Annotated in this window: 54 protein-coding genes (1 of these 54 only partly in view); 19 read left to right on the top strand and 35 right to left on the bottom strand. The window is 62.7% G+C overall.

Translation table 11 applies throughout. From position 1 onward, the window contains the following. Positions 1-1,429: the 3' portion of a peptide chain release factor 3 gene (locus KF827_RS10995; protein WP_291004917.1), read on the top strand. It extends 182 nt beyond the left edge of the window; 1,429 of the gene's 1,611 nt are visible here — the last part of the coding sequence; its start codon lies beyond the left edge, outside the window; the stop codon is at positions 1,427-1,429. Positions 1,430-1,484: 55 nt separating this feature from the next. Further along, on the top strand, positions 1,485-1,889 hold the full coding sequence (locus KF827_RS10990; RefSeq protein WP_291004913.1) for a hypothetical protein: 405 nt from the start codon (positions 1,485-1,487) through the stop codon (positions 1,887-1,889). Here KF827_RS10990 and KF827_RS10985 read toward each other — a convergent pair. The 7 genes from KF827_RS10985 to zwf are packed head-to-tail and all read right to left on the bottom strand — an operon-like array spanning position 1,886 to position 9,181. Then, positions 1,886-2,353, bottom strand: coding sequence for a hypothetical protein (locus tag KF827_RS10985; RefSeq protein WP_291004911.1), 468 nt, complete (start codon positions 2,351-2,353; stop codon positions 1,886-1,888). The two genes, KF827_RS10990 and KF827_RS10985, sit on opposite strands and share 4 nt — an antisense overlap. Next, a complete protein-coding gene (locus KF827_RS10980) occupies positions 2,350-3,138 on the bottom strand; it encodes an aldo/keto reductase (protein WP_291004908.1) in 789 nt (262 codons plus the stop codon). Before KF827_RS10980 ends, KF827_RS10985 begins: the two co-directional genes overlap by 4 nt. Further along, positions 3,129-4,304: an FAD-dependent oxidoreductase gene (locus KF827_RS10975; protein ID WP_291004905.1), complete on the bottom strand. Its 1,176-nt coding sequence runs from the start codon at positions 4,302-4,304 to the stop codon at positions 3,129-3,131. Before KF827_RS10975 ends, KF827_RS10980 begins: the two co-directional genes overlap by 10 nt. 5 nt (positions 4,305-4,309) lie before the next feature. Further along, positions 4,310-5,788 carry a D-glycero-beta-D-manno-heptose-7-phosphate kinase gene (rfaE1, locus tag KF827_RS10970; protein WP_291004902.1) on the bottom strand — a complete coding sequence of 493 codons (1,479 nt, stop codon included), beginning with the start codon at positions 5,786-5,788 and terminating at the stop codon, positions 4,310-4,312. A 4-nt stretch (positions 5,789-5,792) separates the two neighbouring features. Further along, positions 5,793-6,320 (bottom strand): ActR/PrrA/RegA family redox response regulator transcription factor, encoded by a 528-nt coding sequence (locus KF827_RS10965; RefSeq protein ID WP_291004899.1) that lies wholly within the window; start codon positions 6,318-6,320, stop codon positions 5,793-5,795. Beyond that, entirely contained in the window at positions 6,317-7,693 is a 1,377-nt protein-coding gene (locus KF827_RS10960; RefSeq protein ID WP_291004894.1) for an ActS/PrrB/RegB family redox-sensitive histidine kinase, read from the bottom strand. The genes KF827_RS10965 and KF827_RS10960 overlap by 4 nt, the downstream gene beginning before the upstream one ends. A gap of 12 nt (positions 7,694-7,705) precedes the next feature. Next, on the bottom strand, positions 7,706-9,181 hold the full coding sequence (gene zwf, locus KF827_RS10955; protein ID WP_291004891.1) for a glucose-6-phosphate dehydrogenase: 1,476 nt from the start codon (positions 9,179-9,181) through the stop codon (positions 7,706-7,708). A gap of 15 nt (positions 9,182-9,196) precedes the next feature. On the opposite strand from zwf, the gene KF827_RS10950 reads away from it, so the two are divergent. The 5 genes from KF827_RS10950 to KF827_RS10930 all read left to right on the top strand — a co-directional run bounded on the left by KF827_RS10950 (position 9,197) and on the right by KF827_RS10930 (position 14,458). Continuing rightward, complete coding sequence (locus KF827_RS10950) at positions 9,197-9,904, top strand: GcrA family cell cycle regulator (protein ID WP_367273138.1); 708 nt, start codon at positions 9,197-9,199, stop codon at positions 9,902-9,904. A gap of 181 nt (positions 9,905-10,085) precedes the next feature. Next, entirely contained in the window at positions 10,086-11,870 is a 1,785-nt protein-coding gene (locus tag KF827_RS10945) for an ABC transporter transmembrane domain-containing protein (protein WP_291004885.1), read from the top strand. Positions 11,871-11,876: 6 nt separating this feature from the next. Then, the gene (locus KF827_RS10940) at positions 11,877-12,623 is read left to right on the top strand and encodes a lysophospholipid acyltransferase family protein (RefSeq protein WP_291004877.1); all 747 of its coding nucleotides are present in this window, start codon (positions 11,877-11,879) and stop codon (positions 12,621-12,623) included. Continuing rightward, the gene (gene lpxK / locus KF827_RS10935) at positions 12,607-13,587 is read left to right on the top strand and encodes a tetraacyldisaccharide 4'-kinase (protein WP_291004874.1); all 981 of its coding nucleotides are present in this window, start codon (positions 12,607-12,609) and stop codon (positions 13,585-13,587) included. The genes KF827_RS10940 and lpxK overlap by 17 nt, the downstream gene beginning before the upstream one ends. Continuing rightward, on the top strand, positions 13,580-14,458 hold the full coding sequence (locus KF827_RS10930; protein WP_291004871.1) for a lauroyl acyltransferase: 879 nt from the start codon (positions 13,580-13,582) through the stop codon (positions 14,456-14,458). Before lpxK ends, KF827_RS10930 begins: the two co-directional genes overlap by 8 nt. A 4-nt stretch (positions 14,459-14,462) precedes the next feature. Here the strand turns inward: KF827_RS10930 and metH are convergent, their stop codons facing one another. The 4 genes from metH to KF827_RS10910 are packed head-to-tail and all read right to left on the bottom strand — an operon-like array spanning position 14,463 to position 20,233. Further along, positions 14,463-17,165 carry a methionine synthase gene (gene metH, locus KF827_RS10925; protein WP_291004865.1) on the bottom strand — a complete coding sequence of 901 codons (2,703 nt, stop codon included), beginning with the start codon at positions 17,163-17,165 and terminating at the stop codon, positions 14,463-14,465. A gap of 10 nt (positions 17,166-17,175) precedes the next feature. Continuing rightward, complete coding sequence (locus KF827_RS10920; RefSeq protein WP_291004862.1) at positions 17,176-18,282, bottom strand: homocysteine S-methyltransferase family protein; 1,107 nt, start codon at positions 18,280-18,282, stop codon at positions 17,176-17,178. 2 nt (positions 18,283-18,284) lie between these two features. Continuing rightward, positions 18,285-19,214, bottom strand: a complete 930-nt coding sequence (metF, locus tag KF827_RS10915; RefSeq protein ID WP_291004859.1) for a methylenetetrahydrofolate reductase [NAD(P)H] — start codon at positions 19,212-19,214, stop codon at positions 18,285-18,287. Next, complete coding sequence (locus KF827_RS10910) at positions 19,211-20,233, bottom strand: metalloregulator ArsR/SmtB family transcription factor (RefSeq protein WP_291004855.1); 1,023 nt, start codon at positions 20,231-20,233, stop codon at positions 19,211-19,213. Before KF827_RS10910 ends, metF begins: the two co-directional genes overlap by 4 nt. A gap of 278 nt (positions 20,234-20,511) precedes the next feature. On the opposite strand from KF827_RS10910, the gene KF827_RS10905 reads away from it, so the two are divergent. Further along, positions 20,512-21,072 (top strand): ABC transporter substrate-binding protein, encoded by a 561-nt coding sequence (locus tag KF827_RS10905; RefSeq protein WP_291004852.1) that lies wholly within the window; start codon positions 20,512-20,514, stop codon positions 21,070-21,072. A gap of 69 nt (positions 21,073-21,141) precedes the next feature. Beyond that, complete coding sequence (locus tag KF827_RS10900; protein ID WP_291004849.1) at positions 21,142-21,450, top strand: hypothetical protein; 309 nt, start codon at positions 21,142-21,144, stop codon at positions 21,448-21,450. A 3-nt stretch (positions 21,451-21,453) separates the two neighbouring features. Here the strand turns inward: KF827_RS10900 and KF827_RS10895 are convergent, their stop codons facing one another. The 4 genes from KF827_RS10895 to KF827_RS10880 form a co-directional block, all read right to left on the bottom strand. Further along, positions 21,454-21,921, bottom strand: coding sequence for an HPP family protein (locus KF827_RS10895; RefSeq protein ID WP_291004848.1), 468 nt, complete (start codon positions 21,919-21,921; stop codon positions 21,454-21,456). Continuing rightward, on the bottom strand, positions 21,918-22,952 hold the full coding sequence (locus tag KF827_RS10890) for an alpha/beta fold hydrolase (protein ID WP_291004847.1): 1,035 nt from the start codon (positions 22,950-22,952) through the stop codon (positions 21,918-21,920). The genes KF827_RS10895 and KF827_RS10890 overlap by 4 nt, the downstream gene beginning before the upstream one ends. A 22-nt stretch (positions 22,953-22,974) precedes the next feature. Continuing rightward, a complete protein-coding gene (locus KF827_RS10885; protein ID WP_291004846.1) occupies positions 22,975-24,360 on the bottom strand; it encodes a HAMP domain-containing sensor histidine kinase in 1,386 nt (461 codons plus the stop codon). 330 nt (positions 24,361-24,690) lie between these two features. Beyond that, on the bottom strand, positions 24,691-25,464 hold the full coding sequence (locus tag KF827_RS10880; protein ID WP_291004841.1) for an SDR family oxidoreductase: 774 nt from the start codon (positions 25,462-25,464) through the stop codon (positions 24,691-24,693). Positions 25,465-25,536: 72 nt separating this feature from the next. Between KF827_RS10880 and KF827_RS10875 the strand changes: the two genes are divergently transcribed. After that, the gene (locus tag KF827_RS10875; RefSeq protein ID WP_291004838.1) at positions 25,537-26,412 is read left to right on the top strand and encodes an SDR family oxidoreductase; all 876 of its coding nucleotides are present in this window, start codon (positions 25,537-25,539) and stop codon (positions 26,410-26,412) included. Between the two features lie 155 nt (positions 26,413-26,567). Continuing rightward, positions 26,568-27,992 (top strand): aspartate ammonia-lyase, encoded by a 1,425-nt coding sequence (gene aspA / locus KF827_RS10870; protein WP_291004835.1) that lies wholly within the window; start codon positions 26,568-26,570, stop codon positions 27,990-27,992. Between the two features lie 5 nt (positions 27,993-27,997). Here aspA and KF827_RS10865 read toward each other — a convergent pair whose 3' ends face one another. Genes KF827_RS10865 through KF827_RS10855 form a run of 3 tightly spaced genes read right to left on the bottom strand, consistent with a single transcriptional unit; the run spans position 27,998 to position 32,756 of the window. After that, positions 27,998-28,429, bottom strand: a complete 432-nt coding sequence (locus tag KF827_RS10865; protein WP_291004831.1) for a PaaI family thioesterase — start codon at positions 28,427-28,429, stop codon at positions 27,998-28,000. Further along, positions 28,426-29,277 (bottom strand): MaoC family dehydratase N-terminal domain-containing protein, encoded by an 852-nt coding sequence (locus KF827_RS10860; RefSeq protein WP_291004828.1) that lies wholly within the window; start codon positions 29,275-29,277, stop codon positions 28,426-28,428. Before KF827_RS10860 ends, KF827_RS10865 begins: the two co-directional genes overlap by 4 nt. An 8-nt stretch (positions 29,278-29,285) precedes the next feature. Beyond that, positions 29,286-32,756, bottom strand: a complete 3,471-nt coding sequence (locus KF827_RS10855; protein ID WP_291004826.1) for a hypothetical protein — start codon at positions 32,754-32,756, stop codon at positions 29,286-29,288. A 686-nt stretch (positions 32,757-33,442) separates the two neighbouring features. On the opposite strand from KF827_RS10855, the gene KF827_RS10850 reads away from it, so the two are divergent. After that, positions 33,443-35,368: a ribonucleoside-diphosphate reductase subunit alpha gene (locus tag KF827_RS10850; protein ID WP_291004822.1), complete on the top strand. Its 1,926-nt coding sequence runs from the start codon at positions 33,443-33,445 to the stop codon at positions 35,366-35,368. Positions 35,369-35,384: 16 nt separating this feature from the next. On the opposite strand, the gene KF827_RS10845 is transcribed toward KF827_RS10850, so the two are convergent. The 8 genes from KF827_RS10845 to KF827_RS10810 form a co-directional block, all read right to left on the bottom strand. Further along, positions 35,385-35,687 carry a DUF3325 domain-containing protein gene (locus KF827_RS10845; RefSeq protein ID WP_291004819.1) on the bottom strand — a complete coding sequence of 101 codons (303 nt, stop codon included), beginning with the start codon at positions 35,685-35,687 and terminating at the stop codon, positions 35,385-35,387. Further along, entirely contained in the window at positions 35,684-37,213 is a 1,530-nt protein-coding gene (locus tag KF827_RS10840; protein WP_291004817.1) for a PepSY-associated TM helix domain-containing protein, read from the bottom strand. Before KF827_RS10840 ends, KF827_RS10845 begins: the two co-directional genes overlap by 4 nt. Continuing rightward, positions 37,210-37,479, bottom strand: a complete 270-nt coding sequence (locus KF827_RS10835; protein ID WP_291004815.1) for a hypothetical protein — start codon at positions 37,477-37,479, stop codon at positions 37,210-37,212. The genes KF827_RS10840 and KF827_RS10835 overlap by 4 nt, the downstream gene beginning before the upstream one ends. After that, complete coding sequence (locus tag KF827_RS10830; RefSeq protein ID WP_291004813.1) at positions 37,473-40,004, bottom strand: TonB-dependent siderophore receptor; 2,532 nt, start codon at positions 40,002-40,004, stop codon at positions 37,473-37,475. Before KF827_RS10830 ends, KF827_RS10835 begins: the two co-directional genes overlap by 7 nt. A gap of 140 nt (positions 40,005-40,144) precedes the next feature. Next, a complete protein-coding gene (locus KF827_RS10825) occupies positions 40,145-41,059 on the bottom strand; it encodes a FecR family protein (protein ID WP_291004811.1) in 915 nt (304 codons plus the stop codon). 119 nt (positions 41,060-41,178) lie between these two features. Continuing rightward, positions 41,179-41,697, bottom strand: a complete 519-nt coding sequence (locus tag KF827_RS10820; protein ID WP_291004809.1) for an RNA polymerase sigma factor — start codon at positions 41,695-41,697, stop codon at positions 41,179-41,181. 118 nt (positions 41,698-41,815) lie between these two features. After that, on the bottom strand, positions 41,816-42,232 hold the full coding sequence (msrB, locus tag KF827_RS10815) for a peptide-methionine (R)-S-oxide reductase MsrB (RefSeq protein WP_291004806.1): 417 nt from the start codon (positions 42,230-42,232) through the stop codon (positions 41,816-41,818). Between the two features lie 84 nt (positions 42,233-42,316). Then, positions 42,317-42,832, bottom strand: a complete 516-nt coding sequence (locus KF827_RS10810) for an SPW repeat protein (RefSeq protein WP_291004803.1) — start codon at positions 42,830-42,832, stop codon at positions 42,317-42,319. 412 nt (positions 42,833-43,244) lie between these two features. On the opposite strand from KF827_RS10810, the gene KF827_RS10805 reads away from it, so the two are divergent. The 4 genes from KF827_RS10805 to KF827_RS10790 all read left to right on the top strand — a co-directional run bounded on the left by KF827_RS10805 (position 43,245) and on the right by KF827_RS10790 (position 45,857). Further along, positions 43,245-43,661, top strand: coding sequence for an Ohr family peroxiredoxin (locus KF827_RS10805; RefSeq protein WP_291004800.1), 417 nt, complete (start codon positions 43,245-43,247; stop codon positions 43,659-43,661). Between the two features lie 65 nt (positions 43,662-43,726). Beyond that, the gene (locus KF827_RS10800) at positions 43,727-44,173 is read left to right on the top strand and encodes a MarR family transcriptional regulator (protein ID WP_291004796.1); all 447 of its coding nucleotides are present in this window, start codon (positions 43,727-43,729) and stop codon (positions 44,171-44,173) included. A gap of 117 nt (positions 44,174-44,290) precedes the next feature. Continuing rightward, positions 44,291-45,250 carry a ribonucleotide-diphosphate reductase subunit beta gene (locus KF827_RS10795; RefSeq protein WP_291004793.1) on the top strand — a complete coding sequence of 320 codons (960 nt, stop codon included), beginning with the start codon at positions 44,291-44,293 and terminating at the stop codon, positions 45,248-45,250. Positions 45,251-45,341: 91 nt separating this feature from the next. Beyond that, positions 45,342-45,857 (top strand): GNAT family N-acetyltransferase, encoded by a 516-nt coding sequence (locus KF827_RS10790; protein WP_291004790.1) that lies wholly within the window; start codon positions 45,342-45,344, stop codon positions 45,855-45,857. On the opposite strand, the gene KF827_RS10785 is transcribed toward KF827_RS10790, so the two are convergent. The 4 genes from KF827_RS10785 to KF827_RS10770 form a co-directional block, all read right to left on the bottom strand. Further along, positions 45,854-46,084, bottom strand: coding sequence for a hypothetical protein (locus KF827_RS10785; protein ID WP_291004787.1), 231 nt, complete (start codon positions 46,082-46,084; stop codon positions 45,854-45,856). The two genes, KF827_RS10790 and KF827_RS10785, sit on opposite strands and share 4 nt — an antisense overlap. Positions 46,085-46,244: 160 nt before the next feature. Then, on the bottom strand, positions 46,245-46,460 hold the full coding sequence (locus tag KF827_RS10780; RefSeq protein WP_291004784.1) for a hypothetical protein: 216 nt from the start codon (positions 46,458-46,460) through the stop codon (positions 46,245-46,247). Between the two features lie 86 nt (positions 46,461-46,546). Further along, positions 46,547-47,773 (bottom strand): DUF1501 domain-containing protein, encoded by a 1,227-nt coding sequence (locus KF827_RS10775; RefSeq protein WP_291004781.1) that lies wholly within the window; start codon positions 47,771-47,773, stop codon positions 46,547-46,549. A gap of 17 nt (positions 47,774-47,790) precedes the next feature. After that, on the bottom strand, positions 47,791-49,194 hold the full coding sequence (locus KF827_RS10770; RefSeq protein ID WP_291004778.1) for a DUF1800 domain-containing protein: 1,404 nt from the start codon (positions 49,192-49,194) through the stop codon (positions 47,791-47,793). A 137-nt stretch (positions 49,195-49,331) separates the two neighbouring features. Here KF827_RS10770 and KF827_RS10765 point away from each other — a divergent pair, with 137 nt between their 5' ends. Beyond that, positions 49,332-50,306: a succinylglutamate desuccinylase/aspartoacylase family protein gene (locus tag KF827_RS10765; RefSeq protein ID WP_291004775.1), complete on the top strand. Its 975-nt coding sequence runs from the start codon at positions 49,332-49,334 to the stop codon at positions 50,304-50,306. A gap of 2 nt (positions 50,307-50,308) precedes the next feature. Continuing rightward, a complete protein-coding gene (locus tag KF827_RS10760) occupies positions 50,309-51,400 on the top strand; it encodes an AbrB family transcriptional regulator (RefSeq protein WP_291004772.1) in 1,092 nt (363 codons plus the stop codon). Here KF827_RS10760 and KF827_RS10755 read toward each other — a convergent pair. Continuing rightward, entirely contained in the window at positions 51,381-52,145 is a 765-nt protein-coding gene (locus KF827_RS10755; RefSeq protein ID WP_291004769.1) for a methyltransferase domain-containing protein, read from the bottom strand. The two genes, KF827_RS10760 and KF827_RS10755, sit on opposite strands and share 20 nt — an antisense overlap. Before the next feature lie 36 nt (positions 52,146-52,181). On the opposite strand from KF827_RS10755, the gene KF827_RS10750 reads away from it, so the two are divergent. Continuing rightward, a complete protein-coding gene (locus KF827_RS10750) occupies positions 52,182-52,694 on the top strand; it encodes a thioesterase family protein (protein WP_291004766.1) in 513 nt (170 codons plus the stop codon). On the opposite strand, the gene KF827_RS10745 is transcribed toward KF827_RS10750, so the two are convergent. Genes KF827_RS10745 through gltX form a run of 4 tightly spaced genes read right to left on the bottom strand, consistent with a single transcriptional unit; the run spans position 52,684 to position 56,729 of the window. Then, the gene (locus tag KF827_RS10745; protein WP_291004764.1) at positions 52,684-52,971 is read right to left on the bottom strand and encodes a cupin domain-containing protein; all 288 of its coding nucleotides are present in this window, start codon (positions 52,969-52,971) and stop codon (positions 52,684-52,686) included. The genes KF827_RS10750 and KF827_RS10745 overlap by 11 nt on opposite strands. Then, positions 52,937-53,788, bottom strand: coding sequence for an RNA methyltransferase (locus KF827_RS10740; RefSeq protein ID WP_291004761.1), 852 nt, complete (start codon positions 53,786-53,788; stop codon positions 52,937-52,939). Before KF827_RS10740 ends, KF827_RS10745 begins: the two co-directional genes overlap by 35 nt. Before the next feature lie 3 nt (positions 53,789-53,791). Next, positions 53,792-55,402, bottom strand: coding sequence for a citramalate synthase (gene cimA, locus KF827_RS10735; RefSeq protein ID WP_291004758.1), 1,611 nt, complete (start codon positions 55,400-55,402; stop codon positions 53,792-53,794). Next, a complete protein-coding gene (gltX, locus tag KF827_RS10730; protein ID WP_291004756.1) occupies positions 55,395-56,729 on the bottom strand; it encodes a glutamate--tRNA ligase in 1,335 nt (444 codons plus the stop codon). Before gltX ends, cimA begins: the two co-directional genes overlap by 8 nt. Positions 56,730-56,805: the final 76 nt, after the last annotated feature.

Here is a 56,805-nt window from a genome sequence, read left to right as displayed (position 1 = left end):
GTCCGACTGGCTGAAGATCGAACAGCAGCGCGGTATCTCGGTTTCCACCTCGGTGATGAATTTCGAGTATGAAGGCTGGACCTTCAATCTGCTCGATACGCCCGGCCATGAAGATTTTTCCGAGGATACCTATCGCACGCTGACCGCCGTGGACAGCGCGGTAATGGTGCTCGATGCCGCAAAGGGTATCGAAAGCCAGACCCGAAAGCTGTTCGAGGTCTGTCGCCTGCGCGACATGCCCATCATCACTTTCGTGAACAAGATCGACCGCGAAAGCCGCGACCCTTTCGATCTGTTGGATGAAGTGGCATCCACTCTGGCCCTGGAATGCGTGCCGGCCAACTGGCCGGTGGGCATGGGCCATGATTTCCGTGGCTGCTACGACCTGTTCGGCAAACGCCTGCTGCTGGTGGGCAAGGACAACAAGAATCTCGAACCCGAAGTGGTGATTCTGGATAACGGCCTGGACGATCCGCGCGTGGCCGACTATATCCCCGAGGCGCAATTGGCCAAGCTGCGCGAGGATATCGAACTGATCCAGGGCGCCTGCCCGGCTTTCGATGTGGAAGCCTACCGCCAGGGCCATATGACCCCGGTCTATTTCGGCTCGGCGCTGAAGAATTTCGGCGTGGATGAATTGCTGAAAGGCCTGGGCCGCTTCGCGCCGCCGCCGCGCCCGCAGCCATCTTCCGCGCGCATGATCGATCCGCGTGAAAAGCCGGTTACCGGCTTCGTGTTCAAGGTCCAAGCCAATATGGACAAGAACCACCGCGACCGCGTGGCCTTCATGCGGCTTTGCTCCGGGCATTTCAAGCGCGGCATGAAACTGCGCCAGGTCCGCAGCGGCAAGCCGATAACGGTGAGCAATCCCACGCTGTTTTTCGCCCGCGACCGCTCGCTGGCCGAGGAAGCCTGGCCGGGCGATATCATCGGCATTCCCAATCACGGCACGCTGCGGGTGGGCGACACGCTCACCGAAACCGAAGACCTGCGTTTCACCGGCATCCCGAATTTCGCGCCGGAAATCCTGCGCCGCGTGCGGCTTTCCGATCCGATGAAGGCCAAGCATCTGCAGCGTGCGCTGGAAGATCTGGCCGAGGAAGGCGTGACACAGGTATTCCGCCCGCGCCTGGGTTCGGATTGGATCGTAGGTCTGGTCGGCCCGCTGCAGCTCGATGTGCTGGCCGCCCGGCTGGCCGAGGAATACAATCTCGAGGTCGGCTTCGAGACCGCGCCATACGAAACCGCCCGCTGGATGTCGGCCGACGATCCCCGCGATGTGGACCAGTTTGTGGAGCAAAACCGGGCAAATATCGCCGACGACCGCGATGGCGCACCGGTCTACCTGGCCCGCAATGCCTGGGAACTCTCCTATACCGAGAAAAAATCGGATAAGATCCGCTTCCATGCCACACGGGAACGCTCATAAGCCCCGCTTTGCCGGGCACCTCACCCGCCGAGCCTGCCTAACAGCAGCGGCGCTGTTGGTGTGCCTGCCTGCCTGGGCGCAGGAAGGCGGCGGTAAGAAAAAGGGCGGCGACCCCAACAAGCCGCCCGAACGGCCGCCGGTCAATTCGCCGCTGCTGCTGATCGAAGCCGTTACCGCCCCGGTGGCTGGGCCGCCGACACGCACCATCATCATGACCTTCACCATCGATTGCGGCAGCGTCGAAATGGCGCAGCAGGTGGATCCGATGATCGCCCGGGTTTATAACGCGGTGATCATGGAATTGAACCGCGAACCGCTGGGGCGCGATGGCCAGGTACAGGATAGCGACCTGGAAGCACTGAAGCGCCGTCTGCTGTTCCAGATCAACCGGGCGCTGAAAGGCCCCACCGTGGCCGGCGTGTATATCCGCAGCCTGCAGGAAGTGCCGCGGCGCGGTTAAGCCGTTTCATCCTCGTCGTCGTCGCGCGAAAACAGGATCGCCTTGGCGCGGATATCGTCCACGCTGGCCAGCAGATCGTCGATCTTGCCCTCCAGCAGTTCGGCGGCCTTACGGGCCAGCGCCAATTCCTCTTCCACCGCCTGCAGCATGGCCTGGCGAGCGGCGCCGATCACCGCGCCATTGGGCTGGGCGGGAAAGCTCACGCATTTATGGGCAAAGCGGCGCACGGCGGATGCGCTGGGCAAATGGCCCAGCAGCAATTTGGCCGGCAATGCCAGCACCTCCCAGCCCGCCACGCCATGATAGGCGCCGAAATCGCCCTTGCGATAGCCGCGTGCAAAACGGTTGCCCTCGCCGGGCAGCGGCAGATCGGCAGCCTCCCAACCGAAGGCGATGAATTCCTGTTCGGCAGCAGCCAGGCTTGCGGCCTGCGCTTCTTTGGATAAGCTGTCGTCTTCGCTCATCGCACATCTCCTGCCGTCAATCCCGCTGCTTGCGCATTCGCACGCAGATGGGCCGGGTTCAAACTGCCAACCACCGCTGCCGTCACGCCGGGCACGGCCAGCGCCTGGCGCAACGCGGTATCGGGATTTGCGGCATGACCGCTGGCCAAGGCTTTTTTAAGCAACACCGCCTTGCCACGCGCCGCCGCCGCCTCGATCGCCGGCAACTGATCCGTCTCTGTGCTATTATAGGTCAGCATCAGCAGGTCGGCGCAATCGGCGAATTGCAGATTGCCGGCCAAAGTCTTGCCGGAAAACCCGGTGGCACGGATCAGGCCCTCGGCCTTCAGCGCATCCAGGGCCTGCAATGCCGGCATGAAGCGCGCGCCGGCCTCGTCGATGCCATCGGAATGCAGCAGCACGGCATCCAGGTATTCCAGCCGCAATTTCTCCAACGATGCCACCACCGAAGCGCGTATGGCGGCGGCGGAAAAATCGAACCGCGAAATACCGTTCTCAAACCATTCGCCGGCCTTGCTCACAATCACCCAATCCTCGCGCGCCAAACCCAACTGCGACAGCAAATGGCCAAGCCGGGCTTCAGACAGGCCATAGGCCGGTGCCGTATCCAGCAGGTTGATGCCAAGCGCATGCGCGGTGCGCAGCAGATCGAGCACGGCATCATCGCCGGGCAGATCGAAATCTTGCGGATATTTCACGCCTTGGTTCCGGCCGATCTTCACCGTGCCAAGGCCAAGCCTGCTTACCAGCGGCCCATTGCGATAAAGCGGCAGCTTCAGCGCCATGTCACGCGCTCCCAGACCGGCTGGGCATAGGGGGCTTGCGGCCAGTTGCTGTAATCGGCCGGCAATGGCGAGACCTTGGCCGGCGGCAATTCCGCGATGATCGCATCGGCCAGCCGCGGCGCCAGCGCCAGCTTAGTGGGCCAGGCAACGAACACGTTGCCATGGCGGCGGAATACCGGGCCATCCGGCTTGGCGCCGGTTTCGGTGGCCCCTTCCGCACGATCCACCTGCCAGCCGGCATAGCGGCAGCGCGACAGGTCAAGGCCCGGCAGCAGATGGGCGAATTCCGCCTTGGCTGTGGCAATCAACGATGCCTCATCCTGCATCACGCCATTTTCGGCTATCTGTCCGCCGACATACCAGACGATCTCATCGCCCAGATGATGGCTGGTTACGGTGACGCGCGGCTTGTCGCTGCTATCGAAGCAATGGGCATGCAGCAGGCCGGGTGCATCGCGCATCAGCAACATATGCAAAGGCCGGGTCTGCGCCGCATCGGCCGGTTGACCAAGCTGCCGCAAGGCTTGCGCATTACCCGCACCCGCAGCAAACACGAATTGTTTCGCCTGCACAGCGCGGCCATCGCCGTAACGCAAAGCCACAACATTGCCGGCCGCATCGCGCTCCAGCGTGAAATCCCCCGGCACCTGTCGGATATGATCGCGCCATGGCTCTGCCAGCGCACGCAGCAAACTCGGCACATCCAGCACGATTTCATCCAGCCGATACACCGCCCCCACATGCTCGGCATCGCGCAACACGGATGGCCATTCAGCGGATTCCAATGCGTCCACCCGCCCGCGCAACATGCGGGCGCCGAAAAAACCGGCGATGCGGCTGGTCAGGCTTTTGCGCACCCAGAAAAGATGATGTTCGGCGGCAATCCGGCAACCGCGCAGATCGATGGCGCCCTTGCCCTGCAGGCAATCGCGCCACAGCCCGGGCATATCTGCCAGCGCCGCGCTGGCCTGGCCCAGCTTGAGATCGAGGGCGTATTTCAATCCGCCATGAATGATGCCTTGCGATGCGATGCTCTGGCCGCCGCCCAAAGCGCCGCTTTCAAACAGCATGGCGCTGCGGCCCTGCTTACAAAGAAGATTCAACAGCCAAAGCCCGGCCACACCGCCGCCGATGATGGCCACGTCCAGCGACGTATCGGCCGTCATGTCGCTCAGCTTTTCTGCTTTGCGATATCGTCGCCGGCTTTCAGCTTGGCGATGATATTGCTGGTATGCAGGCCCGGTATTTCCGCCGAAACCCGCACCTCGCCGCCATAACTGCGCACCAGATCGGCGCCCACCACGCCATCCAGGCCATAATCGCCGCCCTTGATCAGCAGGTCGGGGCGCAAAGCCTCCAGCAGCGGGATCGGGGTTTCATCGTCGAACACGATCACCATATCCACAAAAGCCAGGCTGGCCAGCAGGCGGGCGCGATGCACCTGGTCCTGCACCGGCCGGTTCGGCCCCTTGCTTTTGCGGATGCCGGCATCGGAATTGATCGCCACGATCAGCCGGTCGCACAGGCTGCGCGCCTCGCTCAGCAAGGTGAGATGCCCGGCATGCAGCAGATCGAAACCGCCATTGGTAAAACCGATCCGCTCGCCACGGCCGCGCCAGGTTGCCACCAGCGCCTTGGCACGCGGCAGATCGGCGATCTTGGCCTCGATGCCATGGGGATCGGGCATATGCAAAGCGGCGCGCAATTCCTCGGGCTGCACCGTGGCCGTGCCGACCTTGCCCACCACGATGCCAGCCGCCGCATTGGCAAGCTTTGCCGCCATGGGTAGGTCGTGCTTCACCGCCATGGCCAGAGCCAAGGTGGCAATCACCGTATCGCCGGCACCCGATACATCGAACACTTCGCGCGCCTCGGTGGCCAGATGCAGTGCCGAGCCATCGGCTCCGGCCAACGTCATGCCGCCGCCGCCGCGCGTGATCAACACATGGGCCACGCCACAGGACTCGATCAGCTTGTTTGCAGCAGCCAGTGCCTCGTCGTCGCTGCCGCAGGGCAGGCCGCTGGCCAAGGTGGCCTCCTTGCGGTTGGGCTTGAGCAAGGTGGCGCCGCGATAGCGGGTGAAATCGGTGCCCTTGGGATCCACCAGCACGGGCTTTCCGGCCTTGGCCGCAGCCGGTATCAACGCCGCCAGCAGCGCATCATTCACCACACCCTTGGCATAATCGGAAAGAATCACCGCATCTGCCTGATCCAGCGCTTCGAGCGCGGCATCAATCAGCGTGCCCTGCGCGTCCCGGCCCGGTGCGGCCACGCGTTCGCGATCCACGCGCAGCAATTGCTGCCGCCCGCCGATAAAGCGAATCTTCTCCGCCGTGGGCCGCTCGGGATCCACCACCAGCAGAGCCTCGATGCCGGGCACCTGCAAGGCATCGTTCAATTCCTGCGCCGCCGCGTCATCGCCCACCAGGGCCACCAGCACGCAACGTGCGCCAAGCGCTGCGATATTGCGCGCCACATTGCCGGCGCCGCCGGCCATCACGATATCGCGCGCGGCCCGCATCACCGGAATCGGCGCTTCCGGCGAGATGCGGTCCACATCGCCATAGACAAAGCGATCCAGCATGGCGTCGCCCACCACCAGGATACGGGCGGCTTTCAGGCCATCGGGATCGGGCGGGGTGTGGGTCATACGCCTATTGCGGCGAGCGCTTGGCCAGGATGCGTTGCAGGGTGCGGCGATGCATCTTCAAACGCCGCGCGGTTTCCGACACATTGCGGTCGCAAAGCTCGAACACCCGCTGGATATGCTCCCAACGCACCCGCTCGGCCGACATCGGCTCCTCGGGCGGCGCCGGATGCGCGGCATTGCCGGCGCGCAGCGCACGATCCACATCATCTGCATCGGCGGGTTTGGGCAGGTAATCCACCGCCCCCGCCTTCACGGCAGCCACGGCAGTGGCGATATTGCCATAGCCGGTCAGCATCACCACGCGGGCATCCTGGCGCACGGCACGAATCGCACTCACCACATCCAGGCCATTGCCATCGGTCAGTTTAAGATCAACCACCGCATAGGCGGGCGGGCGGCTGCGGGCGAGCTGGATGCCAACAGCCACCGATTCGGCGGTCTGCACGGCATAGCCACGCTTTTCCATCGCCCTAGCCAGGCGCTGGCGCAGCGGTTCGTCGTCATCGACGATCAACAGGCTCATATCGCTCATGGCGGCAATGTACCCGAGGCGTCGGGCGACGCAACCCCCATAACCGCCTTGGCCCAGGCTTTCGCCAGTTGTTGGCGCGGCCATGTGACGCGCACCTGGGCGCCGCCGCCGCGCCGATTGGAGAATCCCACACTGGCGCCGCTGCGCCGCAACAGATTCATCGAAATGAAAACACCCAGGCCCATGCCGCCGGCTTCCGGCCGGCTGGTGGTGTATGGCTCGCCCAGGGCGGAGAGAATATCCACATTCATGCCCGGGCCATCATCGAGGATATCCACCCGAATCCGCTCGGCATCCCAATCCACTTCCGCCACCACCTCGCTGCGAGCGAATTCCATGGCATTCTGAAACAGATTGCTCAGGCCCTGCACGATCTCGGGCCGGCGCGGCAAGTTGGGCGCCTCGCCGCTGCCTTTCAACTGCACGCTGAAGGTTACACCCTGCCGGCGCCAGGGATCGGCAGCCATGGTGAGCAGATTGGCGATGCCCAGATCGGCAAAAGCCTCGCCATCGCCCTGCTCTTCCGGCCGGCGCGAAATACGCGCCAATATTTCACGGCAGCGCTGGGCCTGGCTGAGCAGCAGGCCGATATCCTCCGCCAGCGGATCGTCTGGCTCGATCTCGCGGCTGAGTTCCTTGGCCACAACGGCAATGGTGCCAAGCGGACTGCCGAGCTCATGCGCCGCCGCAGCCGCCAGACCGCCCAGCGCCGACACCTGCTGTTCGCGCGCCAAGGCCATCTGGGTTGCGGTTAGCGCATCCGACATGCGGCGGGCTTCCTCGGCCACCTGCCAGGCATAGGCAGCGATGAACAGCATGCCCAGCACCAGCGCCACGAAGGCACCCATCTTGTAGGTGAAGGGCAGCGCAAGCCCGCCCTGGTCCCAAGGCAACGGCAGATGCCACAGTGCCAGCACGCCGATCAGCACAAAGGCCTGCAGGCCCAACAGCACGGTGGATCGCAAGCTGAGAATGGTGGCCGAGATGGTTACCGGCACCAGGATCAGCAGCGCAAAGGGATTCTCCACGCCGCCGGTGAGATAGAGTAGCGCGGCAAGCTGCGCCAGATCGAAGCCGAGATAGCCGGCGGCGCCACGTTCGCTGAGCCGCTTGGCGCTCGGATAGATAAGGAAAAGTGCAATATTCAGCGCCGCCGATACGCCCACCACCAGCAGGCAGGACAGCAACGGCAAGCGGAAACCGATGCCGAAATGCACGAACAACAGCGCCAGCAACTGGCCCACGATGGCAATCCAGCGCAGCACCACCAGGGTTTGTAGGCGCACCCGGCCGGCGGAATCCTCTTCGGTTTCACGATCAAGCGTGAAGCGGTTGACCAGGGTTTTCACGAAATCCGGCGCCAGGCTGCTCATCGCCCAGCCTTTTCAGCGCATGTCTTCATGCCAGGTGCGGCCATCGCGCTCGATCAGCCCGATGGCTGCCGATGGGCCCCAGGAACCGGCGGTGTAGTGTTTGGGTGCATCGCCCTGGGCATCCCAGCCGGCCAGGATAGGCTCCACCCAATGCCAGGCGGCCTCTACCTCGTCGCGGCGCATGAACAGCATGGGATTGCCGCGCACCACATCCATCAGCAGCCGTTCATAAGCATCGGGTTGGCGATCCTGGAATGTCTCGGCGAAGCTGAGGTTCAACGGCGCCTGGCGCAGACGCAGGCCGCCCGGGCCCGGCACCTTGGCCATCATATGCAGCGAGATGCCCTCATCGGGTTGCAACCGTATCACCAGCCGGTTGGCCACCACATCGCGGCTGGCACCGGGGAAAATCAGATGCGGCACCGGGCGGAACTGGATCACGATTTCCGAGCGCCGCTGCGGTAGCCGCTTGCCGGTGCGCAGATAGAACGGCACGCCGGCCCAGCGCCAATTCTCGATCTCGGCCTTCACCACCACAAAGGTTTCGGTGCTGGTTTCGGGCCGCTCCACTTCCTCGGCATAACCGGGTACGGCGCCACCATTCACCGCGCCGGCAGAATACTGGCCACGCACGGTCTTTATCGCCACATCGCGCTCGCCGATGCGATGCAGCGCCTGCAGCACCTTCAGCTTTTCATCGCGCACCGCATCGGCCTCGAAAGCCACCGGAGGTTCCATGGCCACAAGGCAAAGCAGCTGCAGCAGATGATTCTGCACCATGTCGCGCAGCGCACCCGACTGGTCGTAATACCCGCCGCGCTTTTCCACGCCGATATTTTCGGCCACGGTCATCTGCACATGGTCGATCACGCCGCGATGCCAGATCGGCTCGAACAGCGAATTGGCAAAGCGCAGCGCCATAAGGTTCTGCACCGTCTCCTTGCCGAGATAATGGTCGATGCGGAAAACCTGTTCTTCCGGGAAGACCGCGCCCACCGCGTCGTTGATCGCCTTGGCGGAGGCCGAATCCTTGCCGATGGGCTTTTCCAGCACAACGCGTGCACAGGGCAGGTTCAGTCCGGCCGCGCCGAGCTGGCGGCAGATCGGGCCGAAGAAACGCGGCGCCACCGCCAGGTAATAAACGGTCACCTGCCCACAATCGAGCCGCAGCCATTTCGCCAACTTGGCGTAATCCTCAGGCTGCTCAACATCCAGGGCGAGATATTCCAGCCGCGCCTCGAAACGCGCCCAGACATCCTTATCGAAAGCGCCAGCCGGCAAATGGCGGTCCAGCGCCTGGGCGGCCAGGGCGCGGAATTCGGCCTGGGGCAGCGGCTGGCGGGCCGCGCCCAGAATGCGGGCATCGGGCTCCAGTTGCCCGGCGGCATCGCGCAGAAACAGGGCCGGCAACAGCTTGCGTAGCGACAGGTCGCCGGTTGCGCCGAACACCACGATATCGAAGGAGAAGGAACCGCCTGGATTAGCCATAACCGGCAGCCTGTCATGCCCATGCGGCGGCTGCAATGGGTCGAATCCACCTCGACTCTATCGCGAATCCACAGCGACTCGGAGGCGACTCGGGAGAATCTTGTGGATAAGGCCTTAAGCCGGATTGACCATTCGGCCCCGGCAATGCTTACTTCATCTTGGGTCTGGGTCGTGAGACGGGGGCTAGATATGGTGTGGACTGACGAAAAGATTAAGATGCTCGAGCAGCTCTGGGAAACCGGGCAGTCGATTACGCAGATCGGCAAAGCGCTGGGCATGACGCGTAACGCCGTGGTGGGCAAGGCCCACCGCATCGGCCTGGCCAAGCGGGCCTCGCCGATTGTGCGCAGCGACAAACCGGCGGCGCCGAAACCGGCTCCCGTGGTACATCATCACGCTCAGCATCATGCGCCGCGTCCGGCAGCCGTGAGCGTGAATTCGGGGGCCTCCGCCCCTGCCGCCCGCGAGCCCTCGGCCAGCCACACCCCGGCGCCCGAAAAGCCCACGCAACAGCTTTCCGCCGCCATGCTGGCCGCCCTCACCCCCACCAGCGGTCCGCGCTGCAAATGGCCGATCGGCGACCCGAAAAGCTCGGAATTCGACTTCTGCACCAAGGTGGCGCTGCCCGGCAAACCCTATTGCGCCGAACATTGCGCCCAGGCCTACACCAACTGGAATCCTGAAAGTGCCGTGGAAGCCGTGAAGGCCGCCAACGCCGCCTGATTTTCAGCCATATTTTCTGCAAAAAGCCCCGCCGGAGCGTCCTTTAAGCGAGCCGGGGGGCTTTTTCGTTATCCCCCGCCGCACCGGCCTCACGGGCGGCAGCATGCTCCCGCCGCACTGGCCCCACGGGCGGCAGCATGCTATAGGCTGGCCATGCCTTTGAAAGCACGAGCTTTTTAAGTTGAGCGACGCCCTGCTCCCCATCGCTGCCGCATCCGACCGTCCGGCCGGTTCCGGCTGGCTGATCCGCCGATTGTTGGCCGAACATGTGCGACCGCATCTCGGCACGCTGCTGCTGGCTGCCTTCAGCATGGGAGTGGTCGCTGCCGCCACGGCCGGCAATGCCTGGCTGTTGAAGCCGATCCTGGATGGCTTGTTCGGTCGCGGCAATCCCGATTGGCTTTATGCCATTCCGGCCATGGTGGTTGGCGTTGCCGTCATCAAAGGCATTTTCGGCTATCTGGAAAGCTCCACCATGGGTGGTTTCGGCGAGCGCATCATCGCCGATACGCAGATCCGCATGTATTCCAAACTCATGCATGCCGATCTCGCCTGGCTGCATCGCGTGCATTCCGGCAGGCTGATCGCCAGCTTCCTTTACGATGCGCAATTGCTGCGCGAGGCCGTGGGCAAGGCGCTCACCGGCATGGTGAAAGACAGCCTCAGCCTGCTGTTCCTGGCCATCGTGATGTTCATGCAATATTGGGAACTCTCGCTGGTGGTCTGCGTGGTGTTTCCGTTGGTGGCGATTTTCTCGCGCCGGCTGGGCCGCAAGACCCGCAAGGGATCGAAGCGCAGCCAGGAAGAAACCGGCCGCCTTACCACCATTCTGTCGGAAACCTTCGAAGGCGCCCGTCTGGTAAAAGCCTACGGCATGGAAGAGCGCGAGACCGACCGCGCCCGCCGTTCGGTGGAAGACCGCCTCGAGCATGTGATGAAGGTGATCCGTGCCCGCGCGGCGGCCAGCCCCAGCACCGAGGCATTGGGCGGCATCGCCATCGGCATCGTGGCCTTCATCGGCGGCCAGCAGATCATTGCCGGCACCACAACGCCGGGCACGTTGGGCAGTTTCATTGCTGCCGTGCTGATGGCTTATCAGCCGCTGAAATCGCTTTCCACCATGAATGTGTCGTTGCAGGAAGGCCTGGCCGCCGCCGAACGCGTGTTTGCGGTTCTGGACCAACCGGCCACCATCGTGGATGCCCCTGATGCCAAGCCGTTGCAGGTTTCGCGCGGCGAGATCGCACTGCGCCACGTGCATTTCGCTTATGATCCGCAACATCCCGCGCTGGTGGATATCGATCTGGTGGTGCCGGCCGGCTGCAAAGCGGCGCTGGTGGGCGCATCGGGCGCCGGCAAATCCACGCTGCTCAACCTGATCCCGCGCTTTTACGACGCCGACCAGGGCAGCGTCTGCATCGACAACCAGGATGTGAAAAGCGTCACCATCGCCAGCCTGCGCCGTTCGATTGCGCTGGTGAGCCAGGAATTGACGCTGTTCGACGATACCGTGCGCGCCAACATCGCCTATGGCCGTGCCGGCGCCGACGAAGCCGCCATCGAAGCTGCCGCCAAGGCCGCTGCGGCCGATGATTTCATCCGCGCGCTGCCGCAAGGCTATGATACCCGCGTGGGCGAGAATGGCGTGAAGCTTTCCGGCGGCCAGCGCCAGCGTATCGCCATTGCCCGCGCCATGCTGCGCGACGCGCCGATCCTGCTGCTGGACGAAGCCACTTCGGCGCTGGACAGCGAAAGCGAAAAACTGATCCAGCAGGCGCTGGCGAAGCTGATGCAGGGCCGCACAAGCCTGGTGATCGCCCACCGGCTGTCTACCGTGATGGATGCCGATATCGTGTTCGTGCTCGACAAGGGTAAACTGATCGAGCAAGGCAGCCCCGCCGAATTGCTGCGCCAGGGCGGCGTGTTCGCCCGCCTGCACGCCACGCAATTCGCCAGCCAGGGCTAGAGGCGCATGGCAAGCCTGGTAAAACGCGCCCTGCAAAGCACCTGGGCTGTGCGGCTGGCCGCCGATATCATAGCGTTGTATGTGCGGCTGGTGCGCATCACCTCGCGCTGGGAAACCCGCGGCGAGGAGAATATCCGCCCATTCTGGGAAAGCGGCCAGCCTTGCATCGTCGCCTTCTGGCATGGCCGCCTGCTGATGATGCCGCCCGCCTGGCAAACCGAACGCAAGATGCATGTGTTGATCTCGCAGCATCGCGATGGCGAATTGATCGCCCGGGCGATGGATCGCTTCGGCATCCTCTCGATCCGCGGCTCAACCGCCAAACGCGGACAGAACAAGGGCGGCGGCGCGGCCCTGCGCGGCATCGTGCAAACCCTGAAACGCGGCGATTGCATCGGCTTCACGCCCGATGGCCCGCGCGGCCCGCGTATGCGCGCCAGCATGGGCGTGGTGGCCGCAGCACGGCTGGCCAAAGTACCCATCGTGCCGATCTGCTACGGCGTGGCACGCCGGCATGCCTTGCGTTCGTGGGATCGTTTCCTGCTGCCTGCGCCGTTCAATCGCGGCATCACGATCTGGGGCCAACCCATCGATGTGAGCGACACGCAGGAATCGGTGGAGGAAGCCACGCGGCGCGTGGAAGCCGCGATGAATGCCATGGCCGATGCATGCGACCGCATCTGCAATGCAGCACCCATCGCACCGGCAGAGATCCCGCCAGAGTCGGAAACCGACGATGCCGCGCGCGCCTGACTTCTGGGCCGCCGGCAGCCAATCGGCCCTGCCAGCCTTGCTGGCACCGCTGGCCTGGCTGTATGGCGCCGCGCAAAGCCATCGCCGTCGCAACGCACGGCCTGTCGATATCGGGATACCGGTGATCTCGGTGGGCAATCTGGTGGCCGGCGGCGCGGGCAAAACCCCAACCGCCCTGGCACTGGCCTTGCTGCTGCGCAAGCTGGGCCGCAATCCGGCCTTTGTCAGCCGTGGCTATGGCGGCTCGCAAACCGGCCCGCTGCAAGTGGATGCCAGCAAACACACAGCCAGCGATGTAGGCGACGAACCGTTGCTGCTGGCGGCCACGGCGCCCACCTGGATCGGCCGCGACCGCCCGGCAGCCGCGCTGCTGGCCAAACAGGCTGGGCATGACCTGATCATCGCCGATGATGCGCACCAAACCCATGCGCTGGCCCGCAGGCTGAACCTGCTGGTGGTGGATGCCGGCTATGGCTTCGGCAATGGCCGCCTGCTGCCCGCCGGCCCGCTGCGCGAAAGCATAGAAGACGGCCTGGCACGCAGCCATGCCGTGATCCGTATCGGACAAGATACGGTCGCGCCGAAACGCTTCGGTACGCTGCCGGTATTTCAAGCCCGGTTACGGCCAGACCCCGAGGATGTAGCGGCTTTCAAGGGCCAACGCATGCTGGCCTTCGCGGGGATCGGTCGGCCGGAAAAATTTTTCCAGAGCGTGATCGATACCGGCGCCGATGTGGTGGAGATGCAGGCCTTCGCCGATCACGCCGCCTATACCCCCGACCGCATCATGCGGCTGGTGGAAGAGGCCCATCGGCTGAATGCCATGCCGGTTACCACGGCAAAGGATTTGATGCGATTTCCGCTCGAAGCACGTGCCATGGTGCGCTGCCTGCGGGTGGATCTGGATTTCGACGACGAGGCCGGCCTGCTGGCCTTTCTGCGCGAGCGTTTGCAACATGTTTAAATTGCGCGCCGAACCGCATGAATATGTTGCCTATTGGGGCGCGCGGGTCGCACTGGGATTGTTCAGTCTGTTACCGCTGAAAACCGCCTCCGCTTTCGGCGGCTGGCTGGGCCGCAAGCTGGGCCCCGGGCTGCCGGTGCATCGCACGGCGGAAAAGCAGTTGCGGCGTGCCCTGCCGAAACTCGACGAAGCTGCGCGCAAAGCCACACTGCTGGGCATGTGGGATAATCTCGGTCGCGTGCTGGCGGAATATGCCCATCTGGGTGATTTCGCCATCGGCAAACAGATCGAACTCTCCGGAGCCGAAAACCTGCAGCCCCTGCTGGCAAGCGGCAAGCCGGGCATCTTCTTTTCCGGCCATTATGGCAATTGGGAATTGATCAGCCATGCCGCAAAGCATCTCGATCTGCCGATGGTGCTGGTTTATCGCGCCGCCAACAACCCGCTGACCGAGGATTTGCTGCAAAGCCTGCGCGCCCCCACCGGTGTGAAGCATGTGCCCAAGGGTGTGCGTGCCGCTCGCGCCCTGTTGCAGGCGTTGCATGCCAATCAATCGCTCGGCATGCTGGTGGATCAGAAGCAGAATACCGGCATTCCGGTGCCCTTCTTCGGCCATGATGCGATGACCGCACCGGCGATCGCCGAATTGGCCCTGCGCATGCAATGCCCGGTAATCCCGGTGCGCGTGATTCGTCTGGATGGCGGGCGGTTCCGCATCGAAGTGTCGGAACCGCTGCATCTGCCAGCCAGCGGCGACCGCGATGCCGATGTGCTTGCCGTTCTAAAACACATCAACACTGTGCTGGAAGGCTGGATCCGCGAGCGCCCAGACCATTGGTTCTGGGTGCATCGCCGCTGGCCCAAGGATTGATAGGCTATTCTGCCGCTTCCACGCTCTGGCGCATGGGATCATAGGCCAGGTTTGGCGCCAGCCAGCGTTCCATCTCCGGCAACGGGCGATTCTTGCGGCGGGCATAATCTTCCACCTGATCGCGTTCCACCCGGCCAACACCGAAATAGCGCGCCTGCGGGTGGCTGAAATACCAGCCGCTCACCGCCGCTGATGGCCACATGGCAAAGCTTTCCGTCAGCGTGATGCCGGCCTTTGCGGTGGCATCCAGCAACTCGAACAGCGTCGCCTTCTCGGTGTGGTCCGGACAGGCCGGATAACCAGGCGCCGGTCGGATGCCACGATATTTCTCGGCAATCAGATCGTCGTTGCTCAAGGTTTCTGCGGCATCGTAGCCCCAGAATTCCTTGCGCACGCGCTCATGCATGCGCTCGGCGAAGGCCTCGGCCAAGCGGTCGGCCAACGCCTTGGCCATGATGCTGGAATAATCGTCGTGCTTGGCCTCGAATTCGCGCTTGATCCACTCATCCAGCCCAACACCGGTGGTGACCGCAAACGCCCCCACATAATCGGCCAGCCCGGTTTCGACAGGCGCCACATAATCGGCCAAGCAATTATTCGGCTGGCTATCGCCACGCTTCATCATCTGCTGGCGCAGCATATGCAGCCGTGCCGTTTCCGCCTTACGGCCATCATCGGCATAGAGCGCGACATCGTCATGCTCCACTGTATTTGCCGGCCAGAATCCGATCACCGCACGCGCCTTGATCGGCTTTTCCGTGATCATGCGCTTCAACATGGCCTGGGCATCGTTGAACAGGTTGCGTGCCGCCTCGCCCACCACATTATCGGTGAGGATATCGGGATATCGGCCGCGCAATTCCCATGAGGCGAAGAACGGCGACCAGTCGATGCGCTCCACAAGTTCTTCCAGCGGATAATCGTCGAACACCTTGAGGCCGAGGAATTTCGGCTTCGGCGGCTGATACTTGATCCAATCCAGCTTCGCCTTGTTGGCACGTGCGCCGGCCAGGGTCTGGCGCGGGCCGGTGTTGCGTTCGCGGGCATGGATTTCGCGGATACGGCCGTATTCCTCAGCCACTTCGCTGAAAAAACCCTGAGAATCATTGGCGGAAACCAGCTTGCCGGCCACGCCAACGGCACGCGAGGCATCGGTAACGTAAACCACCGGCCCTTGATAATTGGGCGCGATTTTTACAGCCGTATGCACCTTGGATGTAGTGGCGCCGCCGATCATCAAAGGCAGCTTCAAGCCCTCGCGCTGCATCTCGCTGGCGACATAGCACATCTCATCCAGGCTGGGCGTGATCAGGCCGCTCAGGCCGATGATATCGGCGCCCACTTTCCTGGCTTCTTCCAGGATGCGTGCGCAGGGCACCATCACGCCAAGGTCGATCACCTCGTAATTATTGCATTGCAGAACCACGCCCACGATATTCTTGCCGATATCGTGCACATCGCCCTTCACTGTGGCCATCAGCACCTTGCCATTGGTTTTGGCCGGGCCCTGGTTCTTCTCGGCTTCGATGAAGGGCAGCAGATAGGCCACCGCCTTTTTCATCACACGGGCGGATTTCACCACCTGCGGCAGGAACATCTTGCCGGCGCCGAACAGATCGCCCACCACGTTCATGCCGTCCATCAACGGGCCTTCGATCACCTCCAGCGGACGGGCCACCAGATGACGCGCTTCTTCGGTATCCTGGTCGATGAAATCGGCGATGCCATGTACCAGCGCATGGGTCAGCCGTTCCTTGACCGGCTTTTCGCGCCAGGCCAGATCGGCTTCCTGTTTCTTCGCGCCGCCCTTGTAATTCTCGGCCACTTCCAGCAGCCGTTCGGTGGCATCCTTGCGGCGATTGAGGATCACATCCTCCACCCGCTCGCGCAGTTCCGGCGGAATATCCTCATAGACCGGCAACTGGCCGGCATTGACGATGCCCATATCCATCCCGGCCTTGATGCCGTGATAGAGAAACACCGCATGCATCGCCTCGCGCACCGGCTCGTTGCCCCGGAAGGAGAAGGATACGTTCGACACGCCGCCGGAGATATGCGCATGCGGCAGATTCTGCCGGATGCGCCGCGCGCCTTCAAAAAATTCCACGGCGTAATTGTCGTGTTCCTCGATGCCGGTGGCGACAGCGAAGATATTGGGATCGAAGATGATGTCTTCCGGCGGGAAGCCCACCTTCTCGGTCAGCAGCTTGTAGGCGCGCGCGCAAATTTCGAATTTGCGGTCTGCGGTATCGGCCTGCCCCTGCTCGTCGAAAGCCATCACCACCACGGCGGCGCCGTAGCGATATACCTTTTGCGCCTGGGCCAGAAACTGCGCCTCGCCTTCCTTCATGCTGATGGAATTGACGATAGCCTTGCCCTGCACGCATTTCAGGCCGGCTTCGATCACATCCCATTTCGAGGAATCGATCATCAGCGGCACGCGGCTGATATCGGGTTCCGAGGCGATCAGGTTCAGGTATTTCACCATCGCCGCCTTGGAATCGAGCATGCCCTCATCCATGTTGATGTCGAGCACCTGGGCGCCGTTTTCCACCTGCTGGCGCGCCACCACCAGCGCGGCATCGTAATCGCCGCTTAGGATCAGCTTGCGAAAACGCGCCGAGCCGGTAACGTTGGTGCGCTCGCCAACATTGATGAAGACGGGCAGCTGCCGGGGTTCTTCAAGCTTTTCGGGTTCGTCGCTCATGATGCTGAACTCACGCGGCTGGTATGGCAAAGGGCTCGAGGCCCGAAAGACGGAGCTGACGCGGCACTTGCGGCGGATGGCGCGGCTTCATGCCGCGCACGCTTTCGGCGATGGCGCGGATATGGTCCGGCGTGGTGCCGCAGCAACCGCCGACGATATTCACCAGGCCATGCTCGGCCCATTCACGTAAATGCGCCGCGGTCTGTTCCGGCGGTTCATCGTATTCGCCGAATTGATTAGGCAGGCCGGCATTGGGATAGGCGCTCACCTTCACATCGGCCACACGCGACAATTCGGCCACATAAGGCCGCATCTGCTGCGCGCCGAAGGCGCAATTCAGCCCCACCGAAAACGGCTTGGCATGGCGCAGGCTGTTCCAGAAGGCTTCCGTGGTCTGGCCTGAAAGCGTGCGGCCCGACAGATCGGTGATGGTGCCCGATATCATGATCGGCCAGCTTTCATCCAATTCGTCGAACAATTCATACAGCGCAAACACCGCCGCCTTGGCATTCAGCGTATCGAAGATCGTTTCCACCAGCAGCAGATCGGCGCCGCCAGCCACCAGGCCGCGCGCCTGCTGCTTATAGGCCTCGCGCAACTCATCGAAGTTGATATTGCGAAAATCCGGCTGATTCACATCGGGCGACAGGGAGGCCGTGCGGTTGGTGGGGCCGATGGCGCCGGCCACGAAACGCGGCTTGGCCGGATCCAGCGCGGTATACTCATCCGCTGCCTGGCGAGCCAATTTGGCACCCTGGTAGTTGATATCGTCCACCGCCGCTTCCAGATGATAATCGGCCTGGCTGATCCAGGTGCCGGAAAACGTATTGGTCTCGATGATGTCGGCACCGGCATCGAGATATTCCTTGTGCACCGACAGGATCACATCGGGCCGCGTGATGTTGAGCAGATCGTGGTTGCCCTTCAGGTCGCTGTTGGCACCCTTGAAACGCTCGCCGCGATAATCCTGCTCGTTCAGCTTGCGTCGCTGCAGCATGGTACCCATGGCGCCATCCAGCACCATGATATGATCGGCGGCAGCGGCATTCAGCAGCGCGCGACGCTTGTCACGCTCAGCACGGCCTGCGGCAAGCTCGGCTTTCAAATTCTCGAACACGATCAAGACCCCGCCTGCGCAGCCACGCCGGGCGCCGGCCGCACGCCCAGCACATGGCAGATGGCATAGGTCAGGTCAGCACGGTTCAGCGTATAGAAATGGAATTCGTCGATGCCAGCAGCCTGCAGACGGCGGCATTGCTCGGCGGCCACATGCGCAGCCACCATGCGGCGGGTTTCGGCATCCTCGTCAAGACCATCGAACATATCGGCCAGCCAGACCGGCACGCTGGCGCCGCACGCAGCCGAAAAACGCACCACCTGGCGGAAATTCGTTACCGGCAGAATGCCCGGCACGATCGGCACGGTGATTCCGGCAGACCGCGCACGATCGAGAAAGCGCAGGAAGGTGTCGGGGTCGAAGAAATATTGCGAGATGGCGCGTGTGGCACCGGCATCCACCTTGCGCTTGAGATGCTCCAGTTCCTGGCGCGGCGAAGTGCTGTCGGGATGGCCCTCGGGATAACAGCCCACGCTGATCTCGAAATCCGCGATGCGCTTCAGGCCTGCCACCAGCTCGGTGGAATTGGCATAGCCTTGCGCATGGGCGGCAAAGCCCTTGCTGCCTTCCGGCGGATCGCCGCGCAGCGCCACGATATGGTTGATGCCGGCCGCGAGATATTGCCGCGCCACATCATCCACCTCGGCCTTGCTGGCACCCACGCAGGTGAGGTGCGCCGCTGGGCTGAGGCCGGTTTCACGCGCGATACGGGCCACGGTGGCATGGGTCCGCTCGCGGGTTGAACCGCCGGCGCCATACGTCACCGAAACGAAGCGCGGCTGCAACGGCGCCAGCCGCAGCACGCTGCGCCACAGGCTTTCTTCCATCTCCGCCGTCTTGGGCGGAAAGAACTCGAACGATACTTTCAACGGGCCGTTGCGGCGCGCGGCAAAGGCATGCTCGGCAGGGGCGGCGGGATCGAGATAGGTCATGCGGCGCTCCGGCGCTTCTGTGGTGTTGAAGAGGGTGTTGCGGATGCGGCAGGCGAAGCAACTGCGCCAGCGCGCTTGCAGGCCCGCCATACATGCACGGTCAAGGGCTGACCCGGCAGCACCACAGGCGGCGCAGAATCCAGATCGGCCGCGAGGCACCATTGCCGCACCTCGGCATCGGCAAAGCCCAGGCGGCGATGGGCGTGATCCTTGCGCAGGAATTCCAGATCATGGGGCGCGAAATCCACCACCAGCAACTGGCCGCCCGGGCGCAGCACGCGGGCGGCCTCGGTGATCGCAGCCTGCGGATCGTCGGCGAAATGCAGCACCTGATAGATGATCGCGGCATCAAAGCTCTGGGCCGGCAGCGGCAGGTTATACATATCGGCCTGGCGCACTTGGGCATTGCGGATGCCGGCGCGTTCCAGATTGGCGCGCGCAACGGCTAGCATCTCGCGGCTGAGATCCACGCCCAGGCCCTGCTTGTAGGTCGGGGCAAAGATTTCCAACAGCCGCCCGGTGCCGGTGCCGATATCCAGCAGATCGGCTACTGGGGTTTCGGCCAGCAGCTTGGCCAACGCAGATTCCACCTGGGCTTCGTCTACATAGAGCGAGCGGATTTCCGACCAGCGATCGGCATTCTCACGGAAATAGGCCTCGGCCGCTTCGGCGCGCGCACGCTTCACTGCTTGCAGCCGTTCGGCATCGCGGCCCAAGGTGGCGTCATTGGGCGGCAGCAAGGCGGTCAGCGCGCGCACCAAAGTCGCGCCAGATAGCCGCTCGCCTACCCGATAGAAAGCCCAGGTGCCCTCTGGCACGCGTTCGAGAAGGCCCGCCTCGCAAAGCAGCTTCAGATGCCGTGAAACCCGAGGCTGGCTCTGACCGAGAATCTGTGTCAGTTCCGTAACCGTGAGTTCGGCCTGCGCACAAAGCGCTAGCAGCCGCAGCCGGGTGGGCTCGGCAGCCGCCCGCAAGGCAGCCATCAGGGTATCCAGGTTCAGGCTCACATTGGCATTCATGCGCTATACATAAACATATGTTTATATAATTGTATAGAGCTTTAGCGCCTTCTGACGACGTAATTGTCGCTGCGGTCACGAAAAAGCCATCTCGACGGCCTTGGGTATTCCCTGCTGCCGTTTTATAACCGGGTATCAGCGAACCTGCCCTAGCCCACCTTGGCCCCCAATCGGCCCAAAATGCCTTTTAAGATGGGACTTTAGCCTTCATGCGCCGAATCATCTCCGTTACCGCTCCCCGCTTCGCCGCCTGGCTTTCCGCTACGGCGGGACTGCTCATGCTGGCCACGGCCGTGTTGTCCTCGCCGGTCCATGCCGTCAGCGCCGATGCCTTCGTGCGCGAGGTGGGCACCGATACCTTGCAGGCCCTGGGGGATCGTTCGCTCGACCAGACCAAGCGCGAAGCCGTGATGCGCAAGCTGCTCGTCGATCACCTGGATCTGGAGGCCGTCGGTCGGTTTTGTCTGGGCCGCTATAGCCGCAGCATGAATGAGGCGCAGCAAAAGGAATATTACGCGCTTTTCCAGGATTATCTGGTGAAAGTGTATTCGGCATTGCTGGCGCAATATAACGGCGAAAGCCTCTCGGTTCAGGACGGCACCCGCGAAATCGAGGGCGCCCAACTGGTCTCCTCACAGATTCTGCGCCCTAGCGGCCCGCCGATCCGGGTGGAATGGAAGCTGGTGGACAAGGCTGGCCAGCTCAAGCTCACCGATGTGGTGGTGGAAGGCGTGAGCATGGCCTTCACCCAGCGCCAGCAATTCGAGTCGGTGATCCAGAATAACGGCGGTCGCGTGCAGGCCCTGCTGGATGCCATGAAAAAGCAGATCAGCCGTTAATCCGCGCTGCATTAACCTTACGCTAACCATAATCTTCAAAAGCCGTTGGCCGGCCGCTATAGTGCCGGCATGGTCAACAGCATTTCCGCAATCATCCCGCCCCTGGCGGCCGAGCGCGCCACGCTTGCCGCGCCGGTATCCCCGCGTGCCATGTCCAGCTTCGAGCGGATTGTGGGCGAAGCACCGGCCGGCGCGGAAATCGGTCTGCAGGATTTGCTGCAGGCAAGCGCCACGATCGCCAGCCAGCAAAGCACCGAGGCCGCCGATAGCCAGGTAGGGCAAAGCAGTTTCTACAATGCGCCGATCACCTATGATGGCTTCGGCAATGGCCGCCGCCGCTCGCCCACCGACATGGCCACATTGTTCATCTCGGCCTGATCGCTAAATCAACCGCTCTGGCCATCGCGGCCCGCCGGGCTTCAGCCGGCTCCACACAAACAAGCAGATCATCAAGATCGCCAGGGCATAAAGCAGCGGATCGAGCAGAAAAAGCCAGCCCGCCTTGATGTTCAGCACGATCAGCGGATTGGCGCCGGCCGGCGGATGCATGAAACGCCCAAGTTTCATCGCCGCCGCCAGCAACGCCACACCGGCCCCCATGCTCCAGGCATCGCTGCCCCAGCTTTGCAGCAGCACCAGCCCGATTACAGCCCCCAGCAGATGCGCCGCCAGCATCGGCAGCGGGCGCGCGCCTTCATGCTGCGGATAACAGAAGGTAAGGATCGCCGCACTACCGATGGAGGTGAGCGCCAAGCCATGGGCTGCATCGATAAGGGTGAGGATCAGGGCCAGCGTGGGCACGATGCCGAGCAGAATCCATACGCCATCCAGAACCGCTGTTCTGTTCATTTCCTGCCCCCAACTGCAATCTTGCCATCATTTGAAAAAAGCGGACGCTGCCGTGTCTCGGCCCCCGATGGCAACGCCGCGGATGTATCATTCATCCAAACCGCAAGATCGCGCCAGACTTTTTCCGCCTGCAGATCGCGCAACAGCATGTGCCAGCCGGTATCGTACAGCGCCACCCGGGCGCGGCCATCCAATGCGGCCACAAATCGCTCCACCGGCGGCTTGGGAATCACTTCGTCGCGCAGGCCATATAATATCAGCAGAGGCGGCGGGGTGTTGCCCAGCCGGCCCGGTGCGGCAGCAGCCATGTCCATCAGACCTACCAAGCCGTGGATGGCATCCGCCCGGGTGCGTTTGATCACCAGGGGGTCGGCGCCCAGGCGGCGCAGCATCGGGATATTGTCGGACGCCTGAATGCCCAGGCCGCGACCGGTCAGGGTCAGCCATGGCGTGCTGTAACTGACCAGGCCGAGTGCCACGCGATACGTCAGCGGCATGCTCGCCCTGCCCCACACCGCAGGCGCCGAAAGCGCCACGCCGTCTGGCCGGCTGGCAGTATCCAGGTGTCTCAGGGCTGCCAGCGCCACCGCGCCGCCCATGCTTTCGCCCAGCCAGTAAACCGGCAAGCCCGGATGCTGCTGCCGCAGCAACTGCGTCAATTGCAGCAGATCATCGGCCAACACGGCAGCACCTGGCCACAACCCGGTAAAAGGCGCGGCGCCGAAGCCGCGCTGATCCGGTGCATAGGTGATAATGCCGTTCCGCGCCGCCCAGAAAACGGCAGGATCGGCAAAGGCATTGCCGTAATCGTTGAAGCCATGCAATGCGATCACCACGGCGCGCGGCGGCATTTCAGGCGCCCAACGCCGCAGCGGCAATACACGGCCATCCGCGGCCCGCCAGGATTCCGCTGCCAGCAATGCCGGCGGCGCATGAACTGCGCCCGACCAATCGCCGCTGGGCTGCAAACGCGGCGCACAGGCTGCCAGCAGCAGAAGGCAAGCCAGCAGATACGGGCGCACCCAACTCACGCCCCCACTCACAGAAGGCATGTCATACCTTGCCGCTGCCCAGCATGGCGCCAAAATCGCCAAGCTTCGAAACACGTTCGGGTGGGAAACGCAGGGTCACGCCCGTGCCCTCGCCCAACCGGCTCACCACCTGGATACGGCCACCATGCAATTCAATCAGCCGGCGGGTGATCGGCAGGCCAAGCCCAGTACCGGTGAATTGCTGGCGCACCATCTGGTTGCCTGAACGCGCAAAGGGCTCGAAGGCACGGTTTACTTCGGTTTCGTTCATGCCAATGCCGCTGTCGCGCACCACGATCTCGAACCAGCCATCGGGATTGGTGCCGTATTCAATACTCACCTCGCCGCCCTGGCTGGTGAATTTTACGCCGTTGGACAGCAGATTCAGCAACATCTGCCGCAGCGCGCGATCATCGCCCCAAAGCTCCACCCCGTCATGCCGCTTGCCCCGCCGCACTGTTACGCCCTTGCCGCGCGCCTGCACATCCACCAGGGCAAGGCAGTCGCGCACCACATCATCGATTTCCAGCCGTTCCTCATGCAATTCAAAGCGCCCTGCCTCGATGCGCGACATGTCGAGAATATCGTTGATCAGGCTCAGCAGATGTTGGCCGCTCTGCTGGATCGACGCGACATATTCCTCGTAACGCGGATTGCCCAATGGGCCGAACAGGCGCTGATGCATGATATCGGCAAATCCGATCACGGCATTCAAAGGCGTGCGCAACTCATGGCTCATCGATGCAAGGAAGCTGGATTTGGCCCGGTTTGCCGCCTCGGCCTGGCGGCGCGCAGCCTCGAGATCACGCGCCAATTGCGCCAGGTTTGCCTGCGCTGCATCGGCCTGGCCTGCTTTGCGCAGCAGTTTGCGCGCCATTACGCCCACGACGACGACAGCCAGCACCAGCGCCAGGATCAACAGGATATAGCCGGCGCCCGGCCGCGCAGAATCATAACCATCCGCCGCCTTGCCGGTCTCGCCGAACAACAAGGCATAATCCGATGCCGCCGCATCCATGCCCTTCAGCAGGTCGTAGCCCGCTGCGTCATCGCCATCGGCAAAACGCTTTGCGGCATCTTCCCAGGCCCGAAGCTTTGCCTGCAGCCGCTCCAGCACTGCCGCAAACTCCGGCCGCCCAGCTGACACGGAGCGCATATCCGCCGCCTGCAATCCGCCCAGCCGCGCCGCCAACACGGCAAGATCACGCGGCGTATCCTTGCGCTGTGCGATATCGCTGCCCGACAGGGTTTCCGCCACACCCAGGCGCAGGGTCAGGAAATCCTTTTCCAACTGCACGCGCTGCACCATGGCGCCATGGGATTGGCTGGCCGTTTTGCCGCCATGCTGCAGGATGAAATGCGCCGCAACCGCCAGCACAGATACGGCAGCCAGCAGAATCAGCAGCATGATGAAGCGGCGAGTGAAATACGCTATGCCGCGATTGCTCCGATTTTTTTCTGCAGCCGGCTGCTTCGCGCCGTCAGACCGGGGCCCGCCCGCCTGGGCTTTACCATCCGGGGGGATGATCTCTTGGAATTGGTCCTTCATCGCACGCCGTCCCGCAATCGGAAACGATCCGTGTCTGTGGTGAGGATAAGGCGATCATGGGAAGCAAACACCCGGGTCATGCGAATACCCTCGCTCCTGCCCCATGATGCTAGGCAAGCACGCCTTCGGGTTCAATAGCCCAGGCGGCAATTCCACCTTTGAAATTTATCACCGGGACGTGAATACCGGTTACAATGTGCGCGTTGCGCCGCCATCCACATCCAAAATCGCGCCATGGATATAACCCGCCTGCGCCGATGCCAGGAATGCGACGGTATTGGCGATTTCCACCGGCTCGCCGAAACGTTCCACCGCCAGCAGGCGCGGCATGGCTTTTTCAGCCTCTGCTTCGGATATGCCGGTTTCCTTGGCATGGTTGCGAATACGCACGCGCAACCGCTCGGTGGCAATAGCGCCGGGATTGATGGCATTCACCCGCACGCCGTCGATGACGCCGCGATCAGCAAGCACCTTAGTGAGATTCATCGCTGCCGCGTTCACGCTGCCGCCGATGGCGAACTCGGCGCTGCCGGTGCGGCCGCCGATACCGATGATGTTCACGATACTGCCACGCCGGGCCATCAGATGCGGCCAGGCCGCGCGCGACAGCCGCATCGCGCCGAAGAATTTCAGCGCGAAGCCGTCATTCCAATCCTCGTCGCTCAATTGCAGGAAGTCGCCGCGCTTGGTGGCGCCGGCATTGTTCACCAGCAAGTCCAGCCCGCCGAAGCGATCCAGCGTCACTGCCAGCAATTCACTGGCCGCTGCCGGCTCGCGCAGGTCAAGCGCTTGAACCAGATGCTCGCCGGGCAAGTTGGCCGCCAGTTGCTCCAGCACTTCACCCGAACGCGCCGCCAGCACCAGCTTCATGCCCTCGGCGGCCAGCCGTTCGGCAATAGCGCGGCCGATACCCCTGCTGGCGCCGGTTACGATGGCGATCTTGTCCTTGAGCTGCAAATCCATGGCATTTGTCCTCTGGCGGTGCGATAAACAGGGTAGGCGAAACTCGAACATAAACAAGCTCCGGGAGGAACAATGTTTCGCGCCGATCTTTTGCAAGGCAAACGTATCCTGGTAACCGGCGGCGGCACCGGGTTGGGAAAAGCGATGAGCCGGCATTTCATGCAACTCGGGGCCGAGGTTTTCATCTGCGGTCGCCGCGAAGCCGTGCTGGCTGAAACCGCTGCCGAACTGGCGGCCGAGACCGGCGGCACGATTCATTATCGTACTTGCGATATCCGCGTGGCCCAGGCAGTGGATGAAATGGTGGAGGATATCTTTCGCACCGGCCCGCTGGACGCACTGATCAACAATGCGGCGGGCAATTTCATCGCCCGCACCGACGAACTCAGCCCACGCGGCTTCGATGCCATCGCCAATATCGTGCTGCATGGCAGCTTCTATGTCACCCAGGCCTGCGGCAAGCGCTGGATCAATGCCGGCCATCGCGCCAGCGTGGTGTCGATCGTCACCACCTGGGTGCGCTCCGGTTCGGCCTTCGTGGTGCCGTCGGCGATGTCGAAGGCCGGCGTTGCGGCCATGACCCAGAGCCTGGCAGTGGAATGGGGCCCCAAGGGCATCCGGCTGAATGCCATCGCGCCAGGCCCCTTCCCCACCGAAGGCATGACCAAGCGGCTGGCCCCCACGCCGGAACTGGAACGCCGGATGATCCAGGCAATCCCGATGCAGCGGGTGGGCGAGATGGAGGAATTGACCAATCTGGCAGTATTCCTGATCGCCGATGGCGCCCGCTACATCAACGGCGAAACCATCGCCATCGATGGCGGGCAATGGCTCAATTCGGCGGCCGGCTTCGGTGCGTTGCTGGATTTGAGCGATGCAGATTGGCGCGAGGTGCGCGCCAGTATCGAAGCCACCAATGCCAAGGATAAAGCCAAGCGCACTGTGTGACCGCAAGGCGGTGAGACACAGATAAGACAGCAATACTGCCTTATACCGCGTCTCGCTATCTGCACCTGTCTCATCGCGCCGCAAACCCTCGCGGCGGCAATGCTTTTGAGGCAGAATGGCGATGCGGGTCGTCGTGCAGCTAAAGGGCCGAATCCATGACAGAGCAAACCGGGGCCGCAACGCGGCTCGAACATGATTCGCTGGGCGAGAAGGCAATTCCCGCCGATGCCTATTACGGCATCCAGACCCAGCGCGCGCTTGAGAATTTCCGCATCTCCGGCATCGGCCTCAATCATTATCCGAACCTGATCCGCGCTTTCGGCATGGTGAAGAAGGCCTGCGCCTTGGCCAACGCCAAGCTTGGCTATCTGCCGCTGGCAAAATGCGAAGCGATTGCTGCGGCCTGCGATGAACTGATCGCCGGCAAGCTGCATGACTGGTTCACCATCGATGTGTTCCAGGGCGGCGCAGGCACCTCCACCAACATGAATGCCAATGAAGTGATTGCCAATCGCGCGTTGGAAATCATGGGGCATCAGAAGGGCGAATACGCCTATCTGCATCCCAACGACGATGTGAACCTGTCGCAATCTACCAACGATGCCTATCCATCGGCGGTGCGTCTGGCAACCCTGCTCAGCCATGCCGAGCTTACCCGCGCGCTGGAAAACCTGGCCTATGAATTCCGCCAACGCAGCGTCGAATTCGCCGATATCGTCAAACTCGGACGCACCCAGTTGCAGGATGCCGTGCCGATGACCTTGGGCCAGGAATTCGAGGCCTTCGCCATCAACATCAAGGAAGATGTCGCACGCGGAGAGGAAGTCGTGCGGCTGTTCCGCGAAATCAATCTCGGCGGCACGGCCGTGGGCACCGGCATCAACACAGATCCGGAATATTCCAGCCTGGCCATCGAGGAACTGGCGCGGGTGAGCGGCATCGAAATGGTGCGCGCCGCCAATCTGATCGAAGCCAGCTGGGATATGGGCGCCTTCGTGCTCTATTCCGGCATGCTCAAACGCGTGGCCGTTAAGCTCTCCAAGATATCAAACGATCTGCGGCTGCTTTCATCCGGCCCGCGCGGCGGCCTGAACGAAATCAACCTGCCGCCGATGCAGCCGGGTTCATCGATCATGCCAGGCAAGGTCAATCCGGTGATCCCGGAAGTTGTCAATCAAGTCTGCTTCCAGGTGATCGGCAACGACATGACCGTGACCATGGCCGCAGAGGCCGGCCAATTGCAGCTCAACGTGATGGAGCCGGTCATCGTGCATAACACGATGGGCAGCCTGCAATTGCTGGTGCGCGCCACAAATAGCCTCACCACGCTGTGCGTGCGCGGCATCACCGCCAACCGCGACGATTGCCGCAAGCATGTGGAAGCCAGTATCGGCATCGTCACCGCGCTCAACCCCTATATCGGCTATGAACGCGCCGCCCAACTGGCCAAGGAAGCGCTCAAATCCGGCAAGACGGTGCGTGAACTGACATTGGAAAAAGGCTGGATCGATGCCGACAAGCTCGACGACATCCTCGACCTGGTGGCCATGACCTCGCCGCGCAAACGCGGGCGGAAGTAGGCGCCTCAACGCACGGGCGGCAAGTCGCCAAACAGCTTGAACACGCCGCTGGCGGTGTGCAGCACCTGGCCGGCATCGCTGATATCCACGGTAAGATAGGCCAGCGACCGGGTAACGCGCGTGATGGTCAGATCGGCCTCCAGCCAGCCACCCGGCCTGGCCGAGCCGACGAAATGCGAATGCAGCGACACCGTGGCGCAGTTGCGACCGACTTGCTCGCGTACCGCATGGCCCATGATCGTATCGGCAAAGCCCATATAGGCGGCGCCATGCAGCAGCCCATTGGTATTGGTATGCCGCTTGTCGGTGAGAAAGCCATAGCGGACACCGCCATCGGCAAGCGGCCGGTAGAAATACGGCCCCGTGAGATCGACAAAATCGCTATGCATCACCAGCGGCATAAAGCCATCTGGCGGCATCGTCTGGGCATGGGTCATAGGAATTGCGCTTCCGCCTGCATTGCCAGATTGCCATCCGCATCGGCAATCCACAGATGTGTGGCATCGTCGCTTACGGGTTGGCCGCATAGGGTGAAATCGGTGCCGTCCATCACCGGACGACGGGCCCGGAATGTGAAATGCCGCATGGGGCGCAAAGGTTGCGCATCCTGCGCCAGATCGGCCAGCAGGCTGGCCAGCAGCGGGCCATGCACCACCAGCCCGCGATAGCCCTCGGTATCGCGGGCGTAATCGCGGTCGTAATGGATGCGATGGCCATTCCAGGTCAGCGCCGAATATCTGAACAGCAACACCGGATCGGCTGTGAAGCTGCGCAGCAGCGTGGCCTGCAGCGGCGCGGCTTCGGCTGGCGCCGGAAGCGCATCATCGGGCCGATACACGATATCGTGCCGGTCGGTGATCGCCAGCCGGTCGGCAGCATCGAAGATTTCATGGCGCACGGTCACGAAAACCAGCTTGCCGGCACGGCCCTGCTTTTCGCTGATGCTTTCGATGCTGCTGCGGCGCGTTACCGGTTCGCACAGCCAGAGCGGCGCTTGAAAATCGATCCGGCTGCCGGCCCACATGCGCCGCGCCGGCATGCCCCAATAGGCCGACACATCGGGCAGAAAGCCGCCGAGCCTGGCATGCCCATCGCGGCCCAGTGCATCACGCGGCTGCATGTCGAGAAAATACAGCCAATGGCGCAAGGCTGGCAGCGGCGTGCCCGGCAGCAATACATCCTCACGCCCCAGCGCGGCGTTCAGCGCCTGCACGATCTCCGGTCGCAGCGTGTCCGTGCGGGTTTCGCTGCGCCCCACCCAGTCGCGGAGATCGACCATGGCCATCGGCCGGCTCAGCCGCGATTCTTGCCCACGGCTTCACGCAGCAGCAGGTAGACCTTGCCGATATCGGCAGTAACGAAAGCCGAGGTCAGCAATTCTTCATGCTCCACGCCCTTGGCGCCGGCCAGCACGCGTTCGAATTCGGCCAGGTAGCGGTCCACGTAATCCCGGAACTCGCTTTCGCCTTCATACTTGCCGCGAATCTTGTCCAGATCGCGCTGGTCGATCAGCTTGCGGGTGAACAGGCCGCGCTCGCCCTTGTAATAACGCCGCCACAGGTCTTCCGACAAATCGCGGTTCAGCAGCCGGGTGATGTCGATGGCCAGCGAATTCAGATGGCCAGTGATGAAGGCGGCGGTTTTCAGGAATTGCTCGCCGCGGAAAGCGGCCGTGGCCTTGCGCAGGGCATCGGCCTCGATGCTGGCGGTACGCGCGGCCTCGGCCAAGGCGGCCGCATCGGCCTTCAGGCTGGCTTCGGCATTGGCGGCTTCGCTGGCGGCCTTGGCGGCAGCCGACGACAATTCCTGTGCACGCTTGGCCAGGATTTCGGCGGTCTCCGAGGCGCGCGCGGTGGCGCGGTCGGTCACGGCCGAGAATTCCGAAGCCGTGCGTTCCAGGCGGTCGTTGATCTCGCCAACCTTTTCCGAGGCGCGACCGGCGCGTTGCTCGACTTCCTCGGCCTGGCGGCGGAAGCCATCCGACATGCGGTCGGTCTGCTTCATGGCGTCTTCCACCACATTGGCCAATTCGCGGGTGCGGCCACGCAGGGTCTCGGATGCATCGTCGATGCGCGCCGAGGCATTGCCCACGGCGAGGTTGATCTCGCGGGCGCGGGCATCGAACGTGGCGCCGACCTGGGCCACATGCGCCACGGCTTCATCCGACACGCGGGCGACTTCCTGAGCCTGGCGGCGCAGGCTGTCGCCGATATTGGCGGTCTTGCTGGCGGCAACGTCGGAGGCTTCGGAAAGCTCCTGCACGCGGCCACGGAAGCTTTCGCGGATGCTTTCTGCCTGCAGATTGAGTTCGCGGGCCAGATCGGTGAGTGCACCGGCCTGATCGTGAATCGTATCGCGCAGATCCAGCGTGCGGCCCACCACGGCGCGCTCGTCTTCCGACAATTCCTCGCTGCGGGCACGGGCGGTTTCGCCGGCCTGATCCAGATTGCCCTTGGCGCGTTCGGCGGTGGCAGCCAGTTCCACGGCTTCCAGCCTGGCGCGGTCGCCCATATCGGCCAAAGCCGCGCTCTGTTCGGTGGCGCGCTCGGCCAGTTGCGCCATGGCATTGGCCACCACGGCGGCCAGATCGGCCAGATCCTTGGCGCGCGCCTGCGCCGTGCTGCCGGCAAGCTGCGCTTCCACGGCGGCGCGTTCGCCGCTCGCGGCCAATGCGCGGGTCTGCTCCTGCGCGCTCTCGCTCACCTGATGCAGGCGCTGCGCGGTGCGTTCGGCGGCGGTCTGCAATTGCATGGCATCCTGGCCCGCGCTCTCGCCGGCGGCACGCAAACGCTGCGCCGTGCGCTGGGCGGCACGGTCGAGTTCGTCCACCTGCTCGCGCACGGTATCGCCTGTGCGCTGCAAATGGCTGGCAATGCCTTGGGTGGTGTTTTCCAGCGTCTCGGCATGCTTGCGCAGCATCTGGCCGGCGGCATCCACATGGGCATCGCCATGCTGGATCGCCTGAGCGATCAGCTGATTGGCCTGAACCATGGTTTCCTGCACGCTGGAGGCCAGCGCCAGGGCCTCGCGGCCGGCATTGCCCAGGCTTTCCACGCGCTGCTTGAGTTGGGTATCGGCGGTATCGGCCTTGGCCAGCACGGCATTGCCGGCAGCCTCCAGCGCACGGGCGCGGTCGGCCATGCGGTCGCCGATTTCCAACGCCTGTTCCGACAGCTTCTGCATGTTGGCAGACAGGCTGGCGCCTTCGCGGCGCATACTCTCGCCCGCACCGGCCAGGCGTTGCTCGGCCAGTTCGGCGGCATGGCTGAGCTGGTCTGTCTGATGGCGCACAAGATCGCCGGTCAGGCGCAGGCGCTGTTCGGCCTGGGTAGAGGCCACGGCAAAGGCTTCGGCCTGGCGGGTAGCGGCGGCACCGGCCTGCTCAAGCGTCTGCGTGCGTTCGCGCATGGTCTCGCCGGCATTGATCAGGCGTTCGGCCACGCGACCGCCCTTGTCGTCCAGCAGGCCCACCTCGGCGCGCACGGTCTCGCCCACATCGCGCAGCTTGGTGATGGCGGCATTGGTGGATTGATCCACTTCGCGCATACGCTCGCGCAGCACGGTGCCGGCGGCTTCGGCGGTCTGGATCGCGCGTTGCGTGGCGGCCTGGAAACCCAGGGTTTCACGGCTGAAGCTTTCGCCGGCGGCCTGGGCACGCGCGGCGGTGAGTTCGGCAGCGGTGGTGAGTGTGTTGGCGCTGTCGGCAAAGCCGGTGCCGATACGCTGGGCCTGTTCGCTGGCCTGGGCCACCGCCTGTTCCAGCGTGGCGATTTTATGTTCAAGCTGGCCGGCGATGGCCTGCGCCACCTCGGCGGCGCGCTCCACGGCACGGTCCATCAACTCGCCATGGCGGCGCGACAATTCCTCGACACGGTCGTTCTGCGACTGGATGGCGCCGCTGATCCGGGCGATCTCGGCCGCCTTGCCCTGGAATACGCCGCGCGCATTCTCCACTTCGCGCAGGATCACATCGGCGGCCTGCAGCAGAATCTGCGCCTGGCCACTCACGGTGTGGCCAAGGCCGGATACCTTGTTTTCCATCTCGCGGCCTACCTGCTCGGCGGCCGCCAGCAACACGCCGGATTGTTCCTGGAAACGCGAAGCCAGGCCCTTCACCGTATTGTCGAGATCGGTGTTCAGGTTCTCTGCCGCCGCGATCAGGGCGCGCTGCGAATTACCCAGCGTCTGGGTCAGCTCACGCGCACCGCTGGCCACCGCGCCATCGATGCTGCGGGTGGCATCCAGCAGCGCTTCCTGCTGGCTGGCCATGGTCTGGCCCAGGGCCAGCACTTTGTCGGTGGCGCTTTGGGCAGCCTCTTCCATCTCGCGCGCCTGGCGGCGCAGCGCATTGGCCAGCGCCGAGACACGGCGCTCGGCTTCCGGCGTGGGATAGGTGAGATCGAGCAGTATCTGATGCAGCGCAGCGCCGCTCAGCCTGGCCTGCTGGCCGCGCGTGACACTGATGATGGCCAACCACAGAAAAGCCAGCGGCGCGGCAATGCCGGCGGCAAAGGCGCCCAATTCATGGGGCAGCGCATGCCAAAGATTTTCCCAGCCGATGGAAACCTGAATATAGCTGAAGGCGATCAACAGCCAGAGCAGGCTGAGCCCGCCGCCAGCCGCCAGGATGATCCGCCGCTTGCGCTCCAGCGCCGGCAGGCCGATCAGTTCTGCCGCCTCGGCTTCGGCCCGGTCGATGGCCGACTGACTGGGCGCCGCCTGCGCCGCAGCGCCCATATCCGCTCGCGGATGTTTGATCAGCATCGCATCCTCATTTCGCTCATCTGGTTCATTTCGCCCATCTGGCGGCTTTCGCGGTTCCGATGCCTCATTCAATCACTGAATCGGCGTCGGACCAAATTCTACCAGTCCAAATTTTACCCACCGGCTTACCCACCGTTTTTCGCAAATCACGGCCGCCTGCGAGCTATTTTACCCCATGAGGAGCCTAGAGAGATTTGGTTAATAGGGTATTATTCCCCCGCCCGGCAAAGCGGCCAACCCAACGACAAGGGGTCTGAATCGCCCGCCAGGCACCAGCAGGAGTTATCCCCGCTATCCACAGGCAATTTTGTTGCAGTGCAGCAAAATTCAGCGACACGGCGGAAATCCTGAACGCCCACGACCTGACCGACTCGTCAAGGATAATTTTTACAAGGATAAGTCACACATCCTGTTGACGGTCCGTTAAGGATGGCTACCATATCTTGTGTTCGTCGCGGTTCGCCGTTTTCAAGGCGCCGTGATGGTCCAAAACCCCTTGGTTTTAGCGGTTTTTTCCGCGCGAACGGCGGTTTTGGGCTTTGGCAGGGCCGCCTGGCGGCCTGGATCGAGGCGAACGGGGGTTTTCACGGAGCTTTCGTTTTCACGGAGCTTTCGCGGCTCCGGGGGCAAGACGACACAGATATCCAGGCGCGGCCAGACCGCGCCACACCTGAGGGGAACCGATCGTGCTGAACACGCTGCAGACCGAACGTGGCATACGCATCGAAATGGACCGGCAGCGCGATCGGCTGCTGACCGATTTCGGCAAGGCGACTCTGGACGACCGCTACCTGCTGCCCGGCGAATCCTATCAGGATCTGTTCGCCCGCGTGGCCAGCCATTACGCCGACGACACGGCGCATGGCCAGCGCATGTACGACTACATCTCCAAGCTCTGGTTCATGCCGGCCACGCCCGTGCTGTCCAATGGCGGCACCAGCCGCGGCCTGCCGATCTCTTGCTTCCTGAACGAAGCCACCGACAGCCTGGATGGCATCGTCGGCCTGTGGAACGAGAATGTCTGGCTGGCGGCTCGCGGCGGCGGCATCGGCAGCTATTGGGGCAACCTGCGTTCGATCGGCGAGAAGGTCGGGCAGAACGGCAAAACCTCGGGCATCATCCCCTTCATCCGCGTGATGGACAGCCTCACCCTCGCCATCAGCCAGGGTTCGCTGCGCCGCGGTTCGGCCGCCTGCTACCTGCCGGTGGACCATCCGGAAGTGGAAGAGTTCATCGAGATCCGTCGTCCCACCGGCGGCGATCCGAACCGCAAGGCGCTGAACCTGCATAACGGCCTGCTGATCTCGGACGCCTTCATGCGCGCCGTGGAAAGCGATTCCGAATGGGAATTGCGCAGCCCGCATGACCAGACCGTGCAGAAAACCATCTCGGCCCGTGCGCTGTGGGTGCGTATCCTCACCGCCCGCATCGAGACCGGCGAACCCTACATCGTCTATATCGATCATGTGAATCGCGCTCTGCCCGAACATCACAAGCTGGCCGGCCTGCGGGTGAAAACCTCCAACCTGTGCAGCGAGATCACCCTGCCCACCGGCATCGACCAGCATGGCAAGCAGCGCACCGCGGTTTGCTGCCTGTCGTCGCTGAACCTGGAATATTTCCACGACTGGAAGGACGATCCGCGTTTCATCGAGGATTGCATGCGCTTCCTCGACAACGTGCTGCAGGATTTCATCGACAAGGCGCCCGACAGCATGGCCAAGGCGCGCTATGCCGCCCAGCGCGAGCGTTCGGTGGGCCTGGGCGTGATGGGCTTCCATTCCTTCCTGCAGGCCAATGGCGTGCCGTGGGAAGGCGTGATGGCCAAGGTGTGGAACCGCACCATCTTCAAGCATATCAAGGAAGGCGTGGACGCCGCCTCGCGCAGCCTGGCGGAAGAACGCGGCCCCTGCGAGGATGCCGCCGAATACGGCGTGATGGAGCGTTTCTCGCACAAGATCGCCATTGCCCCCACCGCTTCGATCTCGATCATCGCCGGCGGCGCCAGCCCGGGCATCGAGCCGAACGTGGCCAATGCCTTCACGCACAAGACGCTGTCGGGTTCGTTCAGCGTGCGCAGCCCGCATCTGGAAAAGGTGCTGGAAACCTATGGCAAGAACGACGAGGAGACCTGGTCCTCCATCACCGTCAACGACGGCTCGGTGCAGCATCTGGATTTCCTCAGCGACGACGAGAAGGCCGTTTATAAGACCGCCTTCGAACTCGATCAGCGCTGGCTGATCGAACTCGCCGCCGACCGCACGCCCTATATCTGCCAGGCGCAGAGCCTGAACATCTTCCTGCAGGCCAATGTGCATAAGCGCGATCTGCACCAGATTCACTTCCAGGCCTGGAAGAAGGGCGTGAAGAGCCTGTATTACTGCCGCTCGCTCTCCATCCAGCGCGCCGAGAAGGTGTCGATCTCCAATAACGGCGCACCGCAGGCGGTTTCCGCCGCAGCAGCCGTGTCGATCCCGCTGGTCGGCAAGGTGAACGAGCATGAGCGGCCGCAAGGCGAGCCGGTGGAAGCCGAATTGCCGCTGGAAATGGCCACCGCAGGGGGCGGCCCGCGCGAGGCGATCAGCTACGACGAATGCCTCGCCTGCCAGTAAGGCACGGCAGCATCAATCAGCGCGGCCCGGAGGAAACTCCGGGCCGTTTGCTTTTATAGGCAGCCCAATAAGGCAGCAGAAAAATCAGCGCCAGCCCAGCCGCGGTCGCAACGCAGAACCAGGCCGCGCTGCCGATACGCCAACCCCAGGCCAGGCCGCAAAACAGGTAAGACAGGCCAAGGCATACCCAGCCCAAAAAACGCACCCATGATCCTTTGGCCGTATCCCGGCCCAGCATCTGCCGTGCATGGCGCGGCATAGCCAAAGCAAGCGCGATCCAGCCGACCAGCAGCATCAGCAAGGCCAGCCCGATCATCATGCCGCCGCCATTCTCGCCGCTGTCCTCACCCGCTGCCGCCAGGCCAGCCAGGCCAGCAGCAGACCGGTCGCCAATGCCATCAGGTCGAAACCCGCCAGCGCCCAATCGCCGCGTGGCAGGCTTGCGGCCAGTCCGCGCGATGTGGTGAGCATATTCAGCACAGGCAGCGCGACAAACAGCAGCGCAGCTAAACTCAATTGCTCGCGCCAGGCCGCCTGCCGTGGCCGCAATGCCGGATGCAGCGCTGCCAGCCCCCAGGCCGTGAAAAAGGCGATTGCCTCGCGCCATTCGCGCTGCGGCAGCTCCAGCGGCAGCAGCCGGTTGGCCCAGAAGAATACCGCCGTGGCGATCATCAAACCGGCAATGGTGCCGATATTCAGCACATCGACCAGCCGATGGCCGAAATGCAGCCGGGCTGCCTTCTGCCGGCGCTTCACCGCCCAGAGCAGCAAGCCGGTGGCCGCCATCGCCGTGCAGGCCAGGCCGGAGACGAAGAACAGCCAGCGCAATGGCCAATCTGCAAAGCGCGCCAGATGCAGGCCATACATGGCACGCTCGCTGGCGCTGATCCACGATATATCCGCATCGTCGCCCAGCCGCCTGCCCTGACGATCGAACACCACCCGGTCGCGGTGATGCGAGACATGCCAGCTATCATCGGCGATCATCTCGATGCGCATATTTGCATCCTGCGGCAGGCGGATATCGATGCGCCCAACGCGCTTGCCCTGCCAGCCATGCTCGGCCTCCGCGACCAGCGCACCGAAATCGGGCAGCGCGGCTAAAGCCCCCGAAGCCTTCGGCATCGACACGCCGGGCAAAACGGCCTCCTGCACGAAGGCCGCCGCATTGCCACGATAGGCAAGCTCCACGCCCCAGGGCAGATACAGGGTCATCAGCGTTATCAGGCCGGTATAGGCGATCATCAGATGAAACGGCAAAGCCAGCACGGCTGTGGCATTATGGGCATCCAGCCAGGAGCGCTGGCCCTTGCCGGGGCGGAAGGTGAAAAAATCGGCGAAAATGCGCTTATGTACGATCACGCCGGTAACGATGGCCACCAGCATCGCCATGGTGGCGATCCCCACCAGCAACCGCCCCAATCGCCAGGGCATATGCAGATCGAAATGGAAGTAATAGAAAAAATCCCCGCCGCGCGTGCGCCGCGCCTCGATCGGCTTGCCGCTCTGTGCGTCGAGATTTTCGCGCTGAAAACGCGGCAACACGCTGCGGCCATCGCGCCAGACCCAGATTTCTGTCAATGGCCGGCGTTCGTTAGGCAACTCGATCAGCCAGCGATTGGCCTGTCCGCCCATTTCGTTCAGGCGCTGCGTCGCATCGGCGACCAACTGGGCGCTGGATGGCAGTTCCATGCGCTGCGGCACTTCGGGCTGCATCCAGAGCGTAATCTCCTCGCGGAAATAGCTCATTGTGCCAGTGAGAAACACCGCATAGAGCAGCCAGCCGAAAATCAATCCCGGCCAGATATGCAGGTCGGTCATGCGCTGGCGGAAACCGGCCTTCATGGCAGGAACCTGAAGATCGGCAGGCAAAGCAGCAAAGCCGCCAGCAGCAATCCAGCCAACATGCGGCGCAGCGAAACCACCGCGAAACACCAGATCACCACGCCCACGCCGATGGCGAAGGCGAAAACCAGCCCGATCATCGTACCCTCTGCACGCGCGCCCAAGCCGAGTTGCGGCCACGCCAAGGCCAGCGCCATACTCCAGGCGCTGGCCAGGCCATAACAGCCGATAACGGCGGCAAGAATGCGTGCGACCAGACTTACCACTTGTATTTCAGCGAGGCATAGACGCGGCGCCCATCGCCATAGAAGCAGCGCACCGCCGCCGAACAGGCAGAGACATATTCCTTGTCCAGCAGATTGCTGCCGGTCAAGGCTGCGCTCCAGCCCGCATATTGCACTCCGAGATTGGCGAGGTCGTAGCGGATCGCCGCATCGAACAGCGTGAAGGCGGGCACCTTGAAGCTGTTGGCATCATCACCATAGGTTTCGCCTACATAGCGCAAACCGGCGCCCAGCCCCAGCCCACGCCATTCACCTTGCTTGAAGGTGTAATCCAACCAGGCCGAAGCGGAATTTTGCGGCACGCGGGTGGGCGTCTTGCCCTGGCGCTGCACCGCCACGCCATTGATGGTGTTGACCGTGCCATTGAAGCTTGTCACTTCGGCATCGAGATACGTGTACGACAACGTACCGCTAAGGCCTTCGCTTAAAGCCGCCTTGGCCTCCAGTTCCAAACCACGCGAAGAAATTTCGCCGGTCTGCACCACGAAGCCGGTATTCACCAGATCATTCGTGGTGACATTCTGCCGCGTGAGATCGAACACCGAAGCGGTGATGAAGCTGTTATAGCCCGGCGGCTGGTATTTCACGCCCATTTCGTATTGCACGCCTTCGCTGGGCTTGGCCGGAATATTGCCCACCAGCAACGAACCCACGCTGGGATCGAAGGATTCGGTATAGCTCACATAGGGTGAGAAACCGGCATCGAAGCGATACATCAGTGCGGCGCGCTTGGTCAGCGCATCGTCGCTCTGCTTGGTGCGGCCATAAGTAAACATGTTGCGGGTGCCGGTCTGCGCCCAATCCTGCCGCAGGCCCAGCACCAGAATCCACTGATCCCATTTGATCTGATCCTGCAGATACAAACCGTATTGATTGGTCTCGGTCTTGTTCTTCTGATAGGCGGTGGGCGTGAAGGTTTGATAATAGACCGGATTGAAGATATCGATGGTGGCGGCTGTATTCTGCAGGATACGATCGGTATCCGAGCGCGTATATTGCAAATCCACACCGCCCAGCAGCGTATGCTTCACCGGGCCGGTATTGAAATCCGCCTGCAACTGGTTGTCGATGGTGGTGTCGCGCGAATGCTCCAGCATGCCGAATGCTTGGCGGTTGGCAGTGCGGCCATTGGCATTCATGGTGCTGATATACACGCTGGCATAATCCAGCTGGTTATACATATGCCGGAAATTCTGTCGTGCCGTGAAGGTATCGCTCAGCACCTGCTCGAAAGCATAGCCGAAGGCGATATTGGTACGATCCCAACGCATGAAATTCGGATCGCCGGCGAAAAAGTCGCGCGACACCTTGCCATTGGCATTGGGCAGGATGGTACCCGCCGCCGGCAGCCAGTTGAGCGCCGAACCGTCGAAATTATCGCGCTGATAACGGGTGAGAATGGTCAGCGTGGTGTCGGCATGGGGCGACCAGGTGAGCGATGGCGCCAGGCTGATGCGCGCCCGGTCGCTGAATGCGGTCTGCCCTTCGGTATCGAAAGCCAGCACGCCCAGGCGATAGGTAAGGCTGCCGGTCTCGTTCAGCTTGTCGCCGAAATCGACGCTGCCCTGCTTGCGATTGTTGCTGCCGGTCTGTACTTCCGCTTCGCCGGCAGCCTGTGCGGCTTGGCCCGGCGCCTGCGGCCGCTTGCTGACCATATTGACCAGGCCGCCCGGCGTGGACTGGCCATAAAGCACCGAGGCCGGCCCTTTGATCACTTCCACGCGCTCGAAAGCGAAGGGATCGATGCCCGACACCACATAGCCGGCGCCGCGCAAACGCATGCCATCGATATATTCGTTGAAGGATGGGCCCGATGTGCCATCGCCGCCGAAACCGCGGATCGATGAACTATCGCCGCCATAACCGCTGGAAGATCCCATGATGCCGGCACGCACGCCGGCGGTATAGCCCAGTGCCTCGGCGATATTGGTGACATTGCGCGCCTGCATCTCCTCGCGCGTCACCACCGAGATGGATTGTGGCGTTTCCGCCAGCGGTGTGTCTGTCTTCATGCCGCTGGCGCTGCGCTTGGCCACGAAACTGCCAGCCGGGCTCCATGCGGTGGCTTCCATGCCACCCTCCGCCCCGACCTGCCCCTGCACCGTCACCGGATCCAGCACTGCGGCGCCGCTCGCCTCAGGCACCGGTACCAGCGTCACGGTATTGGCATTGGTGAAACGGAAAGTAAGACCCGAGCCCACCAGCATGCGGCGCAAGGCCTCTTCCGCCGAAAGCCGGCCGCTCACACCCTGGCTGCGCTTGTCGCGCGCGATGGCAGCGTCGAAAAAGAACTGAATGCCGGTGGCATCGGTAAAACGCACCAACGCCGAAACCAACGATTGAGCGGGAATGGCGAAATCCTTGGCGCTGCTTTGTCCTGCCTGGGCAACCTGCTGATGCGCATCATGCTGGGCCTGGGCCCGGGCCCGGGCCTGGGCCTGGGCTTGGGCTTGCCCCGCCATCAAGACCAAACCAGCCGAGCCCGCCAGCAGGCCAGCCAACACCATTCCCGCATTCCTGTACCACGCCATAATCCACATTCCCCATATGTCGTTTTAGGCGCGAAAAATGCGCCGTCATCTATTCAAGACGACCAACAAGGAAACGAGAATTAGTCGCAACTAGAAAAAAGTCAGCCAGGCCGCTTTCAGGCCCGCCGGACAATGATCAGCCGGTTGGTAATTGCGGTCAGCCTCAACTTTAGGATGCCGGCAATGCTGCGCAGCGCGTCGTCGGCCTTATCGACATGGAATATCCCGGTCACAGGCAAGGCCGCGAGATCGCGGTCGGCTATCACGATATGGCCCGGGCGGTAACGCTGCAGATCGAACAGGGCTTCCGCCAGCGGGGTTTCCTGGAAAAACAGCCGGCCCTGCCGCCAGGCCTGGGATGCCAGCAGATCCACCTGCTGCACCACGCCCGCCAGGCCATCGGCATAGCGCAATTGCTGGCCCTGCTGCAGGCGGATTTCGCGGCCATGCGGCAGGCTCACCGCCACACCATGCTCAGCCACCGTTACGATGGCCACGGCCTGATTGCGCTTGACATTGAAGGCCGTGCCAAGGGCGCAGATATCGCCCTCGGCTGCGTTCACCACAAATGGCCTTGCGGCATCCGGCTGCACGGTGAAAAACGCCTCGCCGCCATGCAACTCCACCCGCCGCCGCCTGGCATCGAATTTCAGCGACACAGCGGTATCGCCGCCCATCTCCAACCGCGAACCATCTGGCAGCGTGACCTGACGTCGTTCGCCTACCGCTGTGCGGTGATCGGCAGACGGAAAATATCGGCTGATGGCATAGCCGCCGCCGCCGGCCAGAATCCCCAGGCCGGCAACACGGCGCAACCAGGCGCGGCGATCAATGCCGGCGGCGGCGATCTGCCCGCGCCGCTGCAAATCCGGCAAGGCGCGATCGAAGCGATGCCACAGCCGCTGCACACGCTGCCAAGCTTCGTCATGCAGCGGATCGGCTTGCAGCCACTCGGCAAAGGCCGCGTGATCCTCCGGCCGCATTGCATCGGGTTCGCGCAACAGCACGAACCAGCGACGCGCCGCTTCCATCGCCAAATCTTCCTCCCGCCCCGTCATCACTCAACCATTGTTTTGGTATGATGGCTGCGGCGATGTGCGTATATTTCCGCAGCCTTTGTAGATTAAGACGATCCAGCGCGGCCCCAGCATTAGCTTTTTCCGCCTTCATGCAGATAGCGCTCCAGCAAAGCCAGCGCGCTGGTCATATGCACCATCACGGTGTTGCGTGCGATACCAAGCTGTTGCGCGATGTCGAGATAGCTCATGTCTTGCAGCTTGGCGAGCAAGAACACCTCGCGGGTGCGCGGCGGCAAACGATCCACCGCCGCCAGCAAGCGGCGCAGTTCGCTGCGATGCAACGCCTCGGTTTCCGGCGATGGCCGCGGATCGGCCACTGATTCGCTGTAATCCTCCGCCCCGCTCAATTCCACGCCATAGCGGCGATGCCGGATGTGATCTATCGCCAGATTGGAAGCGATGCGGAACAGATAGCTTTTCGGGTTGCGGATCGATTCAACGCCCTCGGCCGTGGCTACGCGCAGCCAGACTTCCTGGGTCAGGTCTTCCGCCAGCGCCGCATTATCGCCCAGTCGCCGCGCCAGGAATCGCTGCAAACTGGCTTTCTGCTCGGCAAACACGGCCAGCATACGGCTGCGCATATTCGACATCGGAGCGGCTCAATCCCTCAAACCGGCTGCAGATAGCCGGGCGCGAAACCAGCCGCATACTTATATTATTGATAATTATTTGCAAGTAATTGATCTGCAACAGCGCAAGAACTGACGGCTATTCCGCCGGCACGAATTTCAGCGCCACGCCATTCATGCAATAGCGATCCCCGGTGGGTTGCGGGCCATCGGGAAACACATGGCCAAGATGGCCGCCGCAGGTGGCGCAATGCACTTCGATGCGGCGCATGAAATGGCTGTTGTCTTCAGACATCTTCACCGCGCCATCCAGCGCCTGATAGAAGCTGGGCCATCCGCAGCCGCTATCGAACTTGGTGTCGGAAGCAAAAAGCTGGGCGCCGCAGCCGGCGCAAAGGAAACGCCCCTTGCGCTTTTCGTTGTTGAGCGGGCTGGTATAAGGCCGCTCCGTGGCGGCATGGCGCAGCACCTGGTAGGCCGCAGAATCCAGCCGTTGGCGCCATTCGGCATCCTCAAGCTGGATGGGAAACCGCTGCTGGTCGTTCTGCTGCGTCATGCCGATCTCCTTCATACGCGCGCCTCAACACCACAATACACAAAGCGGTCGAAACCGGCCTGGGCGCGCGACAGCCAAAACTGGTCAGGGCGCCTCGCGCAGGCCTCGCAGGATGGCGGAAATCGCCAGCACAGCCAAGCCCAGGCCCATCAAGCTATGGCCCCAACTGGGCAAAGGAAAGTAGCCATAGCCCAGCAGCCAGGGCGACAGGCAGAGCCAGAAGGCCAGGCCAAGATTGATCCAGGCCTCCCAGCGATCCAGCAAGGTGAGGCTGAGCGCCGCCAGCGCCGAAACCAGCAGGCCGACGATCAGGGCATTCATCGTTGGGCCGGCCAGCGCGGAGAGCCCCAGCAGCCAGGGCGAAGCCGCGATGCCCAGGCCCAATGCCAGCGCTGCCCAATCCTGCCACAGCCGGCGCTCGGCATCGCTGGGCTCATAGGCCTGGTACATGCCGCGCAACGGCTGCCCACGCGACGGCTCATTCTGCCGTGGCTGTTCATGCTGCCATGGCTGCTCATGCTGATTACGCGCCTGATGCGGATTCCGTTGCTGCGGAATCCGGCCAGCATAAGAATGAAAATTGTTCGGTAAGGCCGACATGACACACCTCCGGTCGTCTCGTTCACACTCCGAGAGTGGAAGGCACTGCCCCAGCCAATGTTTACGCCTGCTCGCGGATGAGCGTATTTCACCCGCCCGATATGGCTGGCTTGCGGCGTGTATAAGGAAAAATTGCGGCAGCTAAATCGCTGCAATGATTGGCTATTTTAACGATTTCCGCCGTTTTCGGGTTTGGCCGGAAGGAATCGTCAGTTTTCCACCGCAATGTCCGGCGTAGAGCCAGAAAAGTTGATCCCCGCACTCCGTTGGCAGGAAATTTCTTACTGAGAATCGAGAAATTTGCTGTAGCGGAGAAAAATGGACCGTCGCTGCATTTTTTATATTGTATAAAATTAAATTGTGCACTATATAAACTTCCGTAGCAAGCAAACACCTCCTGAGGAGATTTCCCATGACCCCGCTTTACACCACCACTGCCACTGCCACCGGCGGTCGTTCCGGCCGCGTAACTTCGGCCGATGGCATCATCGACCTGGTGTTGGCCATGCCCAAGGAACTGGGCGGCCCCGGCAATGCCGCCAACCCCGAAACCTTTTTCGCCTCAGGCTATGCCGCCTGCTTCCAGGGCGCGCTGGGTCTGGTGGCGCGGAACCAGAAGATCACTCTGCCCGCCGGCAACACCGTCACGGTCACCATCGGTATCGGCAAGGATGAAACCTCGTTCGGCCTGAATGCCAAGATCGTGGTGCATCTGCCGGGCCTGGATCAGGCCACCGCCACCGCACTGGCCAATGCGGCGCATCAGGTTTGCCCGTATTCCAAGGCCACCCGCGGCAATATCGAATCCGTGGTAGAAGCCACGGTCTGATACACTTTATCAAATGTCCCTGGCGCCGGGTTGCCTCAACCCGGCGTCACAAACCCTGAAATGCCATGACCGCCGATAACCGCCTGCTGCTCGACGCCCAGCTTTGTTTCGCGCTCTATGCCGCCTCCAATGCCATGACGCGGCTTTACCGCGATCGGCTGGAGCCGCTGGGCCTCACCTATCCGCAATATCTGGTGCTGCTGGTGCTGTGGGAGCATGACGATCTCACCGTGTCGCAACTGGGCGAGCGGCTATATCTCGATTCCGGTACCCTCACGCCGCTGCTCAAGCGCATGGAAGCCGCTGGCCATATCAGCCGCCGGCGCGACCCCGCCGACGAACGTCAGGTGCGTATCGGCCTCACCCCCGCCGGCCAGGCGCTGAAAGCCAGCGTGGCCGAAATGCATGCCGGCCTGGCCTGCCTGTTGCCGCTGGAACCCGACCATTTAGCCCGCCTGCGCACGGAGTTGCGCGATTTCGCGGCTTCGCTAAACGACCGGACGGCGGAATAATCCACAGCCTTACCCCCAATATTTGGACAAGCCCCTCTTGAGGGGCCACTAGATATTGCGTAGTCTCGGGCCAATCAGACTCACACCCGAAGCGCTTTTCCTTGGGGGATATCCGTTATGTCGCTGCTGGATTCCAAGCCGGTCTACAAGCCGTTCAAATATCCCTGGGCCTACGAAGCCTGGATGACACAGCAGCGCGTGCATTGGCTGCCCGAGGAAGTGCCGCTGGCCGACGACGTGAAGGATTGGCAGAAGAAACTGACGCCGGGCGAGAAGAACCTGCTGACGCAGATTTTCCGCTTCTTCACCCAGGCCGATGTGGAAGTGAACAACTGCTATATGAAGCATTACGCCCAGGTGTTCAAACCCACCGAAGTGCAGATGATGCTGTCGGCCTTTTCCAATATCGAGACGGTGCATATCGCCGCCTATTCGCACTTGCTCGATACCATCGGCATGCCCGAAGAAGAATATTCCGCCTTCCTCCGCTACAAGGAGATGAAGGATAAATACGATTACATGCAGCAATTCGGTGTCAGCACCAAGACCGACATCGCCAAGACCCTGGCGGTGTTCGGTGCCTTCACCGAAGGCCTACAGCTGTTTGCCTCGTTCGCCATCCTGATGAACTTCCCGCGCTGGAACAAAATGAAGGGCATGGGCCAGATCGTCAGTTGGAGCGTGCGCGACGAAAGCCTGCACACCAACTCCATCATCAAGCTGTTCCACACCTTCCTGGAAGAAAACCCGGAAGTGTGGACCGAAGACTTCCAGCGCGATCTCTATGTCGCCTGCTCCACCATCGTGGAGCATGAAGATGCCTTCATCGACCTGGCCTTCGAGATCGAGGGCGTGCAGGGCCTCACCGCACAGGAAGTGAAGGACTATATCCGCTGGACCGCCGACCGCCGCCTGCTGCAGCTTGGCCTGCAGCCGATGTACCGCGTGGAAAAGAACCCGCTGCCCTGGCTGGATGCGATCCTGAACGGCGTGGAACACACCAACTTCTTCGAAAACCGCGCCACTGAATATTCCAAGGCCTCCACCCAGGGCTCGTGGGAAGAAGCTTTCGCCTGACAGCGAAATGTGGAAGAAGCTTTCGCCTAACGGCGAAATGTGAAAGAGGCTTCGCCTGAGCCCGACCGACATTCCGCCCGCGCCCTATCGTTTGCGGGCGGCGCGGCTGGATGAAGCCGCAAGACTATCCGCCATCGAAGCCGCCGCCGCCGCGCGTTTCCGCGAACAGGGTCTGGCCTGGATTGCCGAAGGCCCACCGGTTGCGCCGCAAGCCTATGCCATCCTGATCGAGGCTGGCCGCGTTTGCGTGGCTGCGGATGCAGACGATATGCCGGTTGGCTTTGCTGCCTGGTATCCGCTGGATGGCTGCCTGTATCTCGCCGAGATGGATGTGCTGCCTCAGCATGCCGGGCACAGACTGGGCGCCGCGCTGATCGGTGAATTGGTGCGTATCGCGCAAGCGGCGCATATGCCGGCGCTGCTGCTTACCACCTTCCGCAATGTACCCTGGAATGCACCCTATTATGCGCGGTTGGGTTTCCGCATACTCGATGCCAATGGGATCACTTCGGAGCTTGCCGCCGAAATCCAGCGCCAGACCGCAGCCGGTCTGCCGCCGCAAAGCCGCGTGGCGATGCGGCTGGATCTGAATGAACCCCTGGCCTAGGCCAGGATATTCACCGCCATGCGCTGCTGATCCAACTCGGTGCGCAAGGTGATGCCGGCTGCGGCCTGTTGCTGCTGGGCCTGCGCCAGCAATTGCGCCGCGGCTGCCAGGGCATCCGCATCCGTACCGCCTTCCGCCACCAGCTTGATCGCGCCGGTAAAGCGCGCATCGGCCTGGCGCAAAGCCGCCAGGCTGGTGCCGAAGCCATCTGTAATGCCGCCAATCATCGCCGGTTTCTCCGTGCTGAATACTGGCATTTTAACACTTTTCGGCCGCTTGCAAACCGCCTGAATCCGCCCGTCCGGACAGGCCTCTCGAGGCCGTTCATGGTATGTGTTTCACGTGAAACAGATTATGGAAAATATCCAGGTCATATTTTTCAATGTCTTAGGGACGCATGAAGGTGAAATCCTGCTCCTCGATATTGTCCATGGCGAAGGCCAGCTCGGAGCGGATGTCATCCACGCTGCGGCTGGTCTTGAGCAGCCGCACGGCTTCGGCGATCAGGTTAGTGGCCAATGTGTCGGCCGGGATGGAATGCCTGCTTGCCTCGGCAAGGGCTGCTTCCACATGGCGGTTGGCGATCTGGTAAGGCGATGTCATGGCCGGGCTTCCTTCCTGCTGCATGGAAAGCCTAGCCGCCCCCAAACGCGACTGCATTGAGCAGGATCAAGCCGGCATGACAGGCATCAAGCCTTGGGCATTGCGCCCCGGAAGAGATCGGCGGCCGCCAGGCCGACATCGTCGGGAAAGATACGCGCCAATGCCGCGCGGGCATCGATACCCAGATGCTGGGCCGCCACCGCCTTGTAAAGCGCCGCCATGTTGATGCTGGGCTGCAGGTCGCGGCCCTCAAACAGCTTGCCCTGCTTCAGGCCCGGCCAATCGGCCAGCACGCGACCGCCGCGCACTGCACCACCCAGCAGGAAGGCGGCACCACCCGTGCCATGATCGGTGCCGTTGGATCCATTGGGTGCCACCGTGCGGCCGAATTCGCTCACCGCCAGCACCGCGCTTTGCCGCCAGACCGGCGCCAACCCTTCGCGCAACGCCACCAGCGCACCGGCCAGCGCCTTGAATTGCTGATTCAGCCGCCCGGTCTGTCCGCTATGGGTATCGAAGCCATTGAGTTCGATGGCGGCAATGCGCGGACCATCGGGCTTGGCCAATTGCGCAGCGGCAATCCTGGCCAGTTCGATCACGGCCATGGTGCCGCCATTGGCGCGCTGCTGGCCGTTGGGCAGCATGCCGGGGCGATCTTCCATCGCCATCGCGGCCTGCAACGCCGGAGCCAATTGCGGATCGCCGCCCCACAAAGTGGCGATGCGATCGGTGAAGGCATCGGGAATAGCCGGCAAGCCATCGGGCAGCACCGAACCCACCGCTTGCGGCCCGCGCAAGGCCAGCGGGATGGTGGGACCGATGGCAAGGCCCAGTCGCGCGCGGTTCTTATGCTCTGCGGCACCGCGCGCCGATGACGCGCCCTCATATTCGGCGAGCAAACGGTTGAGCCAGCCCGTGCTGCTGGAATTGGGCTTGCTCAGCCCGGCTTCCAGTACATCCTGCGCCTCGAAATGCGAACGACCGCGATGGCTGCTGGCCACTGCATGGATCGGCAGCAGATCGCCGGTTTCGTAATAGGCTTTCAGCGGCGCCAATTCGGCATGCAGCGCAAAAAATCCATCCAGCGCCACGGCCGCATCGGCCTGCACCAGATCGGCGCGCTGCTTCAAAAGATCGGGGTCGCCCAGCGGCATCAGTGCCGCCAATCCATCCATGGCGCCGCGCAGAATGAAAAACACGAAACGCTGTTCGGTGGGCGCATGGGCCAGCGCAATGCCGGGCAACAGCGACATCGCCGCACCAGAGCCCAATAGCCCCAACGCATGGCGGCGATTCATGCGAGGATATTTCATATCCGCGTCTCCCATGTTCATCGCCATTGGAATTCCGGCGCGGCGAAAATCGTGGCCAGCGCCACCTGACGGCTTTCCGCACGCTGCACGGCATGACGGGTTTCCGGCGAAACGCCCTCGCCCACCGCGATCTGCAACAATGCATCGGGCTGCAACGGCCCGGGCTTCACGCGTTGCGAAATCAGGAACGACAATTCGATACGCTGGCGCAAGGCATCGGGTGCAAGCCAATCGCCGCTACGATCGGGCCAGCCGGCCGGAGATGGCGGCTGAAACGTGGTTTGGCCGAATTGCCGCAGCAGACCGCCGAAACGCTGGCCATTCATATCGGGATTACCCAGCCGCGCCGCCGCCAGCATGAAATCGCGCGGCGTGCGCAATTTGCGATATTCGGGTTTCCAGGCTTCGGGCCGTTCGATCAGCGCGATTGCCAGCTTGCGCAAATCACCGCCGCTGTCTTTGAAGCTTTTGGCCAGAGCGGCCACCGCCGCCTTGGGCGGATCGTCGGCAATGAAATGCCGCGCCAGTTTTTCCGCCACATGTTGCGCGGTGGATGGATGCACAGCCAGCATCTGCAATGCAGCCTCGCCCTGATCCTCCCCCTGTTGCGGAAATTCCCAACCCAGCAGAATCTGCATGCCGGGCTCGTGCCATTGCGGGCGGTAGCCAGCCTTGCCCAACGCGAAACCATCATTGGGATTGCGGGTTACGGTCCAGCCCGTAAGAATCTTGGCCAGCGCAATCACATCATTCTGGTCATAACCGCCGGTGCGACTGACCGTGTGCAATTCAAGAATCTCGCGGGCATGGTTTTCATTCAGGCCGACATTGCGCCGCCCGCCGGCACGCGAGCCGGGGCCGATGGACGAGGCATTATCGAGATAGATCAGCATGGCCGGATGCCAGGTGGCGGCCAGCAGCATATCGGCAAAGCGGCCGAAGGCATGCGGGCGGATCGCCTCGCGCTCATAGGCGCCGGCCATGGCGAACACGATCTGATCGCGTCCGCTGACGCAGAAATGATTGGCCCAGAACTGCACCCAGCGCTCCACGAAAGGCGTGTCGGTCTGCATCTGCGCCACGAACAGCGCTGCCACTTCGCTCTGGATGGATTTCTGCAGAACCTGGCGCGCGGCCTTCTCGGCTTCGGCCTGGTCTTCCTTGCGGGCCAGCCGATAGGCATAAAAATCCGCCGCCTGCTTTTCCGCGCCGGGCAGGTCGCGCAGCGCAGGCGGCAGGGGCGCTGCCGGGCCGGGCGGCACTTGGCGCAGCAGCCAGCCGCGCGGGTCGGCGGCAATCATCCCGGCCTCTGCCGGCGTGGCACCGAATCCGAAGCGGTTGGCGGCGATGATTGCCTGATTGTTGAGGGCCTGACCGGCTAAAGCATTCTGACTGGGTAAAGCATTCTGACTGGGGAGCATGCTGTCCTCAGGACTGGCCGGGCGCCGGGCCAGAAACACGGCATCGCACCAAGATGCAGCATCGAACCAAGACTTCGGGCTGCCCATCGGTTATAGTCTCTGCAAAATCGCCCTGCCATCGTCACTTTGTATAATCGATGACCACACCCTCGCATCTCCTGCCGCCTGACCCATTGCTGCCGATCCCGATCGACCAATACCGTGACGGAAATACCGGCATTGCCTTCGCGCATCGGTTGAAATCTGACAAACCTGGACCAAAGGTGCTGATCACGGCCTTGATCCATGGCAACGAGGTGTGCGGCGCTCATGCGCTCGATCTGCTGCTGACTTCGGGTTTCAAGCCGTTGGTCGGCGAACTCACCCTGGTCTTCTGCAATGTGGCGGCCTATTTCCGGTTCGACCCGCTGCAGCCCACCGCCTCACGCTGTGTGGACGAGGATATGAACCGGGTTTGGGCCGATGATGTGCTGGCCTCGCAGCGCAGTTCGGTGGATCTGGAGCGCGCGCGCGAAATCCTGCCGCTGGTGCGGGAGGCGGATTTCCTCCTCGACATCCATTCGATGCAAACCGAATCCCCCGCCCTGGTGCTGTCTGGCCCGCATGCCAAGGGCCGCAGGCTGGCAGCGCAAGTAGGTGTGCCGCCCTTCGTGGTGGCAGACAAGGGCCACAAGGCCGGTCTGCGCATGCGCGACCATGGCGGCTTCGGCGATGCGGATGCGCCGCAGAATTCGCTGCTGGTGGAATGCGGCCAGCATTGGCAAAAGCCCAGCCGCGCCGTGGCCATCGAAACCATGCTGCGTTTTTTGATCGCGGTGGGCCAGGCCGGGCCGGATATCCTGGCCAGGCATGGCATCAGTGCAGCGCCGCCACAGGCGCAGACCTTCGTGGAGGTGACCGACGCCGTCACCATCGAGAGCGAGGATTTCCGTTTCCGCAAGGAATATCGCGGGCTGGAGATCATTGCCGAGGCAGGCACCGTGCTGGCCGATGATGGCGCCAAGCCGGTGCGCACGCCCTACGACAATTGCGTGCTGATCATGCCGACCAAGCGGCTGAAACCGGGCCAGACCGCCGTGCGGTTGGGCCGCATCCTGGGGCCGGCGCGATAGCCGTGCAGCGCAACAGCATCTATACCTGGGATGGCCTGGGCCGCGGCCTGCTGCGCAGCGTTCCCGCGTTGCTCTGCGGCGCGGTGGGGGGCGCGATCTTTTTGTGGCTGCGCATGCCGCTGGCCTGGATGCTGGGCTCGATGTTCGTGGTGGGTGCCTATGCCCTGCTGGCGCGCTCGCATTGGCCGAAACCGAAAGTAGACCTGCGCCTGCGCGCCTTGATGATCGTTGTGCTGGGGGTGATGCTGGGCAGCGCCTTCACGCCGGACATGCTGAACCGTTGGAGCGAATGGCTGGGCTTGATGGCCCTGATGCTGGCCTATGTGCCGCTGGCCACCGCCTGCTGCTATTGGATTTTCCGCAAGCTGGGCAACTTCGACCCCGCCACAGCCTATTTCGCCGCCACCCCGGGCGGCCTGCAGGAAATGACCATGGTGGGTGAATCCATGGGCGGCAATCCCAGCCAGATCATCCTGTCGCATACCGTGCGGGTGTTCATGGTGGTGATGACGATTCCGTTTTATTTCCGCCTGATCGAGGGCATGGACGTACCCCCGATGCCGCCGGGCGGCAGCTTTCGCAGCATGGCGCCCGAAGATGCCGCTTTGCTGGCGGCAAGCGGCCTGATCGGCTGGATATTGGCGCGGCGTCTGCGCATGCCGGCGGCGCAGTTGGTAGGCCCCATGCTGTGTTCGGCCATCCTGCATCTGACCGGGCTTTCCACCGCCAAGCCGCCCACGGAAGCAGTGGCCGTGGCGCAGGTGGTGGTGGGGGCTTCGCTGGGCTGTCGTTTCGCCGGAATCCCGCTGCGCACTCTGGCCAATGTGGCGCGGCTGGCTGCCGGTTCCACCGTGATCATGCTGGGCCTGACTTTGGCCCTGGTTTTTCTGTTTGCCGCACCTTTGGGGCTCAGCCGCGAAAGCCTCACCCTAGTGCTGGCGCCTGGCGGCCTGGCCGAGATGAGCCTGGTGGCGCTGGCCCTGCATGTGGAGGTGGCGCTGGTTTCCTCGATGCATGTATTCCGCATCGTGGTGGTGGTGATCCTGGCGCCGTTTTTCTTCCGGCTGCTGAAGCTCAGATCTGCGCCAGAATGAATAGCCGCTTGAAGGGAAACAGCGTGCGGCCATCCTGTTCCCGCGGATAGGCCTTGGCCACGCGGGCGCGATAATCGGCCTCGAAGGCCGCACGTTCCTCGCCTTCCAACCGATCGAGAAACTGCTTCAGCCAGGTGCCCTTGGTGAATTCGGCGACCGGATTCTCGCCGCTCAACACCTGGATGTAATCGGTCTCCCACAGGCTCAATGCGGAAACGCGATCCTGCAGCAGGCGCCAATAATCCGCTGGCGGCCAGACCGGGCGACGACGCAGATGCGGTAGCAGTTTGTCGCGCCAAGGCCCCTGCTCTACGGTCTCGACCGAACATGTATGCGATGGGGCATCGAAATTACGCGGCATCTGGATAGCCAGCCAGCCGCCGGGCTTTACATGGCGCAACAATCCCGGCAGCAGAATTTCATGATTGGTCAGCCATTGCAGCGTGGCATTGGAAAACAACACATCCACCGGCGCATCCGGCTGCCATTCGGCAACATCGGCCTGCACGAAATCGACGCCTGGATGATCGGACCGCGCCTTGGCCAGCATTTCAGGCGAGGAATCGACGCCGAGCAGCTTGGCATGCGGCCAACGCGCCCGCAGCATCGGCGAAAGATTGCCAGCGCCGCAGCCGAAATCCACCACGGTTTCCGGCGCCTGGGCCGGAATGCGGCCGAGCAAATCCAGCGCCGGCTGCAAGCGCTCATTGGCGAATTTCAGGTATTGCGTGGGATCCCATGCCATGGGATGAAGCATAAAACGTCTTGAGGAAATGCGACAATGAATTTTCCGCAACAGGATTTCGATTTCTCTCAACCCATGCTGCTGGAAGGCATGCGGGTGCTGCCCGAGCATATCGATGCCAACGGGCATATGAATGTGGGCTATTACAACGTGATCTTCGATCTGGCGCTGGACAAGTTCTTCGTCCCCTTCGATCTGGATTGGAGTTATGTGCAACGCACGAATCTTTCCACCTTCGTGCTTGAAACCCATGTCTGCTATCTGCAGGAGGTTGTGCAAAACGACCCGCTGCGCTTCACCTTCCAGTTATTGGATTACGATGCCAAGCGCCTGCATTACTTCATGGGCATGTATCACGCCGAGAAGAATTATCTCGCCGCCACATCGGAACAGGCGCTGCTGCATGTGAGCCTGGAAACCCGGCGCGCCTCGCCCTTCCTTGAGGAGCATCAGGTGTTGTTCGCGCGCATGCTGGCAGGGCATGGCAAGCTACCGCGCCCGGAACAGGCCGGGCGCAGCATCGGGCTGGCTAAAAAACCTAAAGCTTGATCTCTACTTCCACGAAAGCCATGGGCGCATCGCCGGCGTTGATCACATCATGCGCCACGCCCTTGGGCCGCGAATAGCTGCCGCCCGCCGGCATTTCGGCGAAGCTTTCGCTGCCATCCTTGGCGATCAACTTCAGCTTCGCATCGGTGAGATACGTCACCACATAGGGATAGCCATGCACATGAAAACCGGTGGCGGCGCCGGGCGCGAAATCCCAGCGCGTGATACGCACCCGTTCGTCGTCAACCTGCTGGGTTGGAACCGCCTGTATCGTCATCTGCCCGCTCCGCTTGCTGACGCCGCTTGGAATAGGGTGCGCGCAAAGGCCGGCCAATCGCCAGCGCCTTGATCATGCCGCGCAGGGTGCGCACTTCCTGCGCCGAAAGCGGGATACGCTGCAGCATGGCGCGCAGATTACGCAGAACGCTTTCCCGCTTAGGTTCGATATTGTGGAAGAAACCGGCGGCTTCCAGCTCGCTGGCGAATTGCCCATGCAGGCCCTCGATATCCTGCTGGCTGGCCCATTCGGCTTCCAGCGCCGGCAATTCGGTGCCGACTTCGGCGGTGAACCATTCATAGCCGATCAGCAAAACCGCCTGGGCCAGATTGAGCGAGGAGAAACCCGGATTGAGCGGCACGCTGATCGCAATATCGGCCAACGCCACTTCATCATTCTCCAGCCCTGTGCGCTCGGGACCGAACAGGATGCTGACGCGCTTTCCGGCGGCGATGTCTTCATGCATGGCGGCGGCGGCCTGGCGCGGCGTGAGCACCGGCTTCAGCATATCGCGCGCCCTGGCCGTGGTGGCATAAACACGGTGCATGTCCGCCACCGCTTCCTGGGTGGTTGCAAACACGCTGGCGGCATCCAGCACCGGATCGGCCTTGCTGGCCAGCACATAGGCGGATGGATTGGGCCAGCCATCGCGCGGCGCCACAAGCCGCATTTCGGTAAGGCCGCAATTCAGCATGGCGCGCGCGGCGGCGCCGATATTTTCGCCCAGTTGCGGCCGCACCAGCACCACGGCCGGCCCGCGCCGCAACGGACCGGGCGGAGCCAGCTTGCCAAGCTTGGGGCGAAAGGTGCCGGCCATCGCTTAATTGGCGGAAGGCGGCGCGCCGTCGCGGCGCAGCTTCCAGTCGATGCTATCCATCAGCGCCACGAAAGCGGCATCCACGATGTTGGGCGACACCCCCACCGTGGTCCAACGATTGCCCTGGCCATCGGCGCTTTCGATCATCACCCGCGTGGTGGCATCGGTGCCGCCATTGAGGATACGCACCTTGAAATCCACCAGGCGCAGATCGTCGAGATATTTTTGATACTGACCGAGATCCTTGCGCAACGCATGATCCAGTGCATTCACCGGGCCATTGCCTTCGGCCACCGAAAACAGCGTAACGCCATCCACCCGCACCTTCACGGTGGCTTCCGACACCGTGACCAATTCGCCGCGCGCATTGAAGCGGCGCTCCACCATCACGCGAAAGCTTTTCACATCGAAATATTTCGGCTGCTGCCCCAGCGTGCGGCGCGCCAGCACCTCGAAGGAGGCTTCCGCGCCATCATAGGAATAGCCCTCGGATTCACGCTGCTTCACATCATCGAGAAGTGTGTTGAGGCGCGGATCGGCTGCATCGAATTCAATGCCGGCTTCCTGCAGGCGCACCAACAGGTTGGAACGGCCGGCCTGATCGGAAATCAGGATGTGGCGCTTGTTGCCCACGCTTTCCGGCGGCACATGTTCGTAGGTGCGCGGATCCTTCATCACCGCCGAAACATGCAGCCCGCCCTTATGGGCGAAGGCTGAAGCCCCCACATAAGCGGCGTGGCGATTGGGGGCGCGGTTGAGCAATTCGTCCAGCACCCGCGAGGTGGCGGTGAGATGGCGCAGATCCTGCTCGCTCAAACCGATATCCACATGCTCGGCGAACCAGGGCTTGAGCATCAGCGAGGGGATCAGCGCGATCAGATTGGCATTGCCGCAGCGTTCGCCAAGGCCATTCAGCGTACCCTGCACCTGGCGCACGCCGGCCTTGACGGCGGCGAGCGTGTTGGCCACCGCGTTTTCCGTATCGTTATGGGTATGCACGCCCAGCCTGTCGCCGCTGCCCAGCTTGGCCACCACTTCGCCGACGATGCGCTCCACTTCATGGGGCATGGTGCCGCCATTGGTGTCGCACAACACAGCCCAGCGCGCGCCGGCATCCAACGCGGCCTTCAGGCAATCCAGCGCAAAGCCGGGATTGGCCTTGTAGCCATCGAAGAAATGCTCGGCATCGAACATCGCCTCGCCGAAACGGGCATGGGATGCCGCGATACTGTCGGCGATCAGCTCGATATTCTCGGCAAGCGGAATGCCCAGCGCCACATCCACCTGGAAATCCCAAGTCTTGCCCACCAGGCAGGCGGCATCGGCCTTGGCATTGAAAATCGCAGCCAGGCCCGGATCGTTGGCGGCCGAACGGCCGGGCCGCTTGGTCATGCCGAAAGCCACGCGCTTGGCGCGCTTGAGCGGCAGGCTTTCCGCGAAGAATTCGCTGTCGGTGGGGTTGGCGCCCGGCCAGCCGCCTTCGATATAAGCCACGCCAAGACGATCCAGCGCGCGGGCGATATTGCGCTTGTCTTCCACCGAGAAATCGACGCCCTGGGTCTGCGCGCCATCGCGCAAAGTGGTGTCGAACAGATAGACCCGATCCTTAGCCACGCTCACCTCCCCGCAGCCGCGCCACCGCCCGGTCATGACCGATCAGCGGCAGCAACGCCTGCATTTCCGGCCCCTTGTCGCGCCCGGTCAGGGCCAGACGCAGGGGATGGAACAAAGCCTTGCCCTTGGCACCTGTAGCGGCCGATACCGCCTGCGTCAGCGCCTTCCAGGTCGCGCCATCCCAAGGCTCGGGCGGCAAAGCGGCAATCGCTGCCTGGGTCACCTTGGGGTCTTCGATCACCGGCACGATGGGGCCATGCACCACCTGCCACCAATCCTGCGCTTCGGCCAGCGTGGCGATATTGCCGCGAATGGCCAGCCAGAAGCTTTCGCCGGCACCAGGCGGCAAACGATCGACCACGGCCGGATAGGGCAGGATATGCAGCAACCGCGCATTCAGCAGTTCCAACTCCTGCATGTCGAAATGCGCCGGCGCACGGCCGAAACGCTCCAGATTGAATTCCGCCGCCAGTTCCGACAGCAGCGCACGCGGCTCCACCGGGTCGGCCGAGCCCAGCCGCGCCAGCAGGCAGCAGATACTGAGCGGTTCCAACCCCGCCTCGCGCATGTCGCCCAATCCCAGCGAACCGATGCGCTTGGACAGACCGGCACCATCGGCGCCCACCAGCAGCGAAAAATGCGCGAATGCAGGCGGCGCATGGCCCAGGGCTTCGAACAACTGAATCTGCGCCGCCGTGTTGGTGATGTGATCCTCGCCGCGAATGATATGGGTGATTGCCAGATCGCCATCATCCACCACCGAGGTGAGGGTATAGAGCGGCCGGCCATCGCCACGCAGCATCACCGGATCCGACAGCGAAGCCGTGTCGATCTCGATGCGGCCATGGATCAGATCGTCCCAGCCTGTCGGGCGATGCTCCAGCTTGAAACGCCAATGCGGCTTCCCGCCCTTGGCGATAAGAGCTTCGATCTCGGCCTGGCTGAGTTTCAAGGCGGCGCGGTCGTATACCGGCGGCAGACGGCGCGAAAGCTGCACCTTGCGCTTCAGTTCCAATTCCTCGGCGGTCTCGAAACAGGGATACAGCCTGCCATTGGCCTTCAGCTTGGCAATGGCTGCATCATATTGCGCCATGCGATCCGACTGCCGCGCGAAACGATCCCAGGCGAGGCCGAGCCAAGCCAGATCGGCCTCGATGCCGCGGGCGAATTCCTCGGTGGAGCGTTCGGTATCGGTATCATCCAGCCGCAGCAGAAAATCGCCGCCATGCTTGCGCGCGAATAGCCAGTTCAGCACTGCCGCGCGCGCATTGCCGATATGCAGCCGCCCGGTGGGGCTGGGCGCGAAACGGACTTTCACCTGCGTCATGGCCACACTGCTCACGGTCTGTCACGGAAGGCATTGGTGATGGGATAGCGGCGGTCGCGGCCGAAATTGCGTGCGG

The sequence above is a fragment of the Ferrovibrio sp. genome (genome assembly GCF_019636075.1).
Taxonomy (GTDB): Bacteria; Pseudomonadota; Alphaproteobacteria; order Ferrovibrionales; family Ferrovibrionaceae; genus Ferrovibrio.
Note: the sequence above shows the minus strand (reverse complement) of the source record. Positions and strands in the feature narration are given on the sequence as shown.

Coding starts and splice junctions, on each gene's coding strand:
- KF827_RS10985 (WP_291004911.1), bottom strand. CDS start 2,353: ATGAGCGAAGACGACAGCTTATCCAAAGAAGCGCAGGCCGCAAGCCTG.
- KF827_RS10980 (WP_291004908.1), bottom strand. CDS start 3,138: ATGGCGCTGAAGCTGCCGCTTTATCGCAATGGGCCGCTGGTAAGCAGG.
- KF827_RS10975 (WP_291004905.1), bottom strand. CDS start 4,304: ATGACGGCCGATACGTCGCTGGACGTGGCCATCATCGGCGGCGGTGTG.
- rfaE1 (WP_291004902.1), bottom strand. CDS start 5,788: ATGACCCACACCCCGCCCGATCCCGATGGCCTGAAAGCCGCCCGTATC.
- KF827_RS10965 (WP_291004899.1), bottom strand. CDS start 6,320: ATGAGCGATATGAGCCTGTTGATCGTCGATGACGACGAACCGCTGCGC.
- KF827_RS10960 (WP_291004894.1), bottom strand. CDS start 7,693: ATGAGCAGCCTGGCGCCGGATTTCGTGAAAACCCTGGTCAACCGCTTC.
- zwf (WP_291004891.1), bottom strand. CDS start 9,181: ATGGCTAATCCAGGCGGTTCCTTCTCCTTCGATATCGTGGTGTTCGGC.
- KF827_RS10950 (WP_367273138.1), top strand. CDS start 9,197: ATGCCCATGCGGCGGCTGCAATGGGTCGAATCCACCTCGACTCTATCG.
- KF827_RS10940 (WP_291004877.1), top strand. CDS start 11,877: ATGGCAAGCCTGGTAAAACGCGCCCTGCAAAGCACCTGGGCTGTGCGG.
- lpxK (WP_291004874.1), top strand. CDS start 12,607: ATGCCGCGCGCGCCTGACTTCTGGGCCGCCGGCAGCCAATCGGCCCTG.
- KF827_RS10930 (WP_291004871.1), top strand. CDS start 13,580: ATGTTTAAATTGCGCGCCGAACCGCATGAATATGTTGCCTATTGGGGC.
- metH (WP_291004865.1), bottom strand. CDS start 17,165: ATGAGCGACGAACCCGAAAAGCTTGAAGAACCCCGGCAGCTGCCCGTC.
- metF (WP_291004859.1), bottom strand. CDS start 19,214: ATGACCTATCTCGATCCCGCCGCCCCTGCCGAGCATGCCTTTGCCGCG.
- KF827_RS10910 (WP_291004855.1), bottom strand. CDS start 20,233: ATGAATGCCAATGTGAGCCTGAACCTGGATACCCTGATGGCTGCCTTG.
- KF827_RS10905 (WP_291004852.1), top strand. CDS start 20,512: ATGCTGGCCACGGCCGTGTTGTCCTCGCCGGTCCATGCCGTCAGCGCC.
- KF827_RS10900 (WP_291004849.1), top strand. CDS start 21,142: ATGGTCAACAGCATTTCCGCAATCATCCCGCCCCTGGCGGCCGAGCGC.
- KF827_RS10895 (WP_291004848.1), bottom strand. CDS start 21,921: ATGAACAGAACAGCGGTTCTGGATGGCGTATGGATTCTGCTCGGCATC.
- KF827_RS10885 (WP_291004846.1), bottom strand. CDS start 24,360: ATGCTGCTGATTCTGCTGGCTGCCGTATCTGTGCTGGCGGTTGCGGCG.
- KF827_RS10880 (WP_291004841.1), bottom strand. CDS start 25,464: ATGGATTTGCAGCTCAAGGACAAGATCGCCATCGTAACCGGCGCCAGC.
- KF827_RS10875 (WP_291004838.1), top strand. CDS start 25,537: ATGTTTCGCGCCGATCTTTTGCAAGGCAAACGTATCCTGGTAACCGGC.
- aspA (WP_291004835.1), top strand. CDS start 26,568: ATGACAGAGCAAACCGGGGCCGCAACGCGGCTCGAACATGATTCGCTG.
- KF827_RS10865 (WP_291004831.1), bottom strand. CDS start 28,429: ATGACCCATGCCCAGACGATGCCGCCAGATGGCTTTATGCCGCTGGTG.
- KF827_RS10860 (WP_291004828.1), bottom strand. CDS start 29,277: ATGGCCATGGTCGATCTCCGCGACTGGGTGGGGCGCAGCGAAACCCGC.
- KF827_RS10855 (WP_291004826.1), bottom strand. CDS start 32,756: ATGCTGATCAAACATCCGCGAGCGGATATGGGCGCTGCGGCGCAGGCG.
- KF827_RS10845 (WP_291004819.1), bottom strand. CDS start 35,687: ATGATGATCGGGCTGGCCTTGCTGATGCTGCTGGTCGGCTGGATCGCG.
- KF827_RS10840 (WP_291004817.1), bottom strand. CDS start 37,213: ATGAAGGCCGGTTTCCGCCAGCGCATGACCGACCTGCATATCTGGCCG.
- KF827_RS10830 (WP_291004813.1), bottom strand. CDS start 40,004: ATGGTGTTGGCTGGCCTGCTGGCGGGCTCGGCTGGTTTGGTCTTGATG.
- KF827_RS10825 (WP_291004811.1), bottom strand. CDS start 41,059: ATGGAAGCGGCGCGTCGCTGGTTCGTGCTGTTGCGCGAACCCGATGCA.
- KF827_RS10820 (WP_291004809.1), bottom strand. CDS start 41,697: ATGTCGAATATGCGCAGCCGTATGCTGGCCGTGTTTGCCGAGCAGAAA.
- msrB (WP_291004806.1), bottom strand. CDS start 42,232: ATGACGCAGCAGAACGACCAGCAGCGGTTTCCCATCCAGCTTGAGGAT.
- KF827_RS10810 (WP_291004803.1), bottom strand. CDS start 42,832: ATGTCGGCCTTACCGAACAATTTTCATTCTTATGCTGGCCGGATTCCG.
- KF827_RS10805 (WP_291004800.1), top strand. CDS start 43,245: ATGACCCCGCTTTACACCACCACTGCCACTGCCACCGGCGGTCGTTCC.
- KF827_RS10800 (WP_291004796.1), top strand. CDS start 43,727: ATGACCGCCGATAACCGCCTGCTGCTCGACGCCCAGCTTTGTTTCGCG.
- KF827_RS10795 (WP_291004793.1), top strand. CDS start 44,291: ATGTCGCTGCTGGATTCCAAGCCGGTCTACAAGCCGTTCAAATATCCC.
- KF827_RS10785 (WP_291004787.1), bottom strand. CDS start 46,084: ATGATTGGCGGCATTACAGATGGCTTCGGCACCAGCCTGGCGGCTTTG.
- KF827_RS10780 (WP_291004784.1), bottom strand. CDS start 46,460: ATGACATCGCCTTACCAGATCGCCAACCGCCATGTGGAAGCAGCCCTT.
- KF827_RS10775 (WP_291004781.1), bottom strand. CDS start 47,773: ATGAAATATCCTCGCATGAATCGCCGCCATGCGTTGGGGCTATTGGGC.
- KF827_RS10770 (WP_291004778.1), bottom strand. CDS start 49,194: ATGCTCCCCAGTCAGAATGCTTTACCCAGTCAGAATGCTTTAGCCGGT.
- KF827_RS10765 (WP_291004775.1), top strand. CDS start 49,332: ATGACCACACCCTCGCATCTCCTGCCGCCTGACCCATTGCTGCCGATC.
- KF827_RS10755 (WP_291004769.1), bottom strand. CDS start 52,145: ATGGCATGGGATCCCACGCAATACCTGAAATTCGCCAATGAGCGCTTG.
- KF827_RS10750 (WP_291004766.1), top strand. CDS start 52,182: ATGAATTTTCCGCAACAGGATTTCGATTTCTCTCAACCCATGCTGCTG.
- KF827_RS10745 (WP_291004764.1), bottom strand. CDS start 52,971: ATGACGATACAGGCGGTTCCAACCCAGCAGGTTGACGACGAACGGGTG.
- KF827_RS10740 (WP_291004761.1), bottom strand. CDS start 53,788: ATGGCCGGCACCTTTCGCCCCAAGCTTGGCAAGCTGGCTCCGCCCGGT.
- gltX (WP_291004756.1), bottom strand. CDS start 56,729: ATGACGCAGGTGAAAGTCCGTTTCGCGCCCAGCCCCACCGGGCGGCTG.